We start from the raw sequence: 56,330 nt of genomic DNA on the forward strand, positions 1-56,330 counted from the left end.
ATCACGCGGGAGTACGTCGACGTGATGCGCGCCAACGGCGCGGAGATCCGGACCCTCGACGAGTTCTTCAACCGGCTGATCGTCATCGACCGTCGGATGGCGATGGTGCCGGGCGCGACGCCTGACTCGGCCGTGGTGGTCCACGACCCGCACCTGGTGTCCTACCTGGCCGACATCTTCGAGCGCTCCTGGGAGCGCGGCCGCGACTACGTCGTGACCAGCAGCGTCACCGAGACCCAGATCGCCTCGGAGGTGCGACAGATGACGGTGCGCATGCTGACCGAGGGCCACTCCGACTCGGCCAGCGCCAAGCGGGTGGGGGTCAGCACGCGCACCTATGCGTCGTACGTCGCCACGCTGAAGCAGGAGTACGGGGTGCAGACCCGCTTCCAGCTCGGCTTGGCGATGGGACGTGAGCAGGATCCGGAGTCGGCCCCCGAGGCGTGACCGGCTCATGACCTGCTCGACCCGCCGGCCCCCGAGGGCCGACGGGACGTGTCAGGGGGAGGTCACTCCCAGGCGGTGTCCGAGAGCTGCGACGCGGCGGCGGACTGGGGTGCGGCCTGCGCGGGGGCGACACCGACGGTGACGACACCGAGGGTGAGCAGCGCGGCGGCGAGGGGCTTGGCGATCCTGGAGAGGTTCATGAGCTGACTTCCTTCGTCTCGGGGCATGGTGAGCCTGCCCCGAACCGGGTCGTCCCAACAGTCTGCAGAACCGCATGAGTGTGCATTGCACGATCGTGCAGAAGTTCGGCCCCGTGCGACGGGGCGTCCGGACGTCCACAGAAGCAGGACCGCCCCGGACCCGCAAGGGTCCGGGGCGGTGAGCCGGCGGAGGTGGCGGGATTTGAACCCGCGAGAGGGTTCAACCCTCAACCCGCTTAGCAGGCGGGCGCCATAGGCCACTAGGCGACACCTCCCGACAGCAGGGCACAGGCTACCCATGCGGTCGGGCGCGCGGCGAATCGGGCCGGACGAGGGGGCCGCGGGGTGCTGCCGGGCGGGCTCAGCGCAGCCGGCGGTAGCCGTGGCTGCGGTCCAGGCAGGCCGAGAACAGCGCGGTCAGCTCCTCGGGATCGCCCTCGACGACGTCGACCGGCAGCGTCGTCGTACCCCCGTCGCGCAGGCGTACGACGAGGCACCGCACCCCGTCGAGCGTGGTGGTGCGCAGGTCGAGGACGTCGGTCCAGCGGGCCGAGCGGGTGCGGGCGCTGCGCAGCGCGCGGACGCGGTAGCCGTCGGCGTCGAGCCGCACCACCCAGTGGCGCGGGCCGAGGAGGAGGAGCAGCACCACGACGCCGGTCGTGGCGAGCGCGACCACCCCGGTGACCACGGCGGCCGGGAGCCCGACGACGCCGGCCAGGACGAGCAGCACCACGACCACGAGCCCGGTCGCCAGCAGCCCGGACCCGAGCAGCCGGGCCCGCAGCGCGGGCGCGAGGGCGCGGGTGACCGGGTGGTCGGGGGCGGTGACGGGGGCGGGCTGGTCGGACGACACCCGATGATTGAACCCGGCACGGGTGTCCACGTCGAATCCACCCTTGTCGAGCGCGGCGCCGCGGAGGGACACTCGGCACCCGGCCCCACCGCCCGAGGGGCCCGGCTCGCGGAAGGACGTGCGCGATGGCCCCCCTGGACAACGCCGTGCGAGAGCTGCGGCAGATCCTCGCCTCCGACCCGTCGTCGCCCGAGTGGCGCTGGCACGTGCGGGTGCGGCTGCAGTCGGTGCAGCAGGCGCTGGCGCCGCTGGCCCCGCCCGCACCCCCCTCGCCCTCCTCACCGGCCGCCTGCGCCGACTCCGACGCCTGGCTCTCCCCACGCGTCGAGGGCGCCGACCGCCGGACCGTGCAGCTGCGCGCCCGCGTGGGCGTGGTCGCCTCGGGCGTCCTCGACCGGCTCGACGCCGCCACGATCGAGCGCGAGGTGCGGCGTCTGCTGCGCGACCTCGAGCACCTGCTCCAGCGCGACCACGACCTGGTCTACGACTCGGTCTCGCTCGACCTGGGCGGGTCGGAGTAGCGCCGGTCGTTCCGGCTGCTGCTGGCAGAGGGGGCGGGATTCGAACCCGCGGTAGGTCTCCCTACGACCGCTTTCAAGGCGGTTCCGATAGGCCACTCCGGCACCCCTCCGCGGTCCCGGGGACCGCGCGGCGATCCTATGCGGCCCGGCGCCCGCTCACATCCGGCGGTTGGCGAGCGAGGGGTTGGTCCGGCGTACGTCGGCGACGGCCTCGCGCGTGAGCACCGCGTCGAGCTCGGTGTGCTCCTCCTCGCCCGCCTCGACCACCACGTCGCCGGTCGGCGCGACGACAAGGGAGTGGCCGGAGTAGCGCGGCCCGGGCTGGCCAACGCCGACGACCCAGACGGTGTTCTCGATGGCGCGGGCGCGCAGCAGGGTGCGCCAGTGCTCGACCTTGCGCTCGCCGGCGACCCAGGCCGCCGGCACGAGCAGCGCCTCGGCGCCGCGCTGGGCCAGGGTGCGCGCCAGCTCGGGGAACCGCAGGTCGTAGCAGGTCATCAGCCCCACCGGGAACCCCGCGACGTCGGTCACCGCGGGCTCGACCGGGCCCGGCGAGATGGTGCGTGACTCGGTGTAGCCGAAGGAGTCGTAGAGGTGGATCTTGCGGTACGCCGTCACCTCGGCGTCCGCGACCGCGCCGCTGAGCACCAGCGTGTTGAGCGGACGCTCCGGGTCGTCGGCCGCCTCGAACATGCCGGCCAGCACGGCGGTGCCCGACCCGGCCAGGTCGGCGACCGCGCTCGCGAAGGGGCCGGTCAGCGGCTCGGCGTACGGGCCCAGGGCGGAGCCTGCCTCGCCGAAGTCGCGGGCGAACGCCTCGGGCAGCACGACGAGGTCGGGGCGGGGGTCGGAGTCGGCGGCGCGGCGTACGACGTCGTGGAGGGTGGTCAGGTTGTCGGCCGGCTCCAGGGCCGAGGCGCGCTGCACGAGCCGGACCCGCAGCGTCTCTCCGGTGCTCATGGCTCCCACCCTGCCAGCCCCCGCCGTCGTCGGCGAGGCAGACTGCGCGGGTGCCTGCGCCGCGACCCCCCGCCGCCGCCTCCACCGGCGCCGCCGCCACGGCCACCGCCGCGGTCGTGCTGACCGGCGGCACGGGCGGGCGCCTGGGCGGGGCCGACAAGGCCGGTCTGGCCCTGGGCGGTCGCAGCTTCCTCTCCCGCGCGCTCGAGGCCGTCGCGGGGCTGCAGGTCGTGGTCGTCGGCGACCCGGTCGAGGCGGTCCGGACCGTCCGCGAGTCGCCTCCCGGCGGTGGGCCGGCGGCCGGGCTGCTGGCGGGGCTCGACGCGCTCGGGCCCGACGTGGCGTCGGTGGTGGTGCTCGCCGTGGACATGCCGCTGGTGACGGCCACGACGGTGGCGCGGCTGCGGGCGGCGTACGAGCGCGAGGGCGGGGACGGGGCGCTGCTGGTCGACGCCGACGGACGGGCGCAGTACCTCTGCGGCGTCTACCGCGTCGCCGCGCTCCGGGCCGCCGCGCCGCCGTCGGGCGAGCGGCACGGGCTGCCGGTGCGCCGGCTGCTGGCCCCCCTGGCGCTCGTCGAGCTGCCGGCCGAGGGCGGTGAGGCGCACGACGTCGACGAGTGGCCCGACCTCGACGGGCTCGACGGGCTCGACGGCTAGCGAGCCGACCGAGCGGGCGGACGGCCGGGGCTCGACGCCTAGGCTCGATCCATGCGCGCAGTCACCGCCCCCGAGCCCGGAGGGCCCGACGCCCTCGTCGTCTCCGAGCACCCCGACCCGACGGCCGGTCCCGGCGAGGTCGTCATCGACGTCGTCGCCACCGCGGTCAACCGCGCGGACACGTTGCAGCGGCAGGGGTTCTACCCGCCGCCGAAGGGGGCCTCCGACGTGCTGGGCCTGGAGTGCTCGGGCCGCATCAGCGAGGTCGGCGCCGGGGTCGAGGGGTTCGCCGTCGGCGACGAGGTGTGCGCGCTGCTCGCGGGCGGGGGGTACGCCGAGAAGGTCGCCGTCCCCGCCGGTCAGGTGATGCCCGTGCCGAGCGGGATCGACCTCGTGACCGCCGCCGCCATCCCCGAGGTGGCGTGCACGGTGTGGTCCAACGTCTTCATGGTCGCCCACCTCGGCCCCGACGAGACGCTGCTCGTCCACGGCGGCGCGGGCGGCATCGGCAACGTCGCGATCCAGCTGGCCAAGGCGCTGGGCGCCCGGGTGCTCACCACCGCGGGCACGGCCGAGAAGCGGGCGTTCTGCGAGTCGATCGGCGCGGACCGGGCGATCGACTACCACGAGGAGGACTTCGTGGCGGTCGCCAAGGAGGAGGGCGGCGTCGACGTCATCCTCGACAACATGGGGGCCTCCTACCTCGACCGCAACGTCTCCGCGCTGGCCACCGAGGGCCGGCTCGTGGTGATCGGCATGCAGGGCGGCAGCAAGGGCGAGCTCGACCTCGGCAAGCTGCTCTCCAAGCGCGGCGCCGTCATCGCCACCTCGCTGCGCGCCCGCCCGACCGAGGAGAAGGCCGCGATCTGCGCCGCCGTCGTCGAGCACGTCTGGCCCCTGGTCAGCGAGGGCAAGGTGCGCACCACCGTCCACGAGACCGTCCCCCTCGACGAGGTCGCCCGCGCCCACGAGCTGATGGGCTCCGGCTCCCACACCGGCAAGATCGTGCTGCAGATCGGCTCGTGAGGGGCGGGCCGGCCGGGCGCGACGTGGGCGTGGGCGGCCGCGGCCGCGGCCGCGGGCTGAGGTGCATGTAACGCGGGGTTATTGCATGTGAGGGACCCACGGAACGGGTGTACGGCTGGTGCAACACCGCGTTACATGGCGGGGTTGCGGTCTGGTGGCGGCGTCGGGGGCACGCCCGCGTGCGCCGGCGGGCTGCGTCATACGAGCTGGTCGTCGGGACGCGGGCTGCGTCGTACGACGTGGTCGCCCCGACGACGAGGACGTATGACGGGACCCGGGACGTCATACGAGCTGGTCGCCCCGACGACGAGGACGTATGACGGGACCCGGGACGTCATACGAGCTGGTCGCCCCGACGACGAGGACGTATGACGCACCAGGCGGCGGCGACCCACCAGCAGGCACCAGCAGGCACCAGGAGACACCAGCAGACGTCTGCCAGCGCACCCGGGCGGCCTGTCGGACCCCCTCGGTACGCTCGAGCGCATGTCGACACAGGACTCCGAGCACGTGATGGTCATCGGTCCGGACGGGCAGCCGGTCGCGGTGCCGGCCTCCGCGCTGACCGAGCTCGGCGAGCCGGGGCACGACGGCGAGGCCCGGCACGACGGCGACGACCGGGACGACGCCGGGGAGCGCAACCTGACCGACCTGGTCGAGCAGCCCGCCAAGGTGATGCGGATCGGTCGCATGGTGCAGCAGCTGCTCGAGGAGGTGAAGGCCGCGCCGGTCGACGAGCCGGGCCGCAAGCGCCTCGCGCAGGTCGTGCACACCTCGATCGCCGAGCTCAAGGACGGTCTCGCCCCGGAGCTCGACGCCGAGCTCGACCGGCTGATCCAGCCCTTCGAGGGCGACACCCCCAGCGAGTCCGAGCTGCGCATCGCGCAGGCGCAGCTGGTGGGGTGGCTCGAGGGTCTGTTCCACGGCATCCAGACCGCGATCTACGCCCAGCAGATGGCCGCGCGCGGCCAGCTGGAGCAGATGCGTCGCCAGCTGCCGCCCGGGTCGGTCGCGCAGGGCATGCCCGGCCAGCCGGGTCAGCCCGGGCCGCCGGGTGCTCCGGACGAGGAGCACGGCCGCGGGGGGATGTACCTCTAGTTGTGATGCCCAGCCAGGTTGTCCAACCTGCTGATGGGTGAGCGTTTCCCGATGGCCGAGTGGGGCCTGTGGTGGTTGTACTCGTGGACCCAGCCTGGCAGGGCGGCGAGTCTGGCGGATTCTGAGTTGTAGAACTTCTTGAACGCCCACCCTTCGGCCAGGGTGCGGTGGAAGCGCTCTATCTTGCCGTTGGTCTGGGGCCGGTAAGGCCGGGTCTTCTTCGGCGTGATCCCCAGCTCGGCGCAGGTGTCGCGCCACAGGTGGGACTTGTAGCAGCTGCCGTTGTCGCTGAGGACCCGTTGCACGATGACACCGCGTTCGGCGAACCAGGCGACTGCGTTGCGCAGCACTTGGGTGGCCGTTTCCTTGGTCTCATCGTCGTGGGCCTCGACGTAGGCGACGCGGGAGTGGTCATCGATCACCGTATGCAGGTAGCAGGTCCCGATCAGCGGGCCGCGGTACTTGTTGCGCGGCTTCCCAGGCGTCGCAGCGCGGTTCTTCTCGCCCTGCTGACGTCCGACGTAGCGCCAGCCGCCGCCGTCGGGGACCTTGCCGAGCTTCTTGACGTCAACGTGCAGCAGGTCGCCTGGTCGCTCGTGCTCGTAGCGTCGGATCGGCTCACCGGTGGCGCGGTCGATGTGGGTGAGCCGGTTGATCCGGCACCGCACCAGGACCGCGTGAACCGTCGAGGACGGCATCGCGAGCCGGTCACCGATCTCGACCGGCCCGAGCCGCTGCTTCCACCGAAGGTGCACGATCTTGCGCACCACCGGTGCCGGGGTCCGGTTTGGCTGACGATGCGGGGCCGAGGACCGATCGCTCATCCCGGCCGGCCCTTCGGCCCGATAGCGCTCAGCCCACTTCCTCGCGGTCTTCCACGACACGTCGTACCGCTCGGCTGCCCGCGCCGGCGGCCAACCGTGCTCGACGATCAGACGCGCCAATCGCAGCCGGGCACGTGGCGTCAGAGCAGCATTGGCATGGGTAGCGTGAGACACGAAGACCTCCTGGTCGTGGAGCGGTTCCTAGGTAGCTCCACTCCACACCGGGAGGTCTTCACTCATCCACGACATCAGACCGTGTCCTCACACGTCCTTGACCAACGTGCCTGGTCATCACATCTAGTCAGCCGACCGCGACGTCGCCGGCCAGCAGCTGCTCGATCACGGTCGCGACGCCGTCCTCGTCGTTGGTCAGCGCGACCCGGTCGGCCGCCTCGAGAGCGGCCACGTGGGCGTTGGCCATGGCGTACGACGTGCCGGCCCACCGCAGCATCGCGAGGTCGTTCGGCATGTCGCCGAAGGCCACCACCTCGCTGCGGTCGACGCCCAGGTCGGCGCACAGCAGCTCGAGGGTCGAGGCCTTGGTGACGCCGGGGGCGCTGAGCTCCAGCAGCGAGCCGGTGCTCGACCAGGTGACGGTGGCCAGCCCGTCGGTGGCAGCCACGACGTCGGCGGCGTAGTCGTCGGCGACGGCGCCCTCGCGGCGTACGAGCAGCTTGAGGACGGGGGCGTCGACCAGCTCCTCGAACGCCCCGCGCCGGGCGCCCTCGGTCAGCGGGTGTCCGGGCAGGTAGTCGGGCTCGAGGCCGAACCCGTCGACCGTCTCGACCGCCAGCATCGTGCCGGGCACCGCGGCGCGGACCGAGCGGCCGACCTGCAGCGCGGCGTCGCGCTCGATCGCGCGGACGAGGCGGGCCCGGTCGGCGTCGACGTCCCAGAGCAGGGCGCCGTTGGCGGCGATGGCCAGGCCGTGGCCGCCGACGTGGTCGAAGAGCTGTGCTGCCCACCGCAGCGGCCGTCCGGTCACGAAGACCACGTCGAGGCCGGCCGCGCGGGCGTCGGCCAGGGCGGTGACGGTGCGCGGCGAGAGCGTGCCGTCGCTGCGCAGCAGGGTGCCGTCGAGGTCGGTGGCGACCAGCCGCACCCCCGCGGGCGCGAGTCGGGGGTCGCTCACGCGAGCGGCCTGATCATGACGAGCGTGCCGTCCTCGCCGGCGCCGCGCAGCTGGGTGAAGCCGCAGCGGGCGAGGACCTTGAGGGCGGCGGAGTTCTCGGGGCGTACGCCGGCCCGCACCCGCACCCCCAACCGGTCGGTCTCGGCCAGCACCACGACGAGCGCCTCCGAGGCGGCACCGAACCCGCGGGCGTCGGCGACCAGGCCGAAGCCGACCTCGGCCTCGAGCACCTCGTCGTCGGCCGCGCTGGGCGCGCCGTAGAAGCCGACCGAGCCGATGGTGGTGCCGTCGCCGGCGCGGACCAGGTGGCGCGGCCCCCACGAGGCCGCCGGGTCGTCGGCCTTGACCATCGCGACGGCGTCCTGGTCGCGCGGCGTGGGGTAGTCGCGGTGCCAGGAGAGCCGCCGCTTGCCGGCGAGCATGCCGGCGGCGTCCTCGGCGGAGATCAACGGCAGTCGCAGGCGAGCGGTGGTGAGGGTGTCGGGGAGGGTGCCCGGCGGCTCGGTCATGCCGGGAACCAGCGGCGGATCTCGACGGCGGCGCCCTCGTCGTAGACCGAGGCGGTGGTGGCGTCGGCGGCCTCGTGGACCTCGTCCACGGCCTGCCCCATGGCCACCCCGCGGCGGGCCCAGCGCAGCATCTCGAGGTCGTTGCGGCCGTCGCCGATGGCCAGCACGTCGTCGGCGGTGAGCCCGAGGTGGCGGCAGACGTGGTCGAGGCCCGAGGCCTTGGAGACGCCGACCGGGCACAGGTCGAGCCAGGCGGTCCACCCGACGACGTAGTCGGTGCCGTGCAGGCCCAGGCGGGCGCCGAGCGCGACGAAGTCCTCGACCGAGGCGGAGGGGTCCCGGATGATGACGCGGCTGACCGGCTCGCCGACGATGTCGTCGATCGGGGCCTCGATCATCTCGCCCGAGAGCTCCCCCTCGGGGAAGGGCCGGTTGACCTTGTAGCCGACACCGCGCTCCTCCACGGCGACCAGCGCCTCGGGGTGCTCGCGGAGCACGGCGGCGACGGCGTCGCTGGCGTCGAAGGTCTCCTCGTGGACGATGTCGAGCGGGGGGTAGCGGAACAGCACCGCGCCGTTGGAGGCCACCACCCAGGCGCGGTCGCTGCCCTCGCGGGGCAGGTCGAGCAGGTCGGCGATCAGCGTCATGCCGTGCGGCGAGCGTCCGGAGGCGAGCACGACGTGGGAGCCGGCGGCGAGGACGGCGGCGACGGCGTCGTAGACCTCGGCGGAGACCTGCTCGTAGTGCTGCCCCGTGCCCTCGACCCACTTCAGGAGGGTGCCGTCGATGTCGAGCGCGACCAGGCCGGGGACCCAGTCGTCGGCGGGGGGCCCCAGGGTGGCGCTCACGCGTCGACCGGGTGCACGGGCGTGAGCACCTCGCGGCCCTGGAGGTAGGGCTGCAGCGCCGCCGGCACCCGCACCGAGCCGTCGGCCTGCTGGTGGGTCTCGAGCAGCGCCACGATGGTCCGCGGGATCGCGGTGAGCGTGCCGTTGAGCGTGGCGATCGGGGCGACCTGGGTGCCGCCCTCGCCGTCGCCCGCGGGGAACCGGCCGCGGATGTCGAGCCGGCGGGTCTGGAAGTCGGTGCAGTTCGACGTCGAGGTCAGCTCGCGGTAGCGGCCCTGGGTGGGGATCCACGCCTCGCAGTCGAACTTGCGCTGCGCCGACAGGCCGAGGTCGCCGGCCGCGACGTCGATCACGCGGTAGGCCAGCTCGAGCTTGTCGAGCCACTCCTTCTCCCAGCCGAGCAGCCGCTCGTGCTCGGCCTCGGACTCCTCGAGCGTGGTGTAGGTGAACATCTCGACCTTGTCGAACCAGTGCACCCGGAAGATGCCGCGGGTGTCCTTGCCGTGGGAGCCGGCCTCCTTGCGGAAGCAGGGGCTGAAGGCGACGTAGCGGCGGGGCAGCGTCTCGGCGTCGAGGATCTCGTCGGAGTGGTAGGCCGCGAGCGGCACCTCGGAGGTGCCGACGAGGTAGGTGTCCTGGCCCTCGATGCGGTAGACGTCGTCGGCGGCCTGGCCGAGGAAGCCGGTGCCCTCCATGGCGCGCGGGCGCACCAGCGCGGGCGGGATCATCGGGGTGAAGCCGGCCGCGCGGGCCTGGTCCATCGCCATGTTGACCAGCGCGAACTCGAGGTCGGCGCCGACGCCGGTGAGGTAGTAGAACCGCGAGCCCGAGACCTTGGCGCCGCGCTCGATGTCGATGGCGCCGAGGATCTTGCCGAGCTCGACGTGGTCGCGCGGGGCGAAGCCCTCGGCCTCGAAGTCGCGCTTGGTGCCGTGCTCGGAGAGCAGCACGAAGTCGTCCTCGCCGCCGGCGGGGGAGGCGTCGGCCGCGGGGTTGGGGATCGCGAGCAGCGACTCGCGCCACTCCTCCTCGGCGCTGGCCTGGTCGGCCTCGGCGCTCTTGACGTCGACGGCCAGCCGCTTGGTGCGGGCCAGCAGGTCGGCCTTCTCCTCGCCCTGTGCCTTCGGGATCAGCTTGCCGAGCTGCTTCTGCTCGGCGCGCAGCTGCTCGTAGTCGGCGATCGCGGCGCGGCGCGCGGCGTCGGCGGCCAGCGCCCGGTCGACGACGTCGCCGGACAGGCCGCGCTTGTCCTGGGCGGCTCGGATCCGGTCGGGGTGGTCGCGGAGCAGGCGTGGGTCGATCACGTGGTGCACGATATCGGCCGCGCACGACGCGGGGCCCGGCGCGGCGGCCGGGCTGTGGACCGGGCTGTCGACCGGGCTCCCGGCCGACCACCGGGGCGACGGGAGCGGCGTACGCGCTGGTGATCGGGTTGGATGGGGCGGTGCCCCCCACCCCCGCGCCCGCCGGAGAGCCGTCCGACCGGCCGGACCTGCCGGACCGGCCCGGCCTGGTGCTGGTCGCCGGGGTCGAGGTCGACGCGCGTCGCGGGCTGCTGGCGGAGCTGCGCGCGGCCCGCCGCGCGGGGGCCCACGTCGTGGCGCTCGACCCGCTGGCGGCGTCCGGGTCGCTGCGGCCGCGGCCCCCGCGCTGGGCCGACGAGCTGGTGCAGGTCGCGCCCGGGGGCGACCAGGCCCTGCTGGCGCTGCTCTCCCGGTCGGTGGTGGAGGCCGGCGCCGTCGACGAGCTGTCCGTGGCGCGTCGTACGACCGGGGTGGAGGGGTTCCGGCGCCGGCTGGAGGCCCTCGACCCCGCGGCGCTGCTCCGCCGGTCCGGGGTGGGGCGCGAGCAGGTCGAGGGGCTGGCCCGGCGCTACCGCGGTGCCCGGCTGGTGCACGCCCACTGGGGGCGCGGCCTGACCGGTCAGCCCGACCCGGTGGCGGCCGTGGAGGAGCTGACCGGCCTGCTGCTGCTGCGCGGTCACCCGGCGCCGGCGTACGCCTTCCCGGAGCGGCCGGTCGACCTCGACCCGCCGCCCGCCGGCAGGCTCGTGCTGCGCGGGCTGCGCAGCCACCACGCGCTGCGGCGGGCGTCCCGTCACGACGTGCGCGGTCGCCTCACCCCGACGGGGCCGGGCCGTCGGGTGCTGCTGGTGGAGGGCGTGGACCGCGAGACGCTCGGCATCGCCGAGGAGGAGGTGCTCGACGTCGTGGCCCTCGACGGCTCGGCACGGGTCGACGACCTCCAGGTGGTCGACACCGCACTGTCGCGCGGCGGCGTGGTCGCCCTGACCGACGTGGTGGCCGAGCTGCTCGGTGACGGGGCGGGACCGGCTCCCGGGGCGACCGCCCTGGTCCGGCTCGAGCGGCACCCCGACGCGACCTAGGGGCGTAGCGGGCCCGGGCGTGGGCACCGGGGACGTCATACTGGCGGCTGCCACGAGGGGCCCGCCAGGTCCCGGAGACGACGGACGGACGACCACCACGTGACCGAGCACGCCCAGCTGCGCACCAGCCGGATCCTGTACGCCGCCGGCTGCTTCGCCCTCTTCGCGGTGCTGGCCGTGCTGGTCTCCACCCCCTGGTCGCCGCTGCCCGAGCTGGACACCGACTTCGGCCAGTGGCCCGAGTCCTTCACCCGGGATCACGCCTCGGTCGAGGCGTTCTGGAAGGCCGTCAGCGCCGCCTTCGGCACGCTGCCGCTGGCCGTCGCGACCCTGGTGACGGCCGCGCTGCTGGCGTGGAAGTCCTACCACCGCGCCGCGCTGTGGACCCTCGGCGTGATGGGCACGGTCTCGCTCGCGACCTGGCTGCTGAAGAACCTGGTCGGTCGGGAGCGCCCGGTCTGGGACGAGCCGATCCTGGCGCTGTCGAGCTACTCCTTCCCCTCGGGCCACGCCACGGGCACCGCCGGGGCGGCCGGGGTGGCGATCGTGCTGGTGCACCTGCTGGTGCGCCGGGGCGGCGTACGCCGGATCGCGACCCTCGTCGCCGTGGGCGTGACCCTGCTGGTCTGCGCCGACCGGGTCTTCCTCGGCGTGCACAACCTCTCCGACGTGCTGGCCGGCTGCCTGCTCTCCGCCGGGATCGTGCTGGCCTGGCTGGCGGCCTTCGACCCGGCGCCGCGGATGATCCACCAGGGCGCGGCCGTGACCGTGCTGCCCGACGCGGTGCCGGTGGAGAAGCGCCGGCTGGCGGTGATCCTCAACCCGGTCAAGGTCGACGACGTCGGGGCCTTCGAGGCGCTCGTGGAGTCCCTCGCCGAGGGGTCCGGCTTCTCGGCGGTGCGGTGGTGGCAGACCACGGTGGAGGACACCGGCTACGGGATGGCGCACGAGGCGGCGGTCAGCGGCAGCGACGTCGTGCTCGCCGTCGGCGGCGACGGCACCATCCGCGCGGTGTGCGAGGAGCTGGCCGGCACCGGCATCCCCGTCGGCATCGTGCCCGCCGGCACCGGCAACCTGCTGGCCCGCAACCTCGACATCCCGCTCTACCTGCGCTCGGCCGTCGACGTCGGGCTCAACGGCCAGGACCGTGCCGTCGACATGGTGGAGGTCAGCGGCGACAAGATGGAGGACGCGACCTTCCTGGTGATGGCCGGCATGGGGTTCGACGCCGCGATCATGGAGGGCGTCAACGAGGACATCAAGGCCAAGGTGGGCTGGCTGGCCTACGTCTGGTCGGCGCTGAAGTCGCTGATGTTCCCCGCCATCCGCGTCGAGGTCTCCGTCGACGGCGGTGAGTTCACCAGGCACCGGGCGCGCACGCTGGTGATCGGCAACGTCGGCCAGCTGCAGGGCGGCATGCCCCTCATCCCCGACGCCGCCATCGACGACGGGCAGCTCGACGTGGTGCTGCTCTACCCCCGGCGCTTCCTCTCGTGGGTCCCGCTCGCGGCGCGGGTGCTGACCAAGAGCGGGCGCACCGACGAGCTGATCACCCGGATGACGGGCACCGAGGTCGTCGTACGTGCCAGCAGCGACGCGCCCCGCCAGCTCGACGGCGACCTCATCGCCGCCGGCAAGGAGCTCCGCGCCCGGTGCGTGCACGGGCGGTTGCTGGTCCGGGTGCCGCGGTAGGGGTCCGGCCGGCTGCGGTTCCACGAGGTCCCCTGGGGAACCTCGGCTTCCGGACGTGCGGCCACGCGACACGGCGTACGGGAGGGTCCGGGTGTCCGGGGTCCATGGTTTCCCAGGCACACCTGGGAACCGATCGGTCGTACGCCGCGGCGTACGACCCCGGCAGACGCCCACACGGACAACTCGGGCGGTTGGTCGGGCGAAACTGCCCGCGCGCGCCCGCTATGTCTGGTTCCGCGGGCAGTTTCACCGGCTAGCCGGTGAAACTGCCCCAGCCCGTGCCCCAGCCCCTGCCCGTGCCCCGACCCCTCACCCCCGTGCGTGGGAGATCGCGTCCTCCTCCTCGGGGGAGAGCTGGGCGTCGGAGGTCCAGTCGGTGACGGACTTGGCGTAGGTGCGCGACTCGGCGCGGCCCTGGATCGAGGTGACCACGACGCCGCTGCCGCTGTCGTCGAGGAGGGCGAGGGACCAGGAGAGCTGGCCGCCGGTGTCGGTGAAGGCGTCGTAGCGCACGACGGCGAGGTGGCGCAGGGCCTGGCTGCTCTCGGCCTTGAGCGCGGCGACCTCCTGGCGCAGCGCGCGGGCGTCCTGCGGGAGCTCGCCGGGGTCGGTGTCGCGGGTGCGGCCCTGCGGCGCACGACGCCCGGACACCGCCACGGCCAGGGCGGCGAGGGCGACGAGCAGGGCGAGCACGGCGAGGACGGTGGGCACGCCCGAAGCCTAGGCAGGCCGCCGGGGGCGCCTGTGGACGACGCGCTGGCCCGGCGTACCGCCGTGGGAAACTACGCCGCGTGAGCCTCCCCACCCGCGGCCGGATCGCCTACCAGGGCGAGCCCGGGGCCAACTCCCACATCGTCTGCAGGCAGCACTACCCCGAGTGGGAGTCGGTGCCGTGCGCGTCGTTCGAGGACGTGTTCGCCGCGGTCGAGGGCGGGGACGCCGACCTGGCGATGATCCCGATCGACAACTCGCTCGCGGGCCGGGTCGCCGACATCCACCACTTCCTGCCCGGGTCCTCGCTGCACATCGTGGCCGAGCACTTCCTGCGCATCCAGTTCTCGTTGATGGCGCTGCCCGGCGCCACGGCCGCGTCGCTGCGCACCGTCCACAGCCACGTCCACGCCCTCGGCCAGTGCCGCAAGGTGATCCGGCGGCTCGGGCTCACGCCCGTCATCTCCGGCGACACCGCGGGGGCGGCGCGCGAGGTGGCGGAGTCGGGCGACCTGACCATGGCCGCGATCTCGCCGCCGCTGGCCGCGGAGACCTACGGCCTGGAGGTCCTGGCGGCCGACGTCGAGGACGAGGACCACAACACCACCCGGTTCGTGGTGCTCTCGCGCGACTACGTCGAGGCCGAGCGCGGGTCCGGGCCGGTCGTGACCAGCTTCATCTTCAACGTGCGCAACCTCCCGGCCGCGCTCTACAAGGCCCTGGGCGGGTTCGCGACCAACGGCGTCAACATGACCAAGCTGGAGAGCTACATGGTCGGCGGCCACTTCACCGCGACCCAGTTCCTCGCCGAGGTCGACGGCCACCCGCTCGACCTGCCCGTGGCCCGAGCGCTCGAGGAGCTCGCGTTCTTCACCACCGAGGTGAAGGTGCTCGGCGTCTATCCCGCCGACGCGTTCCGAGCCGGCTGATCCGTCCCGGTTCGCCCCCCGGCCTCGCGCCGCCCCTGCTGGCCGGCGGCGATAGCGTGGCCCGCGTGACCGACCCCGAGCGCCCGGAGCCCGAGCGTCCCGCCAGCGTGGCCGACCTCGGCTACGCCCGGGTCGACCTCGACCGGGCCGCGCGCACCGGTGACCCCGAGGTCGTCTACGGCGCCGGCAAGACGCCCGCGCAGGTGCTCGGGATCCTGCGCACGCTGCACGAGCGCCACCCCGACCGGGCGGTGCTCGCGACCCGGCTCACCGGGGCGACCACCGAGCTGCTCGGGCGCGACCTGCCGGACGCCGTGCTCGACCCCGTGGCCCGCACCGCCGTGCTCGGGCCGCTGCCCGAGCCGCGCGGCCGGGTGCTGGTGGTCAGCGCCGGCACGTCCGACGCCCCCGTCGCCGCCGAGGTGGTCACCACCGCCCGCGTGCACGGCGCCGGCGTCGAGCAGGTCGAGGACGTCGGGGTCGCCGGGCTGCACCGGCTGCTCGCCGTCCGTGACCGGCTGGACGAGGCCGACTGCCTGGTCGTGGTGGCCGGCATGGAGGGCGCCCTGCCCAGCGTCGTCGGCGGGCTGACCGGAGTGCCCCTCGTGGCGGTACCGACCAGCGTCGGCTACGGCGCCTCGTTCGGCGGTCTGGCCGCGCTGCTCGGGATGCTGAACTCCTGCGCGCCGGGGGTGACGGTGGTCAACATCGACAACGGCTACGGCGCCGGGGTCTTCGCCGCGCGCGTGGCCCGCGGGCGCGACCGATGAGCGGGGCGCCGGTGCTCTGGGTCGACGCCTCCTCGGGCGCGAGCGGCGACATGCTGCTCGGTGCCCTGGCCGGCCTGGGCGTCCCCGTCGGGGTGATGGCCGAGGCCGTCGACAAGGTCGCGCCGGGCCAGGTCGAGCTGCACGCCGAGGACGTACGCCGCGCCGGCTTCGCCGCCACCCGCTGCCACGTCGAGGTCGCCGACGACCAGCCCCACCGGACCTGGCGCGACGTCGAGCGGCTGCTCGCCGGGGCAGGCCTGCACGAGGACGTCCGGGCGCTGGCCCACGACGTGTTCTCCCGGCTCGCCGAGGCCGAGGGCGCGGTCCACGGCTGCGACCCCGCCGAGGTCCACTTCCACGAGGTCGGGGCGCTCGACGCCATCGCCGACGTCGTCGGGGTCTGCGCCGGCGTCGTCCACCTCGGCGGGCACGACGGCCTGCCCCGGGTGGTCGTCTCCGCGGTCGCGCTCGGCGGGGGCACCGTCCGCAGCGCTCACGGCACCCTCGGTGTCCCGCCGCCGGCGGTCGTCGAGCTGCTCCGCGGCGTCCCGTCGTACGGCGGGCCGGTCGACCTCGAGCTGTGCACCCCGACCGGCGCCGCCCTGCTCACCACGCTCGCCGACGCCTGGGGACCGCAGCCCGCGATGGCCGTGGACCGTGTCGGCGTCGGGGCCGGCGGCCGCGATCCCGAGGGGCACGCCAACGTGCTGCGGGTGCTGACCGGCCACGGGGTCCCGACGAGCTCGACCGGCGCGGACGCCGGGAGCAGCGCGCCGTACCTCCTCGAGACCAACGTCGACGACCTCGACCCGCGGCTGTGGCCCGGGGTGATCACCGCGCTGCTCGAGGCCGGGGCCAGCGACGCCTGGCTGACGCCGATCCTGATGAAGAAGGGCCGGCCCGCCCACACCCTCGCGGTGCTGGTGCCGGCGCCGCTGCTCGAGGGGGTGCGGCGCGAGGTCTACCGCCACACCTCGACCATCGGGCTGCGTCAGCAGCGGGTCGGCAAGCACGCGCTCGACCGGTCGATGGGCGAGGTCGTGGTCGACGGCGAGCGGATCGCGGTCAAGGTCGCCCGGCTCGACGGCGAGGTGCTCAACGCCCAGCCGGAGTTCGAGGACGTCGCCGCCGCTGCCCGGGCGCTCGGCCGCCCCGCGACCCACGTGATGGCCGAGGCGGTCGCCCTCGCCGCGGGGGCCGGTGGGGATGTCCCGCGGCCCCCGGCCGGTAGTCCCTGACGATCTGGCCCCTCCCAGGCGCTGCGAAGGTCGAGAACGTCAGGGACCACCCATCCCGGAGAGGTCCTAGGCTGCCGCCATGAGCGACTCCTCCTCCCCGACCGCGACCCGGACCCCCGGCGTCTCCACCGAGGTCGGACGGCTGCGCACGGTGATGCTGCACCGGCCCGGGCCCGAGCTGCAGCGGCTGACCCCGCGCAACAACGACCAGCTGCTCTTCGACGGCATCCCGTGGGTCAGCCGGGCGCAGGAGGAGCACGACGCGTTCGCCGACGCGCTGCGCGCGCGGGACGTCGAGGTGCTCTACCTGACCGAGCTGCTGGTCGAGACGCTCGCCAGCGAGCAGGCGCGGGCGCGCGCCGTGGAGGGCGTGACCCGGTCGTTGCGGCTCGGCGACACGCTCCGCGACCACCTGCGGGGCTGGCTGGCCGGGCTCGCGCCCGAGGAGCTCAAGGACGTGCTGACCGCCGGGCTGCGCAACGACGAGGTGCGCGGCGGGTTCGGGCTGGTCACCAGCCTGCTCGCCCACGACGACTTCCTCATCGACCCGCTGCCCAACCTGCTGTTCACCCGCGACTCCAGCGTCTGGATCCGCGACAAGGTGGCGGTGACCTCGCTGGCGATGCCGGCCCGTGACCGCGAGACCCAGCTGACCGAGCTGATCTACACCCTGCACCCGCGCTTCGAGGGCATCGAGACCATCCACGGCTGGCACCGCGAGCACGTCGAGGGCGGCGACGTGCTGCTGCTCTCGCCGGGCGTGGTCGCCGTCGGCGTGGGCGAGCGCACCACCCCGGCCGGGGTCGAGCGCCTGGCCCGCCAGCTGTTCGCCGACGGGAGCGCCCACACCGTGCTGGCGGTCCCGATCGCCCAGGAGCGGGCCACGATGCACCTCGACACCGTCTGCACGATGGTCGACGTCGACAAGATCGTGATGTACCCCAACGTCGCCGACCACCTCACCGCCCACACCGTCACCGCCGGTCAGGAGGGACCCCTCGAGGTCAGCGAGTCCGAGCCGTTCCTGGTGGCCGCGGCCAAGGCGATGCAGATCGACACGCTGCACCAGATCGACACCGGTCTCGACGCCGTCACCGCCGAGCGCGAGCAGTGGGACGACGGCAACAACACCCTCGCCGTCGCACCCCGGGTGGCCGTGGCCTACGAGCGCAACGTCGAGACCAACGCCCGCCTCGAGGAGGCCGGCATCGAGGTCATCGCGATCTCCGGCTCCGAGCTGGGATCGGGACGGGGTGGTCCGCGCTGCATGTCGTGCCCGGTGCAGCGCGACCCGGTGCCCGTCCACGTCTAGGTTGAGTCCCATGACCGATGCCGAGAAGCTCCTGGCCGCCGTGCGGGCGAACACCGAGGACACGCCCTACGCCGTCACCGAGACGGCGAAGGGCTTCGACGTGACGATCGACGTCGCGGATGCCACCTGGTTCGCGCTGATGCACCAGAAGCACCTGTCCAAGTCGTTCACCTACCACGTGGTCGTGGACGAGGCGAACCACACGATCGCCATCACCGACGACCTCCGTGAGGTCACGTGGCGGCGTGGGGCGGAGATGCGCGACGGGATCCCGGTGCCCGTCCTCGGGGCGTCGCTCTCGCGGGACCTCGGGCGGATCGAGCAGAAGAGCTTCCAGAAGACCTTTGGCATCGACAGCTCGGGTCAGCCGGGCAAGGTCGTGGACTACTCGTTCTCGAGCTCCGAGGGTCGCGACCTCATCCGAGGACCGGCCCGCGAGCTCGGCTGGACCGAGAAGCGCGGCACCGAGGAGAAGATCGGGCTGTACGTCGGCCTCGCGACCATCGCGCTGCTCGTTCTGTCCGGCATCGTGGTCGGTCTGCTGTTCCTGCTCGGGGTGCTCTGAGGCCGAGCGCTGGTCGAGCTCCCGGTGACGGGATACTGCGGCGGTGTCGACGCGCGAGGTCCCGGGGTCAGGGTCGCTGTGGCGCGGGCTCGCGCTCGTCTCGCTGGCGGGTGTCGTGTGGGGCACGATCGGACCCGGCGCGCAGGTGCTCCACGACCGCTCCGGGCTGGGCTCGCTGACGGTCACGGCCTACCGGGCGGTCGCCGCCGTCGCGGTACTCGGTCTGGTCGTCGGGCTGACGGGGCGCCTCGCGACGGTGGTGCGGGCGGCGCGGGCCGAGTGGGGTCGCGTGGTCGTGGTCGGGGTGCTGACGGCGGCCTTCCAGGCGCTGTTCTTCGTCGCGGTGGCGCTCGCCGGCGTCTGCGTCGTCACGGTCGTGTGCCTGGGCTTCGCGCCGGTGCTGCTGCTGGCCGTCGACGGTGTCCGCGACCGCCGCCTGCCCAGCGGGGGTCGCGCCGTGTCGGTGGTGGTCGCGGTGGTGGGGCTGCTGCTCGTCACGTTCGCCGGAGGCGCGGGGGAGAACGCGCCCGGGCCGGGGCCGGGGATCCTGCTCGCGCTCGCGGCGGGAGCGGCGTACGCGTTGTCGACCGACGTCGCGGCACCGCTGTCGCAGGACCTGGACACCCTCACCATCACCACGGCCACGGTCGGGGTGGCCGCCGCGGTCCTGGTCCCGCTCGGACTGGTGGCGACGGCCGTGCGCGGCGACCCGTTCACGACCTCGGACGCGACGTCGTGGTGGCTGATCGCCTACCTCGGGGTGTTCACCCTGGCGATCGCCTACGCGCTGCTGTTCACCGGCCTGCGGACCACCCCGAGCGGGGCGGCCGTGGTCGCCACGCTGCTGGAGCCGGTGACCGCCGTGCTGATCGCGGTCCTGCTGCTCGGGGAGCACCTCACCGCAGCCGGGGTGGTCGGCTCGCTGCTCATCGTGCTCGCCATCGCCGGCATCGGCCGTGCCTCGGAGCCGCCGACGCCCCAGTAGCAGGGCATCGACCGCCCGACGGCTCGTTGCCGGGTCGGGGCATGAGAAACCCGGCCGGTGTTGACGGGGGGGACAACATCGGCCGGGCAACTCGAATGTACGGCATCGGATTGGTGGTCACAACCGAGACCCGCGATCCCGCGATCCGCCGCCGCAATGGTCTAGGAGGCGGTCGGGATCGTGGTCTAACGGATCGTCAGCTGGCGGCTGGCCAGACCCGCGCGGGAGGCCCGTTCGTCGCTGGTCAGCGCGTCGTCGCGGCCCAGGGCCTCCTCGAAGCGGGCCGAGAAGGCGTCGAGCGGCTCCTCCAGCGCCTCGGCGCCGGTGCCCACGGGAAGGTCCCAGACGGGGACGACGAGGCCGTGGGTGCGGAACATCCCGATCAACCGGTCGCCCTCGACGAGCGAGACGTCGCCCAGCACGCGCAGGCGCGCGAGCGCGTCGAGCACGCGGTCCTCGGAGTGCGGCAGCACCCAGCGGAGGTACTCGCGGTCGCCCATCGAGGTCCAGTACGCCGCCGGCACGGCCGTGATGCGCACCGTCGGCGCGGCCGCCTCGTTGGCCGCCTCGAGCGCCCCGGCCATGCTGCCGTCCGCGTCGTCGACGTCGGCGACCCAGTAGTCGAAGCCCTCGTGCACGGTCACCGTGACCGGGGCGTCGGCCAGCAGGTCCTGCAGCCGGGCGCCGTCACCGGGAGGGGCGGACAGTCCGACGAGGCTGCCCGGGTCGGCCTTCAGCGCCTCCTCGAGCACGGCACCGAGGTCGCGGCTGGGGTCGCCGTACCCGTGCTGCACCTGCAGCCCGAGCCAGATGCTGCCGTCCTGGCGGACCATCGCCGGGGTGGCGCCGGGGAGCAGCGAGCACAGCTGCACGCTGCGGCCCTCGGGGTTCTCCACCGAGGGGGCGAGCTCGACCGGCGCCGTGGCGGCCGGCACGAACTCGCGCAGCGCCACCAGGTCGGCCTCGGCGGGCAGGCCCTCGAAGGGCCGGGCGACGTAGGGCGAGGACGAGTCCCTGCTGCCGTGGCAGGCCTTGTAGCGACGACCGGAACCGCAGGGACACGGCTGCCGGGCGCCCGGTCCGTCAGCGGCGGGACCCGGGTCCTCGGAGCGCTGACGCTGACGTGACTTCTTGCCCATCCCCGCAGCCTAGGTGGTCGCGACGTCCGCCGCGCCCGGCCGGGGGCCACCCTGGACAGGGCCTGCCGGCCCGCTCCGGGGGTCGGTGTCAGGACAGCTCGACGAGGGCGTGCACGGTGGTGCGCGACCGGGTGGCCTCGACCCACCAGCGCGAGGCCAGGGTGTCGACGATGGCCAGGCCGCGGCCCGCGAGGTCGGAGACGGCGGCGTCGAGGCGCTCGGGGCTGCTCACCGAGCCGCCGTCGGTGACGGCGATGTCGAGGCCGGCGTCGTGGTGGTCCCACTCCACCCGCAGGGTGTCGTCGGACAGCGGCCGGGCGTGGCGCACGGCGTTGCCGACGAGCTCGCTCAGGACCAGCCGGGCGTCGTCAAGGTGGTCGCCGCCGGCACCGTGACCGTGCAGCCAGTCGCGCAGCCGGTGACGGGCGACGGCGGCGCTCTCGGCGCTGAAGGGAAGCGCCAGCGTCACCGGTTCGGAGGCCGGGGGCTGGGGGGAGAGGGTGGTCATGTCGTCCTCCGCGTCGGGGGTGGTCGCGTCGCGGACGCGTGTCGAGGGTGATCGTGCCCTCGCGGGACCGGCGCGAAACTCAGCTCTTCGTCAGGTGGGTCACGACCGCGCCCGGGCGGTCGGTGATCACGGCCTGGATGCCGAGGTCGGCGCAGCGGTCGACGTCCGCGAGGTCGTTGACGACCCACACGTGCACGCGGCGGCCGTGCACGTCGACCATGCGGCGTACGACGTCAGGGTGCTCGCGCACCATGTCCATGCCGGGACCGACGATCCAGTCACCGTCGATGAAGGGCTTCACGCGGTACCACTGCTGGCGGGTCTCCACGAGCATCACCACGTCGAGGTCGGGCGCGAGGCGACGCACACGTCGCAGCGCCAGCCAGGAGAACGACATCACCCGCACCGGGGCGTCGGCGCCGGTCCAGCCGAACTCGTCGAGCAGCTCCACCAGCCGCTGCTCGACCAGGCCCGCGTAGCGCGTGGGGTGCTTGGTCTCGATGGCCAGCGAGACCGGACGGTCGTAGTCGGCCACCGTCTCGAGCAGTCGCCGCAGGGTCAGCACCTTGCCCAGCGCGGGGTCGCCCATCGGGGCCTCGTCGTCGAGGTCGGCCCACGCCTCCTTCCACGAGGCCACGTCGAGCGCCTCCAGGTCGGCCAGCTCGGTCGCGGAGACGACCGAGGGGTCGTGGGAGATGCGGCGCAGGTCGCGGTCGTGGACGCACACGAGGTGGCCGTCGGCGGTCAGCCGGACGTCGCACTCCAGCGCCTCCGCACCGGCGTCGAGCGCCGCGACGTAGGCCCCCAGGGTGTGCTCGGCCTTGACGTCGCTGGCGCCACGGTGCGCGACCACCTGCGGCCGGGAGCGGAGCATGGCTCCATCCTGCACCGGAGCGGTGGCCGCTGTCGGTCAGGGGGACCCGGACGCGCCGGTCCCGGTGGGGAACCGACGACCGACGAACGGTGCGCTCAGCCCTGCTCGCGGGTCACGTCGAGGGCCGTGACCTCCACGGGGTAGGCCCGCTGCAGGTGCTCCAGCTGCTCCTCCACCTCGGCGCGACGCGGCCGGCGGGTGCCCGCGAACCACCGCACCTCGCACCGCCGCGCCCGGCCGCTGCCCGCGAGCCGCCACGCGCCGGTGAGCCGGCCGTCGAGGAGCAGCGGCGCGTCGACGAGGCCGTTGGCCTGGTGCCAGAGCCGGGCGAGGTGCTCGGGGGTGGCGAACCGCACCCGGGCCGACGGCTCGTAGCCACACATCAGCGCGTCGAACTCCGGCAGCAGGCGTACGCCGGGCAGCTCGACGGGCCCCGGGGCGTCGGTGAGGTCGTGGTAGGTCCGACCGTCCGGCCCCTGCGCCTGCTCGGTCGCGCCGGCCTCGCCGAGCCGGGCCAGGCAGGCGTCCACGCCCCGCAGCCCCACCCCGGCCCACCAGGCGAGGTCCTGGCGGCTGGCCGGGCCGTGGCGGGCGAGGTGGCGGCGCACGAGCTCGGCCAGGGTGGTCCCGGGGTCGCCGAGCGCGTCGTCGCGCGGCCCCAGCAGCGCCGTCGCGGTGCGGTAGACCGGCTTGCCCTGGCCCTCCCAGCCGCCGGTGAGCGGGCGGCGTACGAGACCGCCGTGACCGAACGCGAGGTAGCGCCCGAGGGTGTCCTCGAGCCGCGGGGTGGCGCCGGGGTCGTGCCGGGCGATCCAGGCGCGCAGGTGCTCGCCGAGCTCGGCCGGCGTCCGCCACTCCTCGCGGGCGTGGTCCTCCAGCGCGGCCCACACCTGCTCCAGCGAGGTCGCCTCCAGCCTCAGGGTGCGAGCCCACAGCGGCCGCTGGCCGGTGCGGGTGGCGACCTCGAGCAGGGCGTGGTCGGCGGCGGTCGAGGTGTGCACGGTGCCGCGCAGGTTGGAGCCGCGGACGACCAGGTGGGCGTCGTACGCCGCGGCGATCGCGCCGTGCTCGACCCCGGGCAGCCGGGCGGCCAGGCCGAGGAAGGGCGACCTGGCGGTCTGCGACTGCACCGGCCCGACCCGGGCGAGGGTGTCGGCCACCGCGGCGGCCTCACGTCCCTCGACTGCCGGGAACTGCCGGGCCAGCGCCCGTCCGGCCAGGTCCTCCCAGGTGAGCGGCATCGGGTCTCCTCCTGGGGATCTCGACGAGGTCCGTGGACGGTCTTGCGCCGGCAGGACCCGTGTGGAGCGTCCGTGACCCCGACGTACGTGGGCCCGGGCCGGTCAGCGCTGGGCGCGCAGGAACTTGCCGAAGTGCGGCACGGTGAAGGCCACGGTGCCGCGTTCGGCGGAGAAGACCAAGCCCTTCTTGATCAGGCCGTCGCGGGCGGGGGAGAGCGACTGCGGCTTGCGCTCGAGCAGCCGGGCGACGTCGGCGGTCGTCACGGCCGCGTCGCCGGTGCCCTCGCCGAGGTCGGCCATGGCGACCATGTAGTCGCGCTCGGCCGGGGTGGCGCGGTCGTAGCGGGCGCCGAAGAACCCGACGGCCAGCTCGGCCTCGGCCTCGGGGGCGGCCTGCATCACGTCGCTCCAGGTGATCGGGGAGTCGACCGCGACGTCCCAGGTGACCTTGCCGTAGGCCTGCACGAAGTAGGGGTAGCCGTCGGTGAGGCGGTAGAGCTCGGCCAGGGCCTGCGGTTCGTACGTCGCGTCCTCGGTCGCCGCGGGCAGCGTCCAGGCCCGCTCGGCCATGTCGCGGGGGAGCCGGTCGACGGCGACGTAGCGGAACAGCCGCTCGGCGTAGGACTTGGAGGCGGCGAGCGCCGCCGGCAGGTGGGGCAGGCCCGCGCCGACCACGACGAGCGGGGCGCCCTGCTGGCTGATCTCGTGGCACGCGCCGCACAGCGCGGCGAGCTCGGGCACGGCGATGTCCTGCATCTCGTCGACGAAAAGCGCGATGCCGACGCCGAGGTCGCGGGCCAGCGAGGCGACGTCGGTGAACAGCTCGACCAGGTCGAGCTCGAGGTCGCCGGAGTCGGCGCGGCCGCGGGCGGCGACGACGTCGGTCGGCGGCTGCCAGCGCCCGGCGCCGGCGGCCTTGCGGTCCTTGAGCTCGGTGCGCAGGGCGAACGCCTTGAGCACCCCGGCGACCTCGTCGACCCGCTCGGGGTCGCGGTGGCGGTGCGCGACCTCACGGACCGCGGCGTGGACGGCCTGGGCCAGCGGCAGTCGCAGCGACTGGTCGGGCCGGGCCTCGATCTTGCCGGTGCCCCAGGCGCGCTTGACGGCCAGGCTGCGCAACGCGTTCAGCAGCACCGTCTTGCCGACGCCGCGCAGGCCGGAGAGCACCAGGCTGCGGTCGGGCCGGCCGGAGGCCACCCGCTCGAGCACCACCTCGAACTGCCGCAGCTCGCGGTCGCGACCGGCCAGCTCGGGCGGCCGCTGGCCGGCGCCGGGGGCGTAGGGGTTGCGCACGGGGTCCATGCTGCGACGGTATCGGTGCGTCTAGTGATTTCCGTAGACATCGGTAGCGGGCAGTAGGCGTGTCGGGTCGTCGCGATTGTCCCTGACGTTCGCGCCCCGATCGACCCGTCGTGGGTCAGGCGCGCTGCTGCACGTCGTACGCCGCGTCGAGGCCGGCCTGGAGCGTGGCGACGAGGGCGGGCACCTGGTGGGCGTCGAGCCGGAAGGTGGCCGTGCACTCCCGGCCGGGAGCAGCCTTGACCAGCCCTTTCGTCGCCGCGATGACCTCACGGACGGCGGCGGTGCTGCGTAGAGTTGCCGCGTGCCCGAGCTGCCCGAGGTCGAAGCCCTCGCCGGTGACCTGTCGCGTCGCCTGGCGGGCCGCGCCGTGGTCCGTGTCGACATCGTCGCCTTCAGCTGCCTGAAGACCTACGACCCACCGGTGACCGCGTTGGCGGGCGGGATGGTCGACGGGGTGCGTCGCCACGGCAAGTTCCTCGACCTCGACGTCTCCGGCACCCACCTCGTGCTGCACCTCGCCAAGGCCGGCTGGGTCCGCTGGCGCGACGAGGTCCCGGCGACGCCGCCGCGACCCAGCACCAAGTCGACGCTGGCGGCGCGCGTCGTGCTCAGCCCCGGTCCCGACGGGGGCGAGGAGGCCGCGCTCGACCTGACCGAGGCCGGCACCCGCAAGAGCCTGGCGCTGTACGTCGTCCGCGACCCCGCCGAGGTCGAGGGGATCGCCCGACTGGGACCCGACCCGCTGGTCGGCGACTTCGGCCTCGACACGTTGCGCGAGATCCTGCAGCGGGCCGGCCGGGCGCAGATCAAGGGCGTCCTGCGCCAGCAGAGCAACATCGCCGGCATCGGCAACGCCTACTCCGACGAGATCCTCCACGTCGCTCGGATGTCGCCGTTCAAGCCCGCCAGCAGCCTCGACGACGAGGAGCTGGAGGTGCTCCTCGCCGCGATCCGCTCCTCGCTGGGGGACGCGGTCGAGCGCTCCACCGGTCTGGAGGCCAGCAAGCTCAAGGGCGAGAAGAAGACCAACCTGCGGGTCCACGGTCGCGCCGGTGAGGCGTGCCCGGTCTGCGGCGACACGGTCCGCTCGGTCAGCTTCGCCGACTCCAGCCTGGAGTACTGCGCCACGTGCCAGACCGGCGGCAAGCCGCTCGCCGACCGCCGGATGTCGCGGCTGCTGAAGTAGGGGCCCTTACCTGGTACGTCGTACGCCGAACCGACGATCAGCTCGTCGGCCGCACCCGCGGTCCACGCGGGACGAGGGGCACGAGCCGCGCGAACTGATCGTTCGTTCGGTGCCCTCGACCTCAACCCAGCGACGCGGCGGCCGAGACGACCAGGCCGCCGACCATGAAGGCGGCGATCACCGCGACGAGGGTGCCGGTCGCCGGGGCGGGGACCAGGCGGCGCCAGCCCGTCGGGGCGGGGGCGTCGTGGAAGCGGTGGGTCAGGGCGTGTCCGCGGCCGCGGGCGAGCAGGAAGGCGTTCACGGGGTACGCCGCGGCGAACGCCACGGCCAGCGCGACCGGCATCGAGACCCAGAAGACGACGTTGACCAGACCGGCGTCCATCGCCCCCGGGATCAGCGCCATCACCAGGTTGTCGACGACCTCCATGGTCGCGATCGACAGGGTGTCGGCGGCGAGGACGACGCCCAGGGCGGCGCCGAGGCCCAGACCGGCGCGGAGCAGCGGCAGCGTGGAGAGGGTGTAGCCGAAGACGAACGCCAGGGCGACCGCGAGCAGCAGCGTCTGGCCGGTGCCCAGGCCGACCGCGGTGCCGACCAGCAGCCCGGTCACCTCGCCGATCGCGCAGCCCGTGAGGCAGTGCAGGGTCGCGCTGGCGGCCATGGCCCGGCCGTTCCCCTGGGCGCGGCCGTGTGCGTGGCCGTGCGCGTGGACGTCTGGCTCGGAGGTGTGGGAGGTGCTCATGTCATCGCGAACGCATACCCCCGGGGGGTGTATTCCGCGGAGGGGGAGGCCTGGGAAACCGCCCGCCGACCCCCCTCGCCTAGGCTGACCGGCGGCGTCGTCGGCGCCCACGACCAGAGAGAGCCAGCTGATGACCGAGGTCCCGACCATCGAGGTCCCGCAGGTGCCCGACCCGCTGCCCGCGGGCGTCACCGTCCTCGACGTCCGCGAGCCCGTCGAGTGGCAGCACGGCCACATCGACGGCGCGCTCCACGTCCCGCTCACCCAGGTGCCGGACCGGCTCGAGGAGCTGCCCGTCGACCAGCAGCTGCTGGTGGTCTGCAAGGTCGGCGGCCGCTCGGCCCAGGCCACGGCCTTCCTGCGCGAGAAGGGCTTCGAGGCGGTCAACCTCGCCGGCGGCATGCTCGACTGGGCCGACGCCGGCCGACCGATGGTGGCCGAGACCGGCCAGGACCCCGCGGTCGTCTGAGCCCGGGCCTCAGCCCGCGAAGGCCACCGGGAGCGGGAGCGCCAGCGCGCGCTCGAGCCGCTTGAGGTAGACCCGGCGGTCGACCTCGACGACGCCGAGGGTGGCGAGGTGGTCGGTCTGCCACTGCGTGTCGAGCAGGCGGCGGTCGGCGTACTCGTCGCGCAGCAGGTCGACCAGGCCCATCAGCGCCACCTTGGAGGCGTCGCGGGCGCGGGAGAACATCGACTCGCCGGCGAACAGGCCGCCGACGGCGACGCCGTACAGCCCGCCCACCAGCTCGCCGTCGCGCCAGGTCTCCACGGAGTGGGCCCAGCCGAGCTCGAACAGCCGGGTGTACGCCGAGGCGATGGCCTCGTCGATCCAGCCTCCTGGGCGCGACGGGTCGGCGCAGCCCGCGAGCACCTCGGCGAAGCTGGTGTCGACCCGCACCTCGAGGTGGGCCGCCGACTGCCGCAGCGACCGGCTGACGCGCAGGCCGTCGAGGGGCAGCACGCCGCGGTCGACCGGCGACCACCACGCCATCTGGTCGGGCAGCTCGTCGACGGCCATCGGGAACAGCCCGTGGCGGTAGGCGCTGAGCAGCGTGCCGGGCTCCAGGTCGGCCCCGACCGCGACCAGGTCGCTCTCCGCCGAGACCGGTGAGGGGAACGCCCACGGCGTGCTGGGGGGTTCGAGGGGCACGGCCCCATCGTCGCAAACGGCTGCGCGGGCCGCCGTACGCTGGCGGGCATGAGCTTCGCCAGTCGTCTCGGCCGCCAGCTCGACCAGCAGCTCGGGCCGCGCCTGTCCGAGCGCGCCCCGCAGCTGGCGTCGGGCTTCGTGCAGCAGGCGCTGGACCGGGCGATCCGGGGCGCGGGCCCGCTCGACGGCGCCGCGATGGCGGCCGAGAAGGCGCTCGACGCCCACCGCGACGACCCGGACGGGGCGGTCTCCCAGCTGATCGAGGACCACGTGCGCCTCGCCGGCGCCCAGGGGTTCGTGACCAACATCGGGGGCCTGGTCACGATGACGGTGGCGGTGCCGGCCAACATCGCCGGGCTGGCGCTGGTCCAGTGCCGGCTGGTCGCGGCCGTCGCGCACCTGCGCGGCTACGACCTCGCCGACCCCCGCACCCGCAACGCCGTGCTGGCCACGCTGGTGGGCGAGGAGAAGCTGCTCTCGCTGGTCACCCAGCGCAAGCTGCCCGGCACCCCGATGGCGCTGGCCACCGCTCCCGTGCACGACCCGCACCTCGACGTCCTGGTCGCCAACGAGGTGGCCTCGGAGCTGATGACGCGGGTCGCCGGCAAGCGGCTGGCCAGCACGGTCGGCCGCCGGGTGCCGGTCGTGGGCGGCCTCGTCGGAGCGGGCACCGACGGCTACGCGACCTGGCGGATCGGTCGCTACGTCGACCGCGAGCTGCTGCCGCGCAGGCGCCGGTAGCCGGCGTACCCCACCCGTGCCACGGCGTTGTGCCGCGCCAGCGCGACCAGCTTCTCCTTGGCCCGGTAGGTGGGCGTGGCGTGCAGGGCGTCGATCTGGCCCATGAGGTCCTGGATCACCTCGTGGAGCTCGACCTCGACGTCGCGCAGCTTGGCGGCCTCGCCGGTCATGATGGCCAGCGCGTCGAGGGCCGCGTCGGCCACCGCGTGCTCGTCGGGGGCGTCGGGGTCCGCGAACGGCCGGGGCCCGTCGGGCAGCAGGTCGGCCAGGTCGCCCACCACGTCGTAGTCCCGGCGGCGCAGCTCCGCGACCCAGTCGGCGGCGAGCTGCGCGGCCCAGGCGTGCGCGTCGGGCGGCAGCCCCAGCCGGGCGGTGCCGGGCCGGCCGGCGAGGTTGCGGTGCACGACCATCTCGCGCACCAGCGAGCGGTAGTGCCGGTTGGGCAGCACGTCGTTGAGGCGCTCGTTGAGCCGGCGCAGCATCGCCGACTCGGGCACGCCGAGGGAGGCGTTGGCCTTGGCGCCGGGGGTGAACTCCTCCGGGTCGATGCCGAACAGACCGGCGAAGCGCTCCCACAGCAGCGTCGGGGCGGCCCCGGGCCGGGGCACCGTGACGACGTGGACCTGCGCGGGCGGCAGCGTGGCACCCCAGCGGGCGAGCACGTCGGGCACCTCCTGGACACCCCAGAACCACTGCGCCACCTCGGAGGGTCGGGTCGGGTCGCGCAGCTCGGCGAGGAACCGGCCGTAGGTCTTGGAGCGCCGGTGCTTGACGTTCTCCTGCCACTCCGCGGGCACCTGGCGCACCAGGTCGCGGGCCGAGACCACCAGGTGCACCTCGGTGCCGGGGCCGGACAGGTCGGCGATGGCCTGCTCGGCCTGGACGCGCGAGGCGGTGCCGAGGATCTCGTGGCTGACCACGGCGTCCCCGGGCCAGGCGCGCACCTCGGCGGCGAGGGCGTCCCAGGCGCCGGCGGCCTCCCGCTCGAGCCCGCCCCACGGCAGCTGCATCAGGTCCAGCGCCGCCATGAAGTGGGCGTCGGGACGCTCGGCGGCGTAGAGCAGGCCGCGCTCGCGCAGGGCGTCGCCGTGGGTGAACAGGATGTCCTGCACGAACGAGGTGCCGGTCTTGGGCGTCCCGACGTGCAGCAGCACCCGGCGCGTCACGGGGTCACGTCCACGCGGAGCCCACGCCCCGTGGGGCGACACGGCCGAGGGAGGGGGTCCTGGAGCGGGTGCTGGGTCAACGACGAGGTCCTTCCTGGTGGCGCACGAGTCGCAGGCAGGCCGCGAGGGTGAGGTCGAGCGTCTGGGAGCGGTCGAAGGTGCCGCGCCGCGGCCGGCCCGTGCGGGGGGTCGGGTGCGCGAGCACCCCCGGATCGCCGTGGACAGGGTAACCAGCCTCGTCCACGCGGGCGGCGAGGTCGGCGGCCGCCCGCCTGGCCCAGTCGAGGTGGGGCTCCGGCACGGCCGCGGCCTCGGCCCCGGCGGCGGCCCCGGCGTCGGCCCCGGCGTCCGGGCGGTCGGCGGCCAGGCCGTCCAGGACGGGCACCAGGCGGCGCGCGAGACGCTCGCCGGTCACCGGGCCGCGGGCGAGCGGCGCGAGCCGGTTGACCCGGCGCTGGAGGTCCCAGCGCGCCAGCTGCAGCGGTCGTACGCCGGGACGCCCGGCCCCGTCGCCGGCCCCGCCGCGACCCAGGACCTCGAGCGCACCGTCCTCCAGCGTGGCGGGGTCGCCCGCGACCACGACGTGCACCCGGCCGGGGTGCTCGGCGGCGAGCCGCTCGGCGAGCCGGTCGACGTCGACGGGGTCGGGCAGCCGGTCCGCGGAGGCCGCCCGGCGCCAGACCGCGCGCCAGGTCAGGCTGCCGCCGCCGGCGACCCGGCCGGCCCAGTGCTCGGCCATGCCGAGCTCGAGCGGGAGCCCGAGCACGAGGTGGACGGGCCGCCGGCCGCCCTCCACCGCTCCCGCGGCGAGCAGCCGCTCCCGCACCGCGGCGGTGCGGGTGCGGGTGCCGTGCAGCCGGAAGCCGGTGCGCCAGGGCCAGGCGCGCCGGGCCGGCGGCGCCGGCGCGGGGACGGGGTCGGGGGCCTGGCCGAGCAGCCGCACCACGACACCGGCGGCCAGCCGCACCAGCAGCTCGGGCGGGACGGTGGTGGGGTCGACGGCCGGCGACCCGAAGGGCCGCGCGTCGGGCCAGGGCAGCGGCGGGTCGACGGGGCCGCGGCCGGGGCGGGGCGTGCCCAGGAGCACCTCGGCCAGGCCGGCGGGTGCGGGGCCGTGACCGGCCAGGTTGAGGCGACGCAGCAGCTCGAGGTGGACCGCGCTGGGGGCGGCCGGCGCCGCGCGTCCGGGGTCGACGGCGAGCGACCAGCGGCCGGCGTCCCACGGGGTGGTGCCACCGGCGCGGAGGTGCGCGGCCCAGGCGTGCGCGGCGGCGTCGTAGCTCATCCGAGCCACCGGCGCGCCAGCCGCGTCATCCGCGGCGGCACGGGCAGCGCGGGTGCCGGCACCTCGTGGGGGCGCTCGGCCTGCTCGGCGAGCCAGGCGGCGGCCTCGGCCACCCGCTGGGCGACCAGCTGGGGGTCGGCGGAGTCGGGGTCGGACCACGGCGTCGTCGACTCGTCGGGCCAGACCGGACGGAGGTCCTCGAGGTCGCCGACGACGTGGGTGCAGGTCTGCCGCAGGTCGGCGAGCCACTCCTCCACGACGGCGTCGACCCGGGCGCGCGCGGTGGGCGGCACCGTCGCCGGAGGCGAGGTCGACCGGGCCGCGAGCACCTCCTTGACCAGCCCCTCGCGGACCCACCGGACGTAGGGGTCGCGCGGCAGCTCGCGCTCCTTGGTGGCCAGGTTGATCAGCCGCAGCGCGGTCACCTCGACGCCGCCGAGGGAGGCGTTGGTGCGGTCGCTCGCGGCGTACGACGCGGGGTCGGCCAGCCCCAGCACGTCGCTGAAGCGCCGCCACAGCAGGTCGCGCGGCGCGTCGGCGGGCGGCACCGTGACGAGGTGGACCCGCTCGGGCGGGAGGTCGTGGCCCCAGGTGGCGAGGATGCGCGGGAGGTGCTGCACCCGCCAGAACGGGGTGGGCTTGTCGCCGTAGTTGCGCTGCAGCGTCCGGAGGTACGACGCGTAGTCCTTGCGGCCGCGGTGCTTGACCCGCTCCTGCCACTCCGCCGGGATCTGGCGACCCAGGTCGCGGGCGGTCAGCACGACGTGGACCTCGTGGTCGGGGAAGGAGCCGCGCACGCGCTCGACCACCTCGGGACCGGCGCCGGCCAGGATCTCGTGGCTGACCAGCACGTCGCCGCGGCTGGTGCGGGCCGTGGCGACCAGCTCGTCCCACTGGCCGCGTGCCTGCTCCTCGGCCCCGGCCCACCGGGTGCCGAGCACGTCGAGGGCGGCCTCGAAGTGGTCGCCGGACCGGGTGGCGACGTAGTCCAGCCCGTCGGCCTCGAGCCGCTCGCGGTTGCGGGCCAGCCGGTCCTGGAGATAGCTGGTGCCGCTCTTGGGCGTCCCCACGTGGAGGAGGACCCGGCGGCGCGACATGGGGGTCATCATGCCGGGGCCGGGGTCAGGCGGGGGAGAGGGCCTGCACGACGCGCGAGGGGCTGGGGCGGCCGAGCACGCCCGCCATCCAGCGGCTGGTCTCCACGAGCGCCGCGAGGTCGACCCCGGTCTCGACGCCGAGCCCCTGGAGCAGCCAGACGAGGTCCTCGGTGGCGAGGTTGCCGGTGGCGCTCTCGGCGTACGGGCAGCCACCCAGGCCGCCGGCGCTGGCGTCGAAGGTCGTGACGCCGTGCTCGAGCGCGGCGTGGGCGTTGGTGAGGGCCTGGCCGTAGGTGTCGTGGAAGTGGACCGCGAGCACGTCGTCGGGCAGGCCCGCCTCGTTGAAGGCGGTGAGCAGGCGGCGCACGTGCCCGGCGGTGCCGACACCGATGGTGTCGCCCAGCGAGAGCTGGCTGGCGCCGAGGTCGACCAGGCGCCGGCCCACGTCGACGACCTGGTCGATGGCGACGTCGCCCTCCCAGGGGTCGCCGAAGCACATGCTGACGTAGGCCCGGACGTCGAGCCCGTGCTCGCGCGCCCGGGCCACGGTCGGCTCGAACATCGCGAACTGCTCGTCGAGGCTGCGGTTGAGGTTGCGCTGCGCGAAGGTCTCGGTGGCGCTGCCGAAGATCGCCACGTGGCGGCAGCCCAGCTCCAGGGCGCGGTCGAGGCCGCGCTCGTTGGGCACCAGCACCGGCAGGTCGCGACCGGCCTCCCCCAGCTCGCCCAGCAGCTCGGCGGCGTCGGCCAGCTGCGGCACCCAGCGCGGGTGGACGAAGCTGGTGGCCTCGACGACCGGCAGGCCGGCGGCGAGCAGGCGGCGTACGAACTCGGCCTTGGTCGGCGTCGGCACCAGCGCCGACTCGTTCTGCAGCCCGTCGCGCGGGCCGACCTCGTAGATCGTGACCCGGTCCGGCAGTGCGTCAGGCATCGTCGGCCTCCACCTCGAAGAGCACCTCGCCCAGCGCCACGCGGCTGCCGACCGGGGCGCCGACGGTCGTCACCGTGCCGGCGAACGGCGCGGCCAGCGCGACCTCCATCTTCATCGCCTCCAGCACGCCCAGGCGGGCGCCCTCCTCGACGCGGTCGCCCTCGGCGACGTCGACGGCGAGCACGGTGCCGGGCATCGGAGCGGTGAGCGTGCCGGCACCGGCGGCCGGGCCGTGCTGGAGCGTCACGTCGGGCCGCTCGAAGACGAACCGCTGGCCGCGGTGGACCACCTCGACGCCGTGGCGGTCGGCGTCCACGACGGCCTGGTGGCGCCGACCGTCGAGGTCGAGACGCACGACGTGGTGCTCGGCGCGCAGCTGGCGCACGGGCGTGCCGTCGACGGTGCCGCTCGCCCCACCGGGGTCGCGGTGCACCCGGACGGTCCGGTCGAGGTGGACCAGGAAGGGCGCCGACGCCCCGGACAGCCGGAAGCCGTCGGCCCGGAACGGACCCGTGCGGCCGTGGTCGGCGGCCAGCATCGCGTCGGTCCAGGCGGCGAGCACCCGGGCGACGTCCGGCTCCGGCTCGGGCACCTCGGCGGTGTCGAGCCAGGCGGTGTCGATGGTGGCGTCGCGGAACTCCTCGCTCGCCACCAGCGCCCGCAGGAAGCCGGCGTTGGTGGTCAGGCCGAGGATCGCGGTGTCGTCGAGCGCGGCGAGCAGCGCCGACCGGGCCGCCTCGCGGGTCGGTCCGTGGGCGACGACCTTGCCCAGCATCGGGTCGTAGGAGGTGCTCACCTCCTGGCCGCTCTCCAGGGCGTGGTCGACCCGGACGTCCTGGGGCCAGCGGACCAGGGTCGCCCGGCCGGCCTGGGGCAGGAAGCCGTGGAAGGAGTCCTCGGCGTAGACCCGGGCCTCGATGGCGTGCCCGCGCAGGTGGAGGTCCTCCTGCCGCAGCGCCAGCTCCTCGCCCGCCGCCACGCGCAGCATGTGCTCGACGAGGTCGATCCGCTCGCCGGTCGAGCCCGTCGAGACCACCGCCTCGGTGACCGGGTGCTCGACCTGGAGGCGGGTGTTCATCTCCAGGAAGTAGGCCTCGCCGGTGTCGACGTCGAGCAGGAACTCCACCGTCCCGGCGTTGCGGTAGCCGACCTCACGGGCGAGGTCGACGGCCGCGGTGGTGATCTGCTCGCGGACGGCCTCGTCGATGGTCGGCGCGGGCGCCTCCTCCAGCACCTTCTGGTGGCGGCGCTGCGTGGAGCAGTCGCGCTCGAAGAGGTGGACGACGTGGCCGTGGTGGTCGGCGAGCACCTGCACCTCGACGTGGCGACCGCGCTCGACGTACTTCTCCACCAGCAGGGTGTCGTCGCCGAAGGACGACTGCGCCTCGCGTCGGGCGGCGGCCACGGCGTCGGCGTACTCCCCGACGGTGCGGACCACGCGCATCCCCTTGCCGCCGCCTCCGGCCGCGGCCTTGACCAGCACGGGCAGTGCGAACCCGGCGGGGTCGTCGGTCACGGCGTACGACGGGACCACGGGCACGCCGGCCGCGACGGCGACCTCGCGGGCGTGGTCCTTGCGGCCCATCTGCTCCATCACCGCGGCCGTCGGGCCGACCAGCGCGATGCCGGCGTCCTCGAGGGCCTGCGCGAAGGCCGAGCGCTCGGAGAGGAAGCCGTAGCCGGGGTGGACCGCCTGCGCACCGGACGTCCGCGCCGCGGCGACGACCTCGTCGACGTCGAGGTAGGACCCGACGCGGACGGCCCGGGTGGCGGCACGGACGTGCGGCGCGGTGGCGTCGAGGTCGGTGTGGATCGCGACCGAGCGGATCCCCAGCCGGTCGCAGGTGCGGATCACGCGCAGCGCGATCTCGCCGCGGTTGGCGACCAGGACGGTGTCGAACATGCGGGTCACGTCGCTCACATCCGGAAGATGCCGTAGGAGGGCTCGGGGACCGGCGCGTGCGCCGCCGCCTCGAGGCCCATGCCGAGCACCCGGCGGGTGTCGACGGGGTCGATGACGCCGTCGTCCCAGAGCCGGGCGGTGGAGTAGTAGGGCGAGCCCTGGTGCTCGTACTGCGCGCGTACCGGCTCCTTGAACGACTCCTCGTCCTGCGCCGACCACTCCTCGCCGCGGCGCTCGAGGCCGTCGCGGCGCACCGTCGCCAGCACGCTCGCGGCCTGCTCACCCCCCATCACCGAGATCCGCGCGTTGGGCCACATCCACAGGAAGCGCGGGTCGTAGGCGCGGCCGCACATGCCGTAGTTGCCGGCACCGAACGAGCCGCCGATGACGACCGTGAACTTCGGGACCACCGAGCAGGCGACCGCGGTGACGAGCTTGGCGCCGTCGCGGGCGATGCCGCCGTTCTCGTACTCCTTGCCCACCATGAACCCGCTGATGTTCTGCAGGAAGACCAGCGGGATCCGGCGCTGGTTGCACAGCTCGATGAAGTGGGCGCCCTTGCGGGCCGACTCGGCGAACAGGATGCCGTTGTTGGCCACGATGCCGACGTCGTGGCCCCAGACCTTCGCGAAGCCGCAGACCAGGGTCTCGGCGTACAGCTGCTTGAACTCCGCGAACCGGCTGCCGTCGACGATCCGGGTGATGACCTCGCGCACGTCGTACGGCGTGCGGGTGTCGGCCGGCACCACGTCGTAGAGGCCCTCGGGGTCCAGCGCCGGCTCCTCGACGGGCGCGGTCTCCGGCAGCCCGGGCACCGGCAGGGTCGCCACGATCGAGCGCACGATCGCGAGCGCGTGGGCGTCGTCCTCGGCGAGGTGGTCGACGACCCCGGAGAGCCGGGCGTGTACCTCGCCGCCGCCGAGCTCCTCCGCGGTGACCTCCTCGCCGGTCGCGGCCTTCACCAGCGGCGGACCGCCGAGGAAGATCGTGCCCTGGTCCCTGACGATGACCGACTCGTCCGACATCGCCGGGACGTAGGCGCCGCCGGCGGTGCACGATCCCATCACCGCGGCCACCTGGGCGATGCCGTCGCGGGAGAGGTTGGCCTGGTTGAAGAAGATCCGGCCGAAGTGCTCACGGTCGGGGAAGACGTCGTCCTGCATCGGCAGGAACGCGCCGCCGGAGTCGACGAGGTAGACGCAGGGGAGCCGGTTGGCGCGGGCGACCTCCTGGGCGCGGAGGTGCTTCTTGACCGTCATCGGGTAGTAGGTGCCGCCCTTGACGGTGGCGTCGTTGGCCACCAGCACGCACAGCCGGCCCTCGATGGTGCCGATGCCGGTGACGATGCTGGCGCTGGGGACGGCGAGGAGGTCGTCCTCGCCGGTGCCGTACATGCCGTACGCCGCCAGCGCGCTCAGCTCCAGGAACGGGCTGCCCGGGTCGAGCAGGGCGTCGACGCGGTTGCGGACCAGCAGCTTGCCGCGGTCGGTGTGCTTGCGGCGCGCGGCCTCGGAGCCGCCGCGGCGTACGGCCTCGGTGCGCTCGCGCAGGTCGTCGACGAGGGACCGCAGGCCACCGGGGGAGGATGTCACCGGATCAGGTTAGCGATCGTTAACAGGTGGCGCCAGCGCCGGGTAGTCCGAGACGGACGGCACCACCACGGGCCTCTCCGAGGGTGCCGAACGTCTCGGAGTACGCCGGGCGTCGCACGATCGAGCCTGAGCGGGCGATAACCTCGGTCGGGTGAGCGAGCGCCGGCAGCAGATCCTGGCCGTCGCGGCGGAGCTGTTCGCCGAGAAGGGCTTCCACGGCGTGTCGATCGCCGAGCTCGGCGCCGCGTGCGGCTTCTCGGGCCCGGCGCTCTATCGCCACTTCCGCTCCAAGGACGCCGTCCTGGCCGCGATGCTGGTCAACATCAGCGACGAGCTGCTGGCCGAGGGGCGCCGCCGCGTCGACGCCGCCACCTCGCCGCAGCAGGCCCTCGAGGGCCTCATCGACTGGCACGTCGCCTTCGCGCTCGAGCACAAGGCGCTGATCGTGGTGCAGGACCGCGACTGGTCGGCGCTCCCGCTCGAGGCGCGCGAGAAGGTCCGCGAGACCCAGCGCGCCTACGTCGACGTCTGGGCCGACCAGCTGCTCGCCCTCGACGCCGGGCTGACGCGCCAGCAGGCCCGTGCCCAGGTCCACGCCGGCTTCGGCCTGCTCAACTCCACCCCCCACAGCGCCTTCCTCGACCGCGCGGAGATGCACCGCCTGCTCTCGGACATGGCCGCGCGAGCCCTCCTCCCCGCCTAGTCGCGCGAGCGGTCGAGCACCCGGCGGCCGCCGACCGGGCAGTTGTGCGTACGCCGAGGCCGTCGACCGGGCGGTTGTGGCGCTGTGCGCCTGCAGAACTGCCCGCTCGGCGCGGCTGGGTCGAGCAGAGCTGCCCGCTCGGCGCTGCTGGGTCGAGCAGAGCTGCCCGGTCGGCGTTAGAGGAGGCGGGTGACCGCTTCGTCGTACGCCGCCACGGTCGCGTCGGCGAGGCCGTGACCGGTGGGCGCGTCGGCGGCCAGCGCCAGGACCTGGGCGGCGCGGACGCGGGCGGCCTCGCGCTCGGCCGCGCCGGTGTCGTCGGCCTCGGCGGCGGCGAGGGCGTGGACCTCGCCCAGGAGCGCCTCGCGGGTGCGCCCCCGGAGCAGGAGCAGGACGTAGGGGTCGCGGTCGACGTGCCAGGCGAGGAGGTAGAGCAGCGCCAGGGCGTGGACGCACGGCTGCGCCCACGCGTCGCACTCGCAGGCGCTGTCGAGGTCGGGCGTGCCGGGCAGCACCTCGACACCGGCCTCGTCGGCGTGCTCGACGAGGTCGACCGGGAGCGTGCCCACCTCGAGCGCGGCGGTGAAGCCGCTCTCGCGGGCGGCCTCCCGGGCGAAGGTCGTCCAGTCGGCCGCGTCGAGCCGCTCCACCTTGAGCTGGCTCATCAGCGGCTGCTCGCTGCCGGGGTCGACCACGGCCGAGGCCATCGCCTCCAGCACCACGATCGCGCCGAACCGGCCCGAGCGGGCCAGCGAGCGGGCGGCGACGAGGTCGCCCACGTCGAGGGCCAGCTCCTCGAAGGAGCGGACGAACGCCCGGCCCCACCAGGTGTCGCTGCGGGCCACCGCGCCGCGACGGCGGGGGCTGCGGGGCAGGACCAGGGGGTCAGGCATCGGGGTGCTGACCGGTCCGGCGCAGCGCGACGAGGTCGCGCAGCTCGGCGTCCGAGAGCTCGGTGAGCGCCGCCTCGCCGCGTCCGAGCACGGCGTCGGCGAGGCTGCGCTTGCGCTGCAGCAGCTCGGCGATGCGCTCCTCGATGGTGCCCTCGGTGACCAGCCGGTGCACCTGGACCGGCCGGGTCTGGCCGATCCGGTGCGCGCGGTCGGTGGCCTGGTCCTCGACGGCGGGGTTCCACCAGCGGTCGACGTGGACGACGTGGTCCGCGCGGGTCAGGTTGAGGCCGGTGCCGCCGGCCTTCAGCGAGAGCAGGAACACCGGTGCCTGCCCGTCCTGGAAGTCGCGCACCATCCGCTCGCGGGCAGCGACGGGGGTGCCGCCGTGGAGGAACAGCGTGGGGGTGCCGGCAGCGGCGAGGTGGCGCTCGAGCAGGCGGGCCATCTCGACGTACTGGGTGAACAGCAGCACCTGCCCGCCCTCGGCCAGGATCGTGGCCAGCAGCTCGTCGAGCAGCTCGAGCTTGCGGGAGCGCCCGCGCAGCCGCCCGCCGGGCTGGCGGAGGTAGTGGGCGGGGTGGTTGCAGATCTGCTTCAGCCCGGTCAGCAGCGCCAGCACCAGCCCGCGGCGGGTGTCCTCGTCGGCCTCCTCGATGCGGCGCATCGACTCGCGCACGAGCGTCTCGTAGAGCACGACCTGCTCGCGAGTCAGCCCGACGACGTGGTCGGTCTCGGTCTTGGCGGGCAGCTCCGGCGCGATGCCGGGGTCGGTCTTGCGGCGGCGCAGCAGGAACGGCTCGACCAGCTGCGCGAACCGGCGCGCCACCGACGGGTCGACGCCGCTCTCGATGGGGGCGGCCCACACCTTGCGGAAGGCGTTGCGCGAGCCCAGGAGGCCGGGCGTGGCCCAGTCGAGGATCGCCCACAGCTCGGTCAGGTCGTTCTCGACCGGGGTGCCGGTGAGCGCGACGCGGCAGCGCGAGCGCAGCGTGCGGAGGTTCTTGGCGGTGGTCGAGCGGGCGTTCTTGATGTGCTGCGCCTCGTCGGCGACCACGAGGTCCCAGGACACCGCGGCCAGGTCGCCGCCGGACTCGGCGGTGGTGTCGGCGCGCATCGTGCCGTACGTCGTGAGCACGAACCCCTCGCCGAGGTCGGCCAGCGAGCGGGAGCTGCCGTGGAAGCGGCGTACGTCGACCCCGGGGGCGAAGCGGCGGACCTCGGTCTCCCAGTTGCCCATCAGGCTGGCCGGGCAGACCACCAGCGTCGGCCCGACGAGCAGCCCGCGCGCGCGGCGATGCAGGTGGAGCGCGATCAGCGTGACGGTCTTGCCCAGGCCCATGTCGTCGGCCAGGCACGCGCCCAGCCCGGCGCCGGTCAGCTCGGCCAGCCAGGTGACGCCGTGACGCTGGTAGTCGCGCAGCGTGGCCTGCAGCCCCGGCGGGTCGGGCAGCGGGGAGACGGTCGCGGCGTCGACGATGCGCCTCCGGACCTGCTCGAGCGTGGCGCCGGGGTGCACCTGCATCGCTCCGCCGTCGAGGTAGAGCGTGCCGGTCAGGGCGGCCTGCAGCGCGGCCGCCGGGGCGATCACCCGGTCGGCCTGGTCGAGCCCGGCCTTGACCCGCTTGCGGGCGCGGCGGGCGACCCGGGGGTCGATGACGACCCAGTTGTCGCGCAGCCGGATCACCGGGGTGGTGGCCTCGGCGAGCGCCACCATCTCCTCGTCGCTGAGCTGCTGCCCGGCCATCGCGAGCCGCCAGTCGAAGCCGAACAGCGAGTCGGGGCTGAACAGGCCCTCGTGGAGCGGTCCCTCGCGCGGGCCGGAGACCTCGACCCGGCCCTGCGGGACCAGCTCGCCGCGCAGCCCGCGCGGCCAGAAGACGTCGACGCCGACCGCGTCGAGCGCCTCGAGGCCGTGGTCGAGCAGCCCGGTCAGCTCCTCGGCGTCGAGCACCATCTGCTCGGGCACCCGCTCGCGCAGCAGCCGGCCGAGCGGCTCCCAGGCCTCGGCGGCCTCGCCCAGGGCCACGCTGGCCGAGAGCCGCGCCCGGGCCGAGAAGCCGTGCGTCTCGGGCGCCTCGTGCCAGAGGCGGGCGACGTCGACGAAGACGGTCTCGTCGTCGAGGTCGTGGGCCTGGGGCACGACCACGACCCCGCCGCCGGCCAGCACCTCCTCGGGCGCCTCGACGCGCAGCGCGATGCGGACCCGGTCGGGCAGGCCGTCGGGCTCGGGCTCGGGCTCGACCGGCGCCTCCCGGGCGGCGAGCCGCTCGGACCAGTGCACCCGTCGGGTGGTGCCGGTGGTGTCCTCGGCCGGCGGGAGGGCGGTGCCCGGCGGCTTGACCATGGTGTCGGCCACGGCGTCGAGCAGCTCGCGGATCAGCTGCTCGGCGTCGTCGACGGTGGTGCCGGCGTGGGCGCGGGAGCCGGCCAGCGCCCGGACCCGGTCGTCGTCGTCGGGCTGGAGGGGGCCGATGCGCCACGCGTCGCCGGCCTCGGTGCGGCGTACGCGACCGGCGGCGACCAGTCGCATCGCCAGCAGGGTCGCGCCGCTCAGCAGACCGACCGAGGGGTGGGCGTCCTCGACGCGGACGGCGCGGGTGAGCACCGGGATGGCGCCCTTGAGCGGCATCCGGACGGTGCGTCGCGGCCCGGAGAACTCGACCTCGCTCAGCCGCGCCGGCTGCTGCGGCACCCAGGTCGCCTGACCCTGCAACGGCACGAAGCTCACCGGAGGAACCTAGCCCGGCTCATCGACAGCCCCCGGGACCTGCGACCCCCCGTGAGGGGTAGTCCGAGACGTTTGGCACGCGCCAAGGGCGCAAGAGGGGTGCCGAACGTCTCGGACTATCGCCCGGGCCCGGTCAGTCGAGGCCCTGGATCGCCCGGGCGACGGCCTTGGGCACCTTGGAGTCGAAGACGCTGGGGATGATGTAGCTGGCGTTGAGCTCCTCGGCGCTGACGCAGTCGGCGATCGCGGTGGCCGCGCTGAGCAGCATCTCGACGGTGACGTCGCTGGCACGGGCGTCGAGCAGCCCGCGGAAGACACCCGGGAAGGCCAGCACGTTGTTGATCTGGTTGGGGTAGTCGCTGCGGCCGCTGGCGACCACGGCGGCGTACGGCGCGGCCTCGGCGGGGTCGATCTCGGGGTCCGGGTTGGCCAGCGCGAACACGATCGGCTTCGCGGCCATGCCGGGGATCCACTCGGCCTGGAGCACGCCCGGCGCGCTGACGCCGATGAAGACGTCGGCGCCCTCGAGCGCCGTCCGGAGGTCGCCGCGGACGCGGCGCGGGTTGGTGCGCGAGGCGAGGTCGGCCATGGCGGGCGAGAGCGACTCGTCGCCCTCGGCCAGCGCGCCGTCCTTGTCGCAGACCACGACGTCGGCGGCACCGGCGGCCAGCAGCAGGGTCACGATGGCGGTGCCGGCGGCGCCGGCGCCCGCGACGACGACGCGGATCGAGGCGAGGTCCTTGTCGACGCAGCGCAGCGCGTTGGTGAGCGCGGCGAGCACCACGATCGCGGTGCCGTGCTGGTCGTCGTGGAAGACGGGGATGTCGAGGCGCTCGCGCAGCCGGCGCTCGATCTCGAAGCACCGCGGTGCGGCGATGTCCTCGAGGTTGATGCCGCCGAAGCCGGGAGCGATCGCGGCGACGACGTCGACGATGCGGTCGGTGTCCTGGGTGTCGAGGCAGATCGGCCAGGCGTCGATGTCGGCGAACCGCTTGAACAGCGCGGCCTTGCCCTCCATCACCGGCAGCGCGGCGCCCGGGCCGATGTTGCCCAGCCCGAGCACGGCCGACCCGTCGGTCACGACCGCGACGCTGTTGCCCTTGATGGTCAGGCGGGGCACGTCGCCCGGGTTCTCGGCCAGTGCCAGGCTGACGCGGCCCACGCCCGGCGTGTAGGCCATCGACAGGTCGTCGCGGGTGCGCAGCGGGACCTTGGAGGAGACCTCGATCTTGCCGCCGATGTGGAGCAGGAAGGTCCGGTCGGAGACCTTGTGCACCGTGATGCCCTGCAGGTTGCGCAGGTGGTCGACGATCTCGGCGGCGTGCTCGGAGTCGGTGGCCGAGCAGGTCACGTCGTAGACGATCCGGTCGTGGCGCGACTCCGCGACGTCGAGCGCGGTCACGATGCCGCCCTCGGCGGCGATGGCGGTGGCGACCTGGCCCACGATCGCCGGGTCGACCTCGGTGAAGAGTCGCACCGTGATGCTGTAGGACCCGCTCGTCGCCGCTCTGCGCTTCTTGTCAACCATGGGTCGCATCCTGCCCGCCGGGGGTGGTTACCCGCGAGTCGTGAGGTGCGTCACGCCGAGAACACTACGAACACAAGGGTCCCGGTGGGCTCGACCGGCGGGCTAGAGAGGCGGGCACGAGAGGCGGGGCTCCCGACCGGTGGGTCCGGTCAGGCCGGGGTGGAGCGCACGCCGAGGTCGCCGGTCTGCACGGCCCACAGCTGGGCGTAGGCGCCACCGGCGGCGACCAGCTCGTCGTGGGTGCCGGACTCGGCGATCCGGCCGGCGTCGAGCACCCAGATCCGGTCGGCGTGCCGCACGGTGGAGAGACGGTGGGCCACCACCAGGGCGGTCCGCTCGGCGGTGACCAGGCCCAGCGAGCGCTGGATCGCGGCCTCGGTCTCGTTGTCGACCGCCGAGGTCGCCTCGTCGAGCACGAGCACGGCGGGGTCGCGCAGCAGGGCGCGGGCCAGGGCGAGCCGCTGCCGCTGGCCCCCCGAGAGCGTCACGCCGCGCTCGCCGACCGGGGTGTCGTACCCCTGCGGCATCGCCTCGACGAAGGCCGAGGCCTCCGCCGCGCGGGCCGCCCGCTCGACCTCCTCGCGGGTGGCTTCGGGCCGGCCGTAGGCGATGTTGTCGGCGACCGTGCCCGAGAAGAGGTAGACGTCCTGGGAGACGTAGCCCATCGCGCCGCGCACCGTGGCCCACTCCAGGTCGCGGGCGTCGACGTCGTCGAGCAGCACCGTGCCGGCGCGCGGGTCCTCGAAGCGCAGCACCAGCCGCAGCAGCGTCGACTTGCCCGACCCGGTCGGCCCGACCACGGCGTGGGTCTCGCCCGCGGGGACGACGAGGTCGAGGTCGTGGATGACGTCGGGGCCGTCGGCGTACCCCGCCCGTACGCCGCGGAGCTCGATGCGCCCGGCGGGCTCGGCCAGCAGCACCTCGCCCGGCTGGACCGTCACCGGCACCGCCAGCAGGCCGAGGATGCGACCGGCCGACGCGCGTCCGCGCTGGTAGAGGTCGAGCACCTCGGCGACCGCGGTCAGCGGCCACAGCAGCCGCTGGGTCATGAACACCAGCACGGAGTAGAGGCCGACCTCGAGCGTGCCGTCGAGCACCTGGAAGCCGCCGATGAGCAGGGTGCAGGTGAAGCCGACGAGGATCGCGATCCGGACCAGCGGCACGAACGCCGCGGAGCTGCGGATCGCCGCCTCGTTGGCCTCGCGGTAGGCCAGCGAGGCCGACGCCACCCGGTCGCGCTCGCGGCCCTCCGCGGTGAACGCCTTGATGGTGGTGATGCCGCCGAGGTTGGCCGACAGCGTCCCCGAGAGGTCGGCGACGGTCTCGCGCACCCGGGCGTAGAGCGGGTCGAGGCGACGCTGGAAGACCAGGCTGCCGGCCACGATGACCGGGATGGGGGCGAAGGCCAGCACCAGCAGGGTGGGCGAGGCGGCCGCGAAGACGAGGCCGACCAGGACCACGTTGAGCACGGTCTGCAGGATCGCCGCGGCACCGACGTCGAGGAAGCGCTCGAGCTGGTTGACGTCGTCGTTGAGGGTGGCCAGCGTCGTCCCGGCCGGGCGGGTCTCGTGCCAGGCGACGTCGAGCTGCTGCACGTGGGCGTAGGCCTCGACGCGCAGGTCGTGCTCGATGGTCTGGGCGAGCCGGCGCCAGGTCAGGGCGGCGAGGTACTCGCTGACCGACTCCACGACCCACACCAGGGCGTTGACGACCGCCAGCCAGACCAGCTGCTCGTAGCGCGAGTCCGCGCCGACGACGTCCGCCACGAAGGAGCGGTCGCCGCGCACGACCACGTCGACGGCGGCGCCGATGAGCAGCTCGGGCACCACGTCGGCGACCTTGTTGACCGTCGAGAGGACGACCGCGGCGACCAGGCGGGCGCGGTAGCCGGCGTACCTCCGGGAGAGCTCGCGCAGCGGGGAGGCGGGGACGGGAGCGGCAGCGGACACCACGCCAGGTTAGGTGGCCCTAAGTCGTGGTGGCACGACGGGCGCGGGCGTGCAGCGCGCCGACCAGCGTCACGAGCAGCACCAGCGCGGCCTCGACGAGCAGGCCCGGCGCCAGGCCCAGGCCGCCGTCCCAGCGCAGCAGCGCAGCGCCGGCGGCCGCGCCGAGCAGGATCAGCACGACGGCGGCCAGTCGCCGGCCGGTGCCACCGCCCTTGCCGCTGCCCAGCACCGAGTCGGCCGCGAGGCCGGTCAGGGTCGAGGTGACCACGACGGTCGTGACGTCCTTGACGGCCACGAACCGCGCGGTCGCGGCCTGCACGCCCATCGCCCCGCCCAGCACCCCGGTCACGGTCAGCAGCGCCGGCTCGCCCGGGTCGGGCAGCACCAGCAGCAGCACCGCCAGGGCGAGCACCAGCAGGCCGACGAGCGCCAGCAGGAGCGTCGTACGGCCGGTCCAGGCGTGCTCGGCGCCCCTGAGCACCCTCCCGCCCAGTGCCGCGCCGAGCACGAACCCGCCCAGCGCCACGACGGGGCCGACCACCGGCAGCCCGTTGCCGCCGACCAGCGCCATGCCGAGGATGACGACGTTGCCGGTCATGTTGCCGGTGAAGACCCGGTCGAGGCCGAGGTAGCCCACGGCGTCGACCAGGCCGGTGCCGAAGGTGAGGACGAGCATCAGCACGAGGTGCATCCGGTCGTCCTCGACGCGGGCGAGCAGCGGTCGGCGTGAGGTCACCCGGCTGATCATGACGGTGACCCAGACCACCAGGAAACCGGTGCGACACAGGTGCCGTGCGCAACTAACCTGGTGCGGTGAGCCAGGACCTCGAGACACCCCCGCAGCCCACCGGCCCGACCGGCCCCTCCGGCCCCTCCGGCACCGACAAGCTCGACCGGGACGTGCTGATGGTGGCCGGGGTTGTCGTGCTCGGCGCGATCATGTCGATCCTGGACATCACCGTCGTCTCGGTCGCGCTGCGCACCTTCCAGGAGGAGTTCGACGCCACCGCGGCGCAGGTCGCCTGGACGATGACGGGCTACACCCTCGCCCTGGCCAGCGTCATCCCGCTGACCGGCTGGGCCGCCGACCGCTTCGGCACCAAGCGGCTCTACCTGCTCGCGGTCACGCTGTTCACCGCCGGCTCGGTGCTCTGCGCGGCGGCGAACACGCTCGAGACGCTGGTCGCCTTCCGGGTGCTCCAGGGCCTCGGCGGCGGCATGCTGATGCCGCTCGGCATGACCATCCTGACCCGCGCGGCGGGCCCCGAGCGGATCGGTCGCGTGATGGCCGTGCTCGGCGTACCGATGCTGCTCGGCCCCATCTTCGGCCCCATCCTCGGCGGCTGGATGATCGACGCGTTCTCGTGGCACTGGATCTTCCTGATCAACCTGCCGATCGGCGCCGCCGCCCTGGCGTACGCCTGGATCGTGCTGCCCCGCGACGCCGTCGAGCCCTCGGAGTCCTTCGACTTCGTCGGGATGCTGCTGCTCTCGCCCGGCCTGGCCGCGTTCCTGTACGGCGTCTCCTCGATCCCCGAGACCGGCACCTTCTTCTCCGCCCGGGTGCTGGTGTGGACCCTCCTCGGCCTGGCCCTGATCGCGGCGTTCGTGCCGTGGGCGCTGCGCGAGGCCAACGTGCACCCGCTGATCGAGCTGCGGCTGCTGCAGAACAAGAACATGACCGTCGCCGTGCTGGCGATGATGCTGTTCGCGATCGCGTTCTTCGGGGCCAGCCTGCTCTTCCCGCTCTACTTCCAGCAGGTCCGCGGCGAGTCGGCGCTCAGCTCCGGGCTGCTGCTCGCTCCCCAGGGCATCGGCGCGATGATCACGATGCCGATCGCCGGCATGCTGGCCGACAGGATCGGGCCCGGCAAGATCGTGCTCGTCGGCATCGCCGTGATCACCGCCGGCATGGGCATGTTCGCGATGTTCGTCGGCGAGGGCTCGGGCTACGTCGCCCTGATCGTCGCGCTGTTCGTGATGGGTCTCGGCATGGGCGGCACGATGATGCCGATCATGACCGCCGCGCTCGCGACGCTGTCGCCGCGCAACGTCGCCCGTGGCTCGACCTTCCTCAACATCACCCAGCAGGTCGCCGCCTCGATTGGGACGGCGCTGTTCTCGGTGCTGCTGACCAACGGCTTCAAGGACAGCCCGACCGTCGCGCTCGGCACAGCCGTGCAGGCGCTGCAGGACTCCCCGCAGCGGCTCGCCGCCTTCCTGGAGCAGCAGGGCCTGGACCCCTCCGACCTCGCCGGCCTCCAGGGCCGCGTGGTCGCGGAGATGGCCGACACCTTCGGCTTCGTCTTCTGGGTCGCCACCGGCCTGGTCGCGCTCTGCCTCGTCCCGGCGGCGTTCCTGCCGCGGCGCAAGGTCGAGCACCCCGCCGGCGAGCAGGCCCCGGTCCTCGTCGGTCACTGAGGCGCCGCCGCCCGTCCTCGGCAGGGGGGCGTCATACGTGCTGGTCGTCGGGGCGACGGGGTCGTATGACGTCGCGTGCTCGGGCCCGGGACGTCATACGTGCTGGTCGTCGGGGCCACCGGGTCGTATGACGTCCGGGGGCTCGCGGGTTGACGAGGGGGGCGTACGCCGGCCCCCGCTCCCTCGACGTGCGGATGTCGCTGTCGAGCCCGGGGGGAGTCCGAGCGGGCCCGGGCGCCACAGGTGCCTGTCGAGCACCGTCGACCGGGCTGCACCCGGCAACGCTCAGCGAGTCGACCGCCCGTAGGCACGCAACCCGAGCGCGAGGGCGAGGCCCCACACCAGGAACAGCGGGTCCCAGAGCAGGGCGTGACCGATCATCGCCGCTCGGTCGTAGCCGTCCTCCGGGACGACGACACCGGTGAGCACGAGCCCGCCGACCACGGTGTTGAGCCCGCCCCAGAGCACCAGCACGGCGGCCCCCAGCCAGCACAGGGACCGCCAGCCTCGACCGAGTCCGCCGCCCCGGGCGAGGAGGACGGGCACCAGGGCACCGCCGAGCTTCACCGCGGCGACCACGAGCAGCAGCCACCGGGCGTCGCGGAACTGCTCGACGATGCGCTCGCCGAGGGTCTCCAGCAGCGCGTCGCCGCCGAGGCCCCAGTAGGCGCTGACCGCGGCGTGCACCGTCCCCGCCACGGCCGCGACCAGGAGCCCCACGGGCACCGGCCGCGGACCGGTCACGACTGGGTGGCCAGCGCCAGCGGTAGCACCGGGCCGGACCCGGCGGCCCGGAGCGCCTGGGCGGCCAGCGTGAGCGACCACCCGGTGGCGACGAGGTCGTCGACCAGCAGGACCGGCCCGCCGTCGAGGTCGCCGGTCACCTCGAGGGCGTGGCGGCGGCGTACGGCGGCCACGCGCTGCGCCGAGTTGGACGACCCGGCCAGCGGCGGGACGGAGTCGTCGGCCACGGCCCAGGTGGCGACCACGGGGATCCGCATGGTGCGGGCGATGCCCTGGGTGAGGTCGGCGACCAGCTGGGGTCGTCGTGCCGAGCCGACCTGGACCACGCCGGTCGGCCGGGCGGGCCAGTCGGGTGCCCACTCGCGCATCACCGCCATCACGGCGTCGACCAGCTGCGGGGGCACGGGGCCGTCGGGGGCGCCCTCGGCGAGCAGGGCGCGGAGCTGCTGGCCGTAGCCGAGGTCGGTCAGCCGGGCCACCGCCCGACCGGGCTCGGCGGGCTCCTTGAGCTTGCCGGTCAGGTCGATGCCCATGCCCGCGAGCGCGGTCGGCCACATCTTGCGCGGCGCGACCGTGACGCCCGGGCGGCGCAGCTGCTCGCCCGCGGCCTCGACGGCGGCGTCGCTGACCGAGCCGGCCAGGCTGAGCCCGCCGCAGTTGTCGCAGCGCCCGCAGTCGGTGGCGTCGGGGTCGTCGAGCTGCTCGCGCAGGTAGCGCATCCGGCAGCCGGTGGTCGCGACGTAGGCCAGCATCGCGTCCTGCTCCTGGCGGCGCGCCTCGGCGACCCGGTCGAAGCGCTCCTGGTCGTAGGCCCACTCCTGCCCGGTCGCGGTCCAGCCGCCACGCACCCGGTCGACCGCGCCGTCGACGTCGAGCACCTTGAGCATGGTCTCCAGGCGGGTGCGGCTGAGGTCGACGTGGGTCTCCAGCGCGGCGGTCGACAGTGGCGTGCCGGCGTCGGTGAGGGCGCGCAGCGTGCTGCGGACGTGCAGCTCGGGCGGGAAGGCCAGCGAGGCGAAGTAGCGCCAGATCTCGCGGTCCTCGAAGGCGGGCAGCAGCACCACGGTGGCGTCGTCGGTGCCGCGGCCGGCGCGGCCGACCTGCTGGTAGTAGGCCACCGGCGACGACGGCGCGCCGACGTTGACCACGAAGCCCAGCCGCGCGTCGAAGCCCATCCCGAGCGCGCTCGTCGCGACCAGGCACTTGAGCCGGCCCGCCAGCAGGTCCTGCTCGAGGGCGAGGCGCTCGGTGGCCTCGGTCTGCCCGGAGTACGCCGCGACGGCGTGGCCGCGTGAGCGGAGGTGCTCGGCGATCTCCTGGGTGGCGGCGACCGTGAGCGTGTAGACGATGCCGGAGCCCGGCAGCTCGTCGAGGTGGTCGGCCAGCCACGCCAGCCGGTGCTCGGGCCGCTCGAGCTCGACGACGCCGAGGTGGAGCGACTCGCGGTCGAGGGTGCCGCGGAGCACGAGGACGTCCTGCCCGAGCTGCTCGGCGACGTCGTGGGTGACCCGGCTGTTGGCGGTCGCGGTCGTGGCCAGCACCGGGATGCCCTCGGGCAGCGTCGCCAGCATCTGGCGGATCCGGCGGTAGTCGGGCCGGAAGTCGTGGCCCCAGTCGGAGATGCAGTGCGCCTCGTCCACGACCAGCAGGCCGACGGTCTCGGTCAGCTGGGGCAGCACCTGCTCGCGGAAGGACGGGTTGTTGAGCCGCTCGGGGCTGACCAGGAGCACGTCGACCTCGCCGGCGTCGACGCGGGCGCGCACCGACTCCCAGTCCTCGAGGTTGGTCGAGTTGATCGTCGCCGCGCGGATGCCGGCGCGCTGGGCGGCCTCGATCTGGTTGCGCATCAGGGCCAGCAGGGGCGAGATGATCACCGTCGGGCCGGCCCCGAGCTCGCGCAGCAGCGCGGTGGCGACGAAGTAGACCGCGGACTTGCCCCAGCCGGTGCGCTGCACCACCAGGGAGCGCCGCTGGTGGACCACGAGCGCCTCGATCGCCGCCCACTGGTCGTCGTGGAGCGTCGCGTCGTCGGAGCCGACGAGGGCGCGCAGGTGACGTTCGGCCTCGTCGCGGGTGTCCATGCCCCTGAGTGTGTCAACCGGGTCCGACAGCCGCCCGGCGGCGTCCACAGGGGTGCCCGCGAGCCCTCCTAGGAGGCGTCGGCCAGGTCCGCCCGGCGGGCCACGACGGCCGCGGTGTTGGTGGCCAGCGCGACCAGCGAGGGGGAGAGCACCACGGCGTACGGCCAGAAGGTGGTGCTGACGCCGTCGGTGGGCAGCGGGGTCGACGTACGCCGCCCGGTGCGCAGGTCGAGCACGTGCAGGGCGTCGGTGCCGGCCACCAGCACGTGGTCCTCGTCGAGCAGCGGCACCGCGGCCAGCTCCGAGCCGTAGGGCAGGAACTGCGGGGTCGCGGGCACGGTGAAGGCCCACAGCCGCCGCCCGTCCGTCGCGTCGTACGCCGACCAGCGGGTGCCCGCCCGGACCAGCACCCGCCCGGCGCGCACCGTCGCGTCGTACGCCGTCCCGCGCGCGGGCACCACCGACCACGCCTCGCGCCCGTCGGCGTCGAGCGCGACCAGCCGCCCCTCGGCGTCCCCGGCGTCCCACCGCGTCAGCACCGCCCGGTCCTCGGTGGTGCCCACCACCGAGACGCCCGCGCCGGCGGGCAGGTCGTCGGTCCACCGGGCCCGGCCGGTGTCCGCGTCCAGCAGTGCCAGCGCGGGTCCGGCCTCGCGGCGCTCGAGCGCCGACGGGTCGAGCAGGTCGGTCAGCGGGCTGCCGCCGACCAGCAGGCCACCGTCGAAGGAGCCGAGGAAGTCGGTGCCGGTCAGCGTGGCGTCGCGCTCCCAGCCCGGGCCGTCGGGACCCAGCCGGCTCAGCCGGTCGTCGGCCAGCACCACGATCCCCTCGTCGAGGAGCTGCGTGGAGACCACCGACTCGCGCGACAGGGGACCGCCGTCGAGCCGGGCGCACCACCGCTGCCGGCCGCTGTCGGCGTCGAGGGCGACGACGTCGGGGGCGCGGTCCGCGGGCAGGGTGAGCACGACGTAGCGGGAGTGGTCCGCGTCGTACGTCGAGCGCTGGGTGCCGACCGCGACGCTCCACCGGGGCTCCAGCGTCTCGTCGTCGAGCATCGTGAAGTCGGGGTCGTCGCGGGTGCGGACGCCGATCCCCTGCGCGTAGCCCCCGACCTGCGCCCACTGCTGGTAGTCGTAGCCGACCGCCCCGAGCACCTCGCCGAGCGGCCCGCCGTCGTCCTGGAGCACCTCGACCAGCCGGTCGCGCCGCTCGTCGGGGTCGGCCGCGCGGGCGTCGGCGTCGAGGAACGGGCTGGCGGAGTCGGCCGCGGCGTACGACGTGACCTCGGCGCCGCAGCCGGGAGCGGCCTCGCGCCGGGTCAGCCAGGTGCCGGCCCCCGCCGCGAGGACCGCGACGACGAGCGCCACCACCAGCCATCTCCCGCGCACGCCGGTCAGCGTAGGCGGGAGAGCAGCCCCGGGCAGCAGGACCGACCGGTTCGGTGGGCTACTGCGCCGGAGCGCTGGTCGCTGTGCCGGGGTTGTTCCTCCGGACCGGTGGCGGTTTCCCCGGCGACCTTGGGAATCCGCCGCCGCCGCTCACCCCCGGCGCCGCCGGATCTCCTCGTTGACGGCGGGGACGACCTCGTGCATGTCGCCCACCACGGCGTACGTCGCCTTGGTCATCATCGGCGCGTCGGCGTCGGTGTTGACCGCGAGGATCACCTTGGAGCTGGCGCAGCCGGCCCAGTGCTGGATCGCGCCGGAGATGCCGCAGGGGATGTAGACCTCGGGCGAGATCCGGCTGCCGGTCTGGCCCACCTGCTCGTGGTGCGGCCGCCAGCCGAGCGAGGTCACCACGCGGGAGACCCCGAGCTGGCCGCCGAGCAGCTCCGCGAGCTCGAGCGCGTCGCCGAACCCCTCGGGTCCGCCGGCGCCGCGACCGGCGCCGACGACGACGCGGGCCGACTTCAGGTTGCCGGCCGCCTCGGTGTCGACGGCCTCGACCGAGACGGCCCGGACCGTGAGGTCGCCGGGCTCGAGGGTGACGGCGAGCGGGGTGAGCGTGGCCGGACCGGCGGTCTCGGCGGGCGTGGCCTCGACGGCGTGGCCGGCGACGCTGAACACGGCCGGCCGCGAGCCGAGCCGCACCTCCTCCAGCGCCGCGCCGCCGACGACCTGGCGGGTGACGGTGAAGGGGGAGAGGCCCTCGAAGGCGACGACGTTGGCGGCCATCGCGACGTCGAGCTCGGTGGCGACCCGCGCCATCACGTCGTTGCCGCGGTTGGTGCCGCCGCCCATCAGCACCACCGCCCGGGTCTGCTCGCGCGCCGCGAGCACGGCGCGGGCGTGGGCGGCGCCGGAGAAGACGTCGAACTCGCCCGCGTCGGCGTGCAGCACGGTGCGCACGCCGGCCTCGGCGAGCTCCTTGGGCCCGGCGTCGCCCAGCGGTCCGCAGACCACGGCGTCGACGGGGATGCCGCCTCCGGCGGCGGCCAGGGTGCGGGCGAAGGCGACCGCCTCCAGGGACACCTCGGCGACGACGCCACCCACCGTCTCGACGTACACCACGATCATCGGGCCACCCCCAGCTGCTGCAGCAGGTCGACGACGGCGGGCGCCGCCTCGGGTCCCTCGCCGAGCAGCGTCGAGGTCGACGACTGCGGGGCGGGCACGCGCAGCCGCACCCGGCCGCTCCCCACCGGCTCGGCGCTGAGCGCGCGCTCCTCGACGGGGATCTTCTTGGCCTTCATGCGGCCGGTGATGGTGGGGTAGCGCGGCTCGACGCCGCCCTCCAGGACCGTCACCACCGCGGGCGTGGGGAGGCGGTAGGTCTCGCGTCCCTCGGCCACGTCGCTGACCAGCGTCACCCGGTCGCCGTCGAGCGTGACCGTCTGCACCCCCGTCACGACCGGCCGGTCGAGCAGCCTGGCCAGCCGGATGCCGACCTGGAAGTCGCCGGAGTCGGCGGCGTCGTTGCCCAGCAGCACCAGGTCGTACGCCGCCCCGCGCGACGCCTCGTGGTCGGCCACCACCGCGGCGACCTCCCGAGCGACGTCGGCCGGGCCGAGCGTGACCGGGTCGGCCTCGACGAGCACCGCCGCCGTGCACCCGACGCCGAGCGCCGTGCGCAGCTGCTCGACCGCGTCGGCCGAGCCGACGGTCAGCACCGTCGCCGACCCGCCGGTCGCCGCCGCGAGCTGCACGGCCGTCTCGACGGCGCACAGGTCGTGGTTGGACAGGGTGTGGCCGACGTAGCGGGCGTCGGCGGACTGTGCGTCGTCGCTGAGCAGCACCTCGCCGGAGAAGTCCGGGACGCGCTTGACGCAGACCAGCACGTCGGCCATCAGCGGAGCCGCTCGTTCTCGGGGTCGAGCAGCGGCGTCGCGTCGACCGAGCCGACCGTGACCGGGTAGAGCTCCTCCATGTAGGACACGGCGAGACGGTTGCCGATCGTGGCCTCCTCGGGCGGCAGGAACGCCAGCAGCACGTGCGTGCCGAGCGAGGGCGCCGAGCCGGCGCTGGTGACGTAGGGATGGTGGCCGTGGCCGTCGGTCAGCAGCCCACCGTCGGCGCTCAGGATCGGCTCGCCGCCGAGCATGTAGCGCTTCACGCCGCTGGCCGAGGTGTGGTCGTCGACGGTCAGCGTGCACAGCACCGTCGCCGGCGCCCCCTCCCGCTGGGCGAGGTAGGCCTCCTTGCCGAGGAAGTCGGCCGCCTTGACCTTGGGCCGCTGCATCCCGGTCTCCACGATGGTCCGCTCGGCGTCGAGCTCGGCGCCGAAGGCGCGGTAGCCCTTCTCGATGCGGCCGGTGGTGCCGTAGACCCCGATGCCCACCGGTCGTACGCCGTGCTCCTTGCCGGCCGTGAGCAGCGCGTCCCACAGTGACGCGGCCGCCGAGAACGGCACGTAGAGCTCCCAGCCCAGGTCGCCGACGTAGGAGATCCGCGAGGCCAGGACCGGGGCGTCCACGCCCTTGACGTCGATCTCGCGGGAGGTCAGGAAGCCGAAGCCGCCGTCGCTGAGGTCGTCGGAGGAGAGCGAGGCGAGCACCTCGCGGGCCTTCGGGCCCCAGATGCCGATCGTCGAGACCTCCTCGGTGACGTCGGCCAGCTCGGCCCCGTCGACCAGCCGGTCGGTGAAGTGCTTGCGGTCGGCCATGCCGTGGGCGCCGCCGGTGACGACCCGGAAGCGGTCCTCGCCCAGCCGCATCACGGTCAGGTCGGAGAGGAACCCGCCCTTGGCGTCGAGCACGGGCGTGTAGACGACCTTGCCGACCGCCACGTCGCACTGCGCGACGCAGGTCCGCTGCACCGAGGCGAGCGCACCGGGCCCGGTGATGTCGAGCACCTGGAACGCGGTGAGGTCGACGACGCCGGCGTGCTCGCGCATCGCGAGGTGCTCGGCGTTGATGATCGGGCTCCACCAGCGGCTGTCCCACTCGTGCTCGCGGGGCATCACGGCCTCGCCGTAGGTCTCCAGCAGGTCGGCGTTGGACTCGTACCACCACGGCCGCTCCCAGCCGACGGTCTCGTGGAAGACCGCGCCGAGCGCCTTCTGCGAGTCGGCCATGGGCGAGAACCGGATGTCGCGGTCCGAGCCCCACTGCTCGCCGGGGTGGACGATGCCGTAGGTCTTGTTGAACGCCTCGCTGGTGCGCGCCCGGACGTGCTCGCGGGTGGTCTCGTGGGGGTGGAAGCGCGCGATGTCGCTGTGGTGCAGGTCGATCTCGGAGTGGCCGTGGGTCATCCACTCCGCCACCGCGCGTCCGACGCCCGGACCCTCCTTGATCCAGACCGCGGCCGAGACCCACAGGCCCTCGACCTCGCTCTCGCCCAGGATCGGGTTGCCGTCGGCGGTCAGCGAGAGCAGACCGTTGATGGCGTAGCGGATCTCCGCCCCCTCGGCGCCGAGCAGCTCCGGCATCAGCTCCAGGGCCTCCTCGAGCTGCTGGTCGAAGTCGTCCTCGGTGAACGGCATCTCGGTGGGGGACAGCCGCGCCTGCTCGATCGAGGGGATCTCCTCGGGCTCGTGCAGGATCGGCCGGTGGGCGTAGGAGCCGACCTCCATGTCGGCGCCGTGCTGGCGCTCGTAGCAGAAGGTGTCCATGTCGCGGATGATCGGGAAGGAGATCTCGCCCTCCTTCTCGGCCAGCTGCGGGCACGGACCGACCGAGATCATCTGGTGCACCGCCGGGGTCAGCGCGATCCGGATGCCCGCCATGTCGCCGAGCTTGGGGCTCCAGACGCCGGCGGCGATCACGACGTACGACGCCTCGATGGTGCCCTGGTCGGTGACGACGCTGCGGATGCGCCGCCCGTGCTCGCCCTCCTCGACGACGAGGTCCTCGACCTCGGCGCCCGCGACGACGGTCAGCTCGCCGGTGGCCAGCGCCTGCTCGCGCATGATCGTGCCCGCGCGCAGGGAGTCGACGACGCCGACGGTGGGGGTCCAGAACGCGCCGATGATCTGGTCGGGGTCCAGGAACGGCACCTTCTCGACGACCTGGGCCGGGGTGACCAGCTCGGAGTCGATGCCCCACGCCTTGGCACTGGACATGCGCCGCCGCAGCTCCTCCATCCGCTCCTCGGTGCGGGCCACCTCGAAGCCGCCGGACTGGGTGAAGACGCCCATCTCCTGGTACTGCCGGACCGAGTCCATCGTCAGGTCCGTGATCTCCCGGGAGTGGTCCACCGGGAAGATGAAGTTGGAGGCGTGACCGGTCGAGCCGCCCGGGTTGGGCAGCGCTCCCTTGTCGAGCTGGACGACGTCCTTCCACCCCAGTCGGGTGAGGTGGTGGACCAGGCTGTTGCCGACGATGCCGGCGCCGATCACGACGACGTTGGCGGTGCTGGGGACGGTGGCCACGGGCCCTCCCGGGAGTTCGCTGGTGTTGCGTCATGTGCAACGCATTGCGCTATGCGGAACGCACTCCCATCGTCACCCGGCGGTTCGGGGGTGTCAAGGAGGCGGGGCGGGTGTCCCACCGGCCCGGGCGTGCACCCGGAGACGCCGACGGCCCACCCCGCGGTGCGAGGTGGGCCGTCGGTCCTACGACGTCGGGTCAGCCGAGCCAGGCGTCGACCTTGTCGGGGTTGTCCTCGATCCACTGCTGGGCGGCGGCGTCGGGGTCCATGCCGTCCTTGGCGATCATCTTGGCGACCTCGTTCTGGTCGTCGTTGGTCCACTCGAAGTTCTTGACCAGGTCGACGGCGGGGCCGCCCTCCTCGGCCCAGGACGTCGAGACGATCTTCTTCAGGGTCGTGACGGGGTAGTCGCAGGCGACCTCGGCCGGGTCGTCCTGGCAGCCGTCCTCGAACTCGGGGAGCTCGACCTTGGCCAGCGGGACCTCGGCGAAGAGCCACTGCGGCTCGTAGAAGTAGCCGATCAGGAACTCCTTGTTCTTCTCGGCCTTCTCGAACGCCTGGATGCTGGCGGCCTCGGAGCCGGAGAAGACGACCTTGAAGTTCAGGTCCAGGTTGCTGACGATCGCCTCGTCGAACTGGACGTAGGACGGGTCGGCGCCGAGGAACTGGCCCTTGCCGCCGGACTCCGAGGTCTTGAACTGCTCGGCGTACTTGTTGAGGTTCTCGTGGTCCAGGATGTCGGGGTACTTCTCGGCCAGCCACGGCGGGACGTACCACCCGATGATGCCCTCGTTGCCGGTCGGGCCCATGTCCTGGGCGCTGCCGTCGCCCTCGCCCTCGAAGAACTTCTTCTCCAGGTCGGGGTGGCCCCAGTCCTCGATCACCACGTCGACGTCGCCGGTGCCGAAGCCCTGCCAGGAGACGTCCTCCTTGAGGTCCTTGTAGTTGACC

The 56,330-nt window shown here is 74.2% G+C and carries 51 protein-coding genes, 2 tRNA genes and 1 pseudogene (1 of these 54 running past the window's edge); 18 read left to right on the forward strand and 36 right to left on the reverse strand.

All coding sequences use genetic code 11. The features are described 5' to 3' along the window. A pseudogene (locus tag EDD33_RS19840) lies at positions 1-447 on the forward strand (LuxR family transcriptional regulator); the annotation flags it as partial. Positions 448-509: 62 nt separating this feature from the next. On the opposite strand, the gene EDD33_RS19845 reads toward EDD33_RS19840, so the two are convergent. The 3 genes from EDD33_RS19845 to EDD33_RS00015 all read right to left on the reverse strand — a co-directional run bounded on the left by EDD33_RS19845 (position 510) and on the right by EDD33_RS00015 (position 1,500). After that, positions 510-647 (reverse strand): hypothetical protein, encoded by a 138-nt coding sequence (locus EDD33_RS19845; RefSeq protein WP_170169657.1) that lies wholly within the window; start codon positions 645-647, stop codon positions 510-512. A gap of 187 nt (positions 648-834) precedes the next feature. Further along, positions 835-922, reverse strand: a tRNA-Ser gene (locus EDD33_RS00010). An 86-nt stretch (positions 923-1,008) separates the two neighbouring features. Further along, positions 1,009-1,500, reverse strand: a complete 492-nt coding sequence (locus EDD33_RS00015; protein ID WP_148076899.1) for a hypothetical protein — start codon at positions 1,498-1,500, stop codon at positions 1,009-1,011. Between the two features lie 125 nt (positions 1,501-1,625). On the opposite strand from EDD33_RS00015, the gene EDD33_RS00020 reads away from it, so the two are divergent. After that, on the forward strand, positions 1,626-2,021 hold the full coding sequence (locus tag EDD33_RS00020; RefSeq protein WP_123388601.1) for a hypothetical protein: 396 nt from the start codon (positions 1,626-1,628) through the stop codon (positions 2,019-2,021). Positions 2,022-2,043: 22 nt separating this feature from the next. Here EDD33_RS00020 and EDD33_RS00025 read toward each other — a convergent pair. Beyond that, positions 2,044-2,131: transfer RNA gene (locus tag EDD33_RS00025), tRNA-Ser, on the reverse strand. Positions 2,132-2,177: 46 nt separating this feature from the next. Continuing rightward, on the reverse strand, positions 2,178-2,981 hold the full coding sequence (locus EDD33_RS00030; protein WP_123388602.1) for a carbon-nitrogen hydrolase family protein: 804 nt from the start codon (positions 2,979-2,981) through the stop codon (positions 2,178-2,180). A 50-nt stretch (positions 2,982-3,031) separates the two neighbouring features. Here EDD33_RS00030 and mobA point away from each other — a divergent pair, with 50 nt between their 5' ends. The 3 genes from mobA to EDD33_RS00045 all read left to right on the forward strand — a co-directional run bounded on the left by mobA (position 3,032) and on the right by EDD33_RS00045 (position 5,764). After that, positions 3,032-3,640 carry a molybdenum cofactor guanylyltransferase gene (gene mobA, locus EDD33_RS00035; RefSeq protein WP_123388603.1) on the forward strand — a complete coding sequence of 203 codons (609 nt, stop codon included), beginning with the start codon at positions 3,032-3,034 and terminating at the stop codon, positions 3,638-3,640. 51 nt (positions 3,641-3,691) lie between these two features. Continuing rightward, positions 3,692-4,666 (forward strand): NAD(P)H-quinone oxidoreductase, encoded by a 975-nt coding sequence (locus tag EDD33_RS00040; protein ID WP_123388604.1) that lies wholly within the window; start codon positions 3,692-3,694, stop codon positions 4,664-4,666. Positions 4,667-5,152: 486 nt separating this feature from the next. After that, the gene (locus tag EDD33_RS00045) at positions 5,153-5,764 is read left to right on the forward strand and encodes a bacterial proteasome activator family protein (protein WP_123388605.1); all 612 of its coding nucleotides are present in this window, start codon (positions 5,153-5,155) and stop codon (positions 5,762-5,764) included. On the opposite strand, the gene EDD33_RS00050 is transcribed toward EDD33_RS00045, so the two are convergent. The 5 genes from EDD33_RS00050 to serS form a co-directional block, all read right to left on the reverse strand. Continuing rightward, on the reverse strand, positions 5,761-6,762 hold the full coding sequence (locus tag EDD33_RS00050) for an IS481 family transposase (RefSeq protein WP_123388606.1): 1,002 nt from the start codon (positions 6,760-6,762) through the stop codon (positions 5,761-5,763). The genes EDD33_RS00045 and EDD33_RS00050 overlap by 4 nt on opposite strands. Positions 6,763-6,889: 127 nt before the next feature. Beyond that, positions 6,890-7,720: a Cof-type HAD-IIB family hydrolase gene (locus EDD33_RS00055; RefSeq protein ID WP_123388607.1), complete on the reverse strand. Its 831-nt coding sequence runs from the start codon at positions 7,718-7,720 to the stop codon at positions 6,890-6,892. After that, the gene (locus tag EDD33_RS00060) at positions 7,717-8,229 is read right to left on the reverse strand and encodes a GNAT family N-acetyltransferase (RefSeq protein ID WP_123388608.1); all 513 of its coding nucleotides are present in this window, start codon (positions 8,227-8,229) and stop codon (positions 7,717-7,719) included. Before EDD33_RS00060 ends, EDD33_RS00055 begins: the two co-directional genes overlap by 4 nt. After that, positions 8,226-9,077, reverse strand: coding sequence for an HAD family hydrolase (locus EDD33_RS00065; protein ID WP_246003272.1), 852 nt, complete (start codon positions 9,075-9,077; stop codon positions 8,226-8,228). The genes EDD33_RS00060 and EDD33_RS00065 overlap by 4 nt, the downstream gene beginning before the upstream one ends. Continuing rightward, positions 9,074-10,381 (reverse strand): serine--tRNA ligase, encoded by a 1,308-nt coding sequence (gene serS, locus EDD33_RS00070; RefSeq protein WP_123392802.1) that lies wholly within the window; start codon positions 10,379-10,381, stop codon positions 9,074-9,076. The genes EDD33_RS00065 and serS overlap by 4 nt, the downstream gene beginning before the upstream one ends. A 140-nt stretch (positions 10,382-10,521) precedes the next feature. Here serS and EDD33_RS00075 point away from each other — a divergent pair, with 140 nt between their 5' ends. Both EDD33_RS00075 and EDD33_RS00080 read left to right on the forward strand, forming a co-directional pair. Beyond that, on the forward strand, positions 10,522-11,463 hold the full coding sequence (locus tag EDD33_RS00075; protein WP_123388609.1) for a molybdopterin-binding domain-containing protein: 942 nt from the start codon (positions 10,522-10,524) through the stop codon (positions 11,461-11,463). A 99-nt stretch (positions 11,464-11,562) separates the two neighbouring features. Continuing rightward, a complete protein-coding gene (locus EDD33_RS00080; RefSeq protein ID WP_246003273.1) occupies positions 11,563-13,155 on the forward strand; it encodes a bifunctional phosphatase PAP2/diacylglycerol kinase family protein in 1,593 nt (530 codons plus the stop codon). A gap of 309 nt (positions 13,156-13,464) precedes the next feature. On the opposite strand, the gene EDD33_RS00085 is transcribed toward EDD33_RS00080, so the two are convergent. Continuing rightward, positions 13,465-13,866 (reverse strand): DUF4446 family protein, encoded by a 402-nt coding sequence (locus EDD33_RS00085; RefSeq protein ID WP_123388610.1) that lies wholly within the window; start codon positions 13,864-13,866, stop codon positions 13,465-13,467. Between the two features lie 80 nt (positions 13,867-13,946). On the opposite strand from EDD33_RS00085, the gene EDD33_RS00090 reads away from it, so the two are divergent. From EDD33_RS00090 to EDD33_RS00115, 6 genes are all read left to right on the forward strand, one after another. Beyond that, positions 13,947-14,795, forward strand: a complete 849-nt coding sequence (locus EDD33_RS00090; RefSeq protein WP_123388611.1) for a prephenate dehydratase — start codon at positions 13,947-13,949, stop codon at positions 14,793-14,795. Between the two features lie 65 nt (positions 14,796-14,860). After that, on the forward strand, positions 14,861-15,565 hold the full coding sequence (gene larB, locus EDD33_RS00095) for a nickel pincer cofactor biosynthesis protein LarB (protein ID WP_246003274.1): 705 nt from the start codon (positions 14,861-14,863) through the stop codon (positions 15,563-15,565). Beyond that, entirely contained in the window at positions 15,562-16,803 is a 1,242-nt protein-coding gene (gene larC, locus EDD33_RS00100) for a nickel pincer cofactor biosynthesis protein LarC (RefSeq protein ID WP_123388612.1), read from the forward strand. The genes larB and larC overlap by 4 nt, the downstream gene beginning before the upstream one ends. Before the next feature lie 79 nt (positions 16,804-16,882). Next, positions 16,883-18,115 (forward strand): arginine deiminase, encoded by a 1,233-nt coding sequence (locus EDD33_RS00105; RefSeq protein WP_123388613.1) that lies wholly within the window; start codon positions 16,883-16,885, stop codon positions 18,113-18,115. Between the two features lie 10 nt (positions 18,116-18,125). After that, entirely contained in the window at positions 18,126-18,680 is a 555-nt protein-coding gene (locus EDD33_RS00110; protein WP_123388614.1) for a hypothetical protein, read from the forward strand. 43 nt (positions 18,681-18,723) lie between these two features. Then, the gene (locus tag EDD33_RS00115; protein ID WP_211332357.1) at positions 18,724-19,665 is read left to right on the forward strand and encodes a DMT family transporter; all 942 of its coding nucleotides are present in this window, start codon (positions 18,724-18,726) and stop codon (positions 19,663-19,665) included. Between the two features lie 185 nt (positions 19,666-19,850). On the opposite strand, the gene EDD33_RS00120 is transcribed toward EDD33_RS00115, so the two are convergent. The 5 genes from EDD33_RS00120 to EDD33_RS00140 form a co-directional block, all read right to left on the reverse strand. Next, the gene (locus EDD33_RS00120; RefSeq protein ID WP_123388615.1) at positions 19,851-20,804 is read right to left on the reverse strand and encodes a DUF5926 family protein; all 954 of its coding nucleotides are present in this window, start codon (positions 20,802-20,804) and stop codon (positions 19,851-19,853) included. A gap of 88 nt (positions 20,805-20,892) precedes the next feature. Beyond that, the gene (locus tag EDD33_RS00125; protein WP_123388616.1) at positions 20,893-21,312 is read right to left on the reverse strand and encodes an ATP-binding protein; all 420 of its coding nucleotides are present in this window, start codon (positions 21,310-21,312) and stop codon (positions 20,893-20,895) included. Positions 21,313-21,391: 79 nt separating this feature from the next. Then, on the reverse strand, positions 21,392-22,186 hold the full coding sequence (locus EDD33_RS00130; RefSeq protein ID WP_123388617.1) for a glycerophosphodiester phosphodiesterase family protein: 795 nt from the start codon (positions 22,184-22,186) through the stop codon (positions 21,392-21,394). 95 nt (positions 22,187-22,281) lie between these two features. Beyond that, positions 22,282-23,427, reverse strand: coding sequence for a winged helix DNA-binding domain-containing protein (locus EDD33_RS00135; RefSeq protein WP_123388618.1), 1,146 nt, complete (start codon positions 23,425-23,427; stop codon positions 22,282-22,284). A 102-nt stretch (positions 23,428-23,529) separates the two neighbouring features. Then, positions 23,530-24,729, reverse strand: a complete 1,200-nt coding sequence (locus EDD33_RS00140) for an ATP-binding protein (protein ID WP_123388619.1) — start codon at positions 24,727-24,729, stop codon at positions 23,530-23,532. 301 nt (positions 24,730-25,030) lie between these two features. Between EDD33_RS00140 and EDD33_RS00145 the strand changes: the two genes are divergently transcribed. Then, complete coding sequence (locus EDD33_RS00145; protein WP_123388620.1) at positions 25,031-25,915, forward strand: Fpg/Nei family DNA glycosylase; 885 nt, start codon at positions 25,031-25,033, stop codon at positions 25,913-25,915. Between the two features lie 121 nt (positions 25,916-26,036). On the opposite strand, the gene EDD33_RS00150 is transcribed toward EDD33_RS00145, so the two are convergent. Continuing rightward, positions 26,037-26,660 (reverse strand): DUF4396 domain-containing protein, encoded by a 624-nt coding sequence (locus EDD33_RS00150; protein ID WP_246003275.1) that lies wholly within the window; start codon positions 26,658-26,660, stop codon positions 26,037-26,039. Between the two features lie 130 nt (positions 26,661-26,790). Here EDD33_RS00150 and EDD33_RS00155 point away from each other — a divergent pair, with 130 nt between their 5' ends. Next, positions 26,791-27,129, forward strand: coding sequence for a rhodanese-like domain-containing protein (locus tag EDD33_RS00155; RefSeq protein ID WP_123388621.1), 339 nt, complete (start codon positions 26,791-26,793; stop codon positions 27,127-27,129). 9 nt (positions 27,130-27,138) lie between these two features. Here the strand turns inward: EDD33_RS00155 and aat are convergent, their stop codons facing one another. Beyond that, positions 27,139-27,810: a leucyl/phenylalanyl-tRNA--protein transferase gene (gene aat / locus EDD33_RS00160; RefSeq protein ID WP_123388622.1), complete on the reverse strand. Its 672-nt coding sequence runs from the start codon at positions 27,808-27,810 to the stop codon at positions 27,139-27,141. Between the two features lie 48 nt (positions 27,811-27,858). Between aat and EDD33_RS00165 the strand changes: the two genes are divergently transcribed. Further along, positions 27,859-28,551, forward strand: a complete 693-nt coding sequence (locus EDD33_RS00165; RefSeq protein WP_123388623.1) for an EcsC family protein — start codon at positions 27,859-27,861, stop codon at positions 28,549-28,551. On the opposite strand, the gene EDD33_RS00170 is transcribed toward EDD33_RS00165, so the two are convergent. The 6 genes from EDD33_RS00170 to EDD33_RS00195 form a co-directional block, all read right to left on the reverse strand. Then, positions 28,512-29,717 (reverse strand): hypothetical protein, encoded by a 1,206-nt coding sequence (locus EDD33_RS00170; protein ID WP_123388624.1) that lies wholly within the window; start codon positions 29,715-29,717, stop codon positions 28,512-28,514. The genes EDD33_RS00165 and EDD33_RS00170 overlap by 40 nt on opposite strands. 76 nt (positions 29,718-29,793) lie before the next feature. After that, positions 29,794-31,002, reverse strand: a complete 1,209-nt coding sequence (locus EDD33_RS00175) for a hypothetical protein (protein ID WP_123388625.1) — start codon at positions 31,000-31,002, stop codon at positions 29,794-29,796. Further along, positions 30,999-32,099, reverse strand: coding sequence for a hypothetical protein (locus tag EDD33_RS00180; protein ID WP_123388626.1), 1,101 nt, complete (start codon positions 32,097-32,099; stop codon positions 30,999-31,001). The genes EDD33_RS00175 and EDD33_RS00180 overlap by 4 nt, the downstream gene beginning before the upstream one ends. Positions 32,100-32,124: 25 nt before the next feature. Continuing rightward, complete coding sequence (locus EDD33_RS00185) at positions 32,125-33,030, reverse strand: hydroxymethylglutaryl-CoA lyase (protein WP_123388627.1); 906 nt, start codon at positions 33,028-33,030, stop codon at positions 32,125-32,127. Then, the gene (locus tag EDD33_RS00190; RefSeq protein ID WP_246003276.1) at positions 33,023-34,951 is read right to left on the reverse strand and encodes an acetyl/propionyl/methylcrotonyl-CoA carboxylase subunit alpha; all 1,929 of its coding nucleotides are present in this window, start codon (positions 34,949-34,951) and stop codon (positions 33,023-33,025) included. The genes EDD33_RS00185 and EDD33_RS00190 overlap by 8 nt, the downstream gene beginning before the upstream one ends. Next, entirely contained in the window at positions 34,948-36,525 is a 1,578-nt protein-coding gene (locus EDD33_RS00195; protein WP_123388628.1) for a carboxyl transferase domain-containing protein, read from the reverse strand. The genes EDD33_RS00190 and EDD33_RS00195 overlap by 4 nt, the downstream gene beginning before the upstream one ends. Before the next feature lie 151 nt (positions 36,526-36,676). Between EDD33_RS00195 and EDD33_RS00200 the strand changes: the two genes are divergently transcribed. Then, on the forward strand, positions 36,677-37,228 hold the full coding sequence (locus EDD33_RS00200) for a TetR/AcrR family transcriptional regulator (RefSeq protein WP_123388629.1): 552 nt from the start codon (positions 36,677-36,679) through the stop codon (positions 37,226-37,228). A gap of 176 nt (positions 37,229-37,404) precedes the next feature. Here EDD33_RS00200 and EDD33_RS00205 read toward each other — a convergent pair whose 3' ends face one another. The 5 genes from EDD33_RS00205 to EDD33_RS00225 form a co-directional block, all read right to left on the reverse strand. Beyond that, the gene (locus tag EDD33_RS00205; protein ID WP_123388630.1) at positions 37,405-38,121 is read right to left on the reverse strand and encodes an SWIM zinc finger family protein; all 717 of its coding nucleotides are present in this window, start codon (positions 38,119-38,121) and stop codon (positions 37,405-37,407) included. Next, positions 38,114-40,849, reverse strand: coding sequence for a DEAD/DEAH box helicase (locus EDD33_RS00210; RefSeq protein ID WP_123388631.1), 2,736 nt, complete (start codon positions 40,847-40,849; stop codon positions 38,114-38,116). The genes EDD33_RS00205 and EDD33_RS00210 overlap by 8 nt, the downstream gene beginning before the upstream one ends. Before the next feature lie 133 nt (positions 40,850-40,982). Then, a complete protein-coding gene (locus EDD33_RS00215; protein ID WP_123388632.1) occupies positions 40,983-42,377 on the reverse strand; it encodes an NAD-dependent malic enzyme in 1,395 nt (464 codons plus the stop codon). Between the two features lie 149 nt (positions 42,378-42,526). Continuing rightward, the gene (locus tag EDD33_RS00220) at positions 42,527-44,326 is read right to left on the reverse strand and encodes an ABC transporter ATP-binding protein (protein ID WP_123392811.1); all 1,800 of its coding nucleotides are present in this window, start codon (positions 44,324-44,326) and stop codon (positions 42,527-42,529) included. Between the two features lie 19 nt (positions 44,327-44,345). Beyond that, the gene (locus EDD33_RS00225; RefSeq protein WP_246003277.1) at positions 44,346-45,062 is read right to left on the reverse strand and encodes a YoaK family protein; all 717 of its coding nucleotides are present in this window, start codon (positions 45,060-45,062) and stop codon (positions 44,346-44,348) included. A 77-nt stretch (positions 45,063-45,139) separates the two neighbouring features. On the opposite strand from EDD33_RS00225, the gene EDD33_RS00230 reads away from it, so the two are divergent. Beyond that, positions 45,140-46,747: a DHA2 family efflux MFS transporter permease subunit gene (locus EDD33_RS00230; RefSeq protein WP_342773567.1), complete on the forward strand. Its 1,608-nt coding sequence runs from the start codon at positions 45,140-45,142 to the stop codon at positions 46,745-46,747. Between the two features lie 285 nt (positions 46,748-47,032). Here the strand turns inward: EDD33_RS00230 and EDD33_RS00235 are convergent, their stop codons facing one another. The 7 genes from EDD33_RS00235 to EDD33_RS00265 form a co-directional block, all read right to left on the reverse strand. Continuing rightward, a complete protein-coding gene (locus EDD33_RS00235) occupies positions 47,033-47,491 on the reverse strand; it encodes a DUF3995 domain-containing protein (RefSeq protein WP_123388633.1) in 459 nt (152 codons plus the stop codon). Continuing rightward, entirely contained in the window at positions 47,488-49,572 is a 2,085-nt protein-coding gene (locus EDD33_RS00240; protein WP_123388634.1) for a RecQ family ATP-dependent DNA helicase, read from the reverse strand. Before EDD33_RS00240 ends, EDD33_RS00235 begins: the two co-directional genes overlap by 4 nt. A gap of 68 nt (positions 49,573-49,640) precedes the next feature. Then, the gene (locus EDD33_RS00245) at positions 49,641-50,960 is read right to left on the reverse strand and encodes an outer membrane protein assembly factor BamB family protein (protein WP_148076900.1); all 1,320 of its coding nucleotides are present in this window, start codon (positions 50,958-50,960) and stop codon (positions 49,641-49,643) included. Between the two features lie 150 nt (positions 50,961-51,110). Further along, complete coding sequence (locus EDD33_RS00250; RefSeq protein WP_123388636.1) at positions 51,111-52,088, reverse strand: electron transfer flavoprotein subunit alpha/FixB family protein; 978 nt, start codon at positions 52,086-52,088, stop codon at positions 51,111-51,113. Beyond that, positions 52,085-52,858, reverse strand: coding sequence for an electron transfer flavoprotein subunit beta/FixA family protein (locus tag EDD33_RS00255; RefSeq protein ID WP_123388637.1), 774 nt, complete (start codon positions 52,856-52,858; stop codon positions 52,085-52,087). The genes EDD33_RS00250 and EDD33_RS00255 overlap by 4 nt, the downstream gene beginning before the upstream one ends. After that, positions 52,858-55,380 (reverse strand): GcvT family protein, encoded by a 2,523-nt coding sequence (locus EDD33_RS00260; RefSeq protein WP_123388638.1) that lies wholly within the window; start codon positions 55,378-55,380, stop codon positions 52,858-52,860. The genes EDD33_RS00255 and EDD33_RS00260 overlap by 1 nt, the downstream gene beginning before the upstream one ends. Positions 55,381-55,576: 196 nt before the next feature. Further along, positions 55,577-56,330: the 3' portion of an ABC transporter substrate-binding protein gene (locus EDD33_RS00265; protein WP_123388639.1), read on the reverse strand. It continues 233 nt past the right edge of the window; the window shows 754 of its 987 coding nt (coding positions 234-987); its start codon lies beyond the right edge, outside the window; its stop codon occupies positions 55,577-55,579.

Source organism: Nocardioides aurantiacus (genome assembly GCF_003752505.1).
Classification (GTDB): domain Bacteria; phylum Actinomycetota; class Actinomycetes; order Propionibacteriales; family Nocardioidaceae; genus Marmoricola; species Marmoricola aurantiacus.

What these genes read in the sequence shown, in the direction of transcription:
- EDD33_RS19845 (WP_170169657.1), bottom strand. Translation starts at nt 647, where the DNA reads ATGAACCTCTCCAGGATCGCCAAGCCCCTCGCCGCCGCGCTGCTCACC.
- EDD33_RS00155 (WP_123388621.1), top strand. Translation starts at nt 26,791, where the DNA reads ATGACCGAGGTCCCGACCATCGAGGTCCCGCAGGTGCCCGACCCGCTG.
- EDD33_RS00125 (WP_123388616.1), bottom strand. Translation starts at nt 21,312, where the DNA reads ATGACCACCCTCTCCCCCCAGCCCCCGGCCTCCGAACCGGTGACGCTG.
- EDD33_RS00205 (WP_123388630.1), bottom strand. Translation starts at nt 38,121, where the DNA reads ATGCCTGACCCCCTGGTCCTGCCCCGCAGCCCCCGCCGTCGCGGCGCG.
- EDD33_RS00135 (WP_123388618.1), bottom strand. Translation starts at nt 23,427, where the DNA reads ATGCCGCTCACCTGGGAGGACCTGGCCGGACGGGCGCTGGCCCGGCAG.
- EDD33_RS00130 (WP_123388617.1), bottom strand. Translation starts at nt 22,186, where the DNA reads ATGCTCCGCTCCCGGCCGCAGGTGGTCGCGCACCGTGGCGCCAGCGAC.
- EDD33_RS00215 (WP_123388632.1), bottom strand. Translation starts at nt 42,377, where the DNA reads ATGGTTGACAAGAAGCGCAGAGCGGCGACGAGCGGGTCCTACAGCATC.
- EDD33_RS00185 (WP_123388627.1), bottom strand. Translation starts at nt 33,030, where the DNA reads ATGCCTGACGCACTGCCGGACCGGGTCACGATCTACGAGGTCGGCCCG.
- EDD33_RS00180 (WP_123388626.1), bottom strand. Translation starts at nt 32,099, where the DNA reads ATGTCGCGCCGCCGGGTCCTCCTCCACGTGGGGACGCCCAAGAGCGGC.
- EDD33_RS00240 (WP_123388634.1), bottom strand. Translation starts at nt 49,572, where the DNA reads ATGGACACCCGCGACGAGGCCGAACGTCACCTGCGCGCCCTCGTCGGC.
- EDD33_RS00140 (WP_123388619.1), bottom strand. Translation starts at nt 24,729, where the DNA reads ATGGACCCCGTGCGCAACCCCTACGCCCCCGGCGCCGGCCAGCGGCCG.
- EDD33_RS00110 (WP_123388614.1), top strand. Translation starts at nt 18,126, where the DNA reads ATGACCGATGCCGAGAAGCTCCTGGCCGCCGTGCGGGCGAACACCGAG.
- EDD33_RS00060 (WP_123388608.1), bottom strand. Translation starts at nt 8,229, where the DNA reads ATGACCGAGCCGCCGGGCACCCTCCCCGACACCCTCACCACCGCTCGC.
- EDD33_RS00020 (WP_123388601.1), top strand. Translation starts at nt 1,626, where the DNA reads ATGGCCCCCCTGGACAACGCCGTGCGAGAGCTGCGGCAGATCCTCGCC.
- EDD33_RS00250 (WP_123388636.1), bottom strand. Translation starts at nt 52,088, where the DNA reads ATGATCGTGGTGTACGTCGAGACGGTGGGTGGCGTCGTCGCCGAGGTG.
- larC (WP_123388612.1), top strand. Translation starts at nt 15,562, where the DNA reads ATGAGCGGGGCGCCGGTGCTCTGGGTCGACGCCTCCTCGGGCGCGAGC.
- EDD33_RS00040 (WP_123388604.1), top strand. Translation starts at nt 3,692, where the DNA reads ATGCGCGCAGTCACCGCCCCCGAGCCCGGAGGGCCCGACGCCCTCGTC.
- EDD33_RS00165 (WP_123388623.1), top strand. Translation starts at nt 27,859, where the DNA reads ATGAGCTTCGCCAGTCGTCTCGGCCGCCAGCTCGACCAGCAGCTCGGG.
- EDD33_RS00175 (WP_123388625.1), bottom strand. Translation starts at nt 31,002, where the DNA reads ATGAGCTACGACGCCGCCGCGCACGCCTGGGCCGCGCACCTCCGCGCC.
- EDD33_RS00030 (WP_123388602.1), bottom strand. Translation starts at nt 2,981, where the DNA reads ATGAGCACCGGAGAGACGCTGCGGGTCCGGCTCGTGCAGCGCGCCTCG.
- EDD33_RS00120 (WP_123388615.1), bottom strand. Translation starts at nt 20,804, where the DNA reads ATGGGCAAGAAGTCACGTCAGCGTCAGCGCTCCGAGGACCCGGGTCCC.
- EDD33_RS00105 (WP_123388613.1), top strand. Translation starts at nt 16,883, where the DNA reads ATGAGCGACTCCTCCTCCCCGACCGCGACCCGGACCCCCGGCGTCTCC.
- EDD33_RS00045 (WP_123388605.1), top strand. Translation starts at nt 5,153, where the DNA reads ATGTCGACACAGGACTCCGAGCACGTGATGGTCATCGGTCCGGACGGG.
- EDD33_RS00150 (WP_246003275.1), bottom strand. Translation starts at nt 26,660, where the DNA reads ATGAGCACCTCCCACACCTCCGAGCCAGACGTCCACGCGCACGGCCAC.
- EDD33_RS00255 (WP_123388637.1), bottom strand. Translation starts at nt 52,858, where the DNA reads ATGGCCGACGTGCTGGTCTGCGTCAAGCGCGTCCCGGACTTCTCCGGC.